The sequence below is a fragment of the Paraglaciecola aestuariivivens genome (genome assembly GCF_052983255.1).
In genome coordinates this window covers 57,672-115,342 of sequence record NZ_JBRKBA010000002.1, presented here as the reverse complement: position 1 = coordinate 115,342, position 57,671 = coordinate 57,672, and the positions used below count along the sequence as shown (strand labels likewise).

General features: G+C 41.1%; 53 protein-coding genes, 1 tRNA gene and 1 pseudogene (2 of these 55 cut by a window edge). 22 read left to right on the top strand and 33 right to left on the bottom strand.

Annotation, left to right across the window (positions count from 1 at the left end; translation table 11 throughout):
- The 12 genes and pseudogenes from mazG to ACVCDT_RS03470 form a co-directional block, all read right to left on the bottom strand.
- Nucleotides 1-330: the start of a nucleoside triphosphate pyrophosphohydrolase gene (mazG, locus tag ACVCDT_RS03525; protein ID WP_447131373.1), read on the bottom strand. It extends 489 nt beyond the left edge of the window; only the first 330 of its 819 coding nucleotides appear in the window; the start codon lies at nt 328-330; its stop codon lies off the left edge, out of view.
- Nucleotides 331-2,417, bottom strand: a pseudogene (gene relA, locus ACVCDT_RS03520) (GTP diphosphokinase).
- A 217-nt stretch (nt 2,418-2,634) separates the two neighbouring features.
- Nucleotides 2,635-3,015: a holo-ACP synthase gene (gene acpS, locus ACVCDT_RS03515; RefSeq protein ID WP_447131372.1), complete on the bottom strand. Its 381-nt coding sequence runs from the start codon at nt 3,013-3,015 to the stop codon at nt 2,635-2,637.
- Between the two features lie 5 nt (nt 3,016-3,020).
- Nucleotides 3,021-3,752 (bottom strand): pyridoxine 5'-phosphate synthase, encoded by a 732-nt coding sequence (gene pdxJ, locus ACVCDT_RS03510; RefSeq protein ID WP_447131371.1) that lies wholly within the window; start codon nt 3,750-3,752, stop codon nt 3,021-3,023.
- Nucleotides 3,749-4,486 (bottom strand): DNA repair protein RecO, encoded by a 738-nt coding sequence (gene recO, locus ACVCDT_RS03505; protein ID WP_447131370.1) that lies wholly within the window; start codon nt 4,484-4,486, stop codon nt 3,749-3,751. Before recO ends, pdxJ begins: the two co-directional genes overlap by 4 nt.
- 29 nt (nt 4,487-4,515) lie before the next feature.
- On the bottom strand, nt 4,516-4,797 hold the full coding sequence (locus ACVCDT_RS03500) for a hypothetical protein (protein ID WP_447131369.1): 282 nt from the start codon (nt 4,795-4,797) through the stop codon (nt 4,516-4,518).
- A gap of 123 nt (nt 4,798-4,920) precedes the next feature.
- Complete coding sequence (gene recJ, locus ACVCDT_RS03495) at nt 4,921-6,639, bottom strand: single-stranded-DNA-specific exonuclease RecJ (protein ID WP_447131368.1); 1,719 nt, start codon at nt 6,637-6,639, stop codon at nt 4,921-4,923.
- Nucleotides 6,640-6,716: 77 nt separating this feature from the next.
- A complete protein-coding gene (dsbC, locus tag ACVCDT_RS03490; RefSeq protein ID WP_447131367.1) occupies nt 6,717-7,448 on the bottom strand; it encodes a bifunctional protein-disulfide isomerase/oxidoreductase DsbC in 732 nt (243 codons plus the stop codon).
- A 115-nt stretch (nt 7,449-7,563) separates the two neighbouring features.
- Nucleotides 7,564-8,469 carry a site-specific tyrosine recombinase XerD gene (gene xerD / locus ACVCDT_RS03485; protein ID WP_447131366.1) on the bottom strand — a complete coding sequence of 302 codons (906 nt, stop codon included), beginning with the start codon at nt 8,467-8,469 and terminating at the stop codon, nt 7,564-7,566.
- A 19-nt stretch (nt 8,470-8,488) separates the two neighbouring features.
- The gene (locus ACVCDT_RS03480) at nt 8,489-8,800 is read right to left on the bottom strand and encodes a putative signal transducing protein (RefSeq protein ID WP_447131365.1); all 312 of its coding nucleotides are present in this window, start codon (nt 8,798-8,800) and stop codon (nt 8,489-8,491) included.
- A 23-nt stretch (nt 8,801-8,823) separates the two neighbouring features.
- Nucleotides 8,824-9,936 carry a PilT/PilU family type 4a pilus ATPase gene (locus ACVCDT_RS03475; protein ID WP_447131364.1) on the bottom strand — a complete coding sequence of 371 codons (1,113 nt, stop codon included), beginning with the start codon at nt 9,934-9,936 and terminating at the stop codon, nt 8,824-8,826.
- Nucleotides 9,937-9,945: 9 nt separating this feature from the next.
- On the bottom strand, nt 9,946-10,989 hold the full coding sequence (locus ACVCDT_RS03470) for a type IV pilus twitching motility protein PilT (protein ID WP_447131363.1): 1,044 nt from the start codon (nt 10,987-10,989) through the stop codon (nt 9,946-9,948).
- Nucleotides 10,990-11,018: 29 nt separating this feature from the next.
- On the opposite strand from ACVCDT_RS03470, the gene ACVCDT_RS03465 reads away from it, so the two are divergent.
- The 6 genes from ACVCDT_RS03465 (at nt 11,019) to ACVCDT_RS03440 (ending at nt 17,713) form a co-directional block, all read left to right on the top strand.
- The gene (locus ACVCDT_RS03465; RefSeq protein ID WP_447131362.1) at nt 11,019-11,714 is read left to right on the top strand and encodes a YggS family pyridoxal phosphate-dependent enzyme; all 696 of its coding nucleotides are present in this window, start codon (nt 11,019-11,021) and stop codon (nt 11,712-11,714) included.
- Nucleotides 11,715-11,721: 7 nt separating this feature from the next.
- A complete protein-coding gene (gene proC, locus ACVCDT_RS03460) occupies nt 11,722-12,543 on the top strand; it encodes a pyrroline-5-carboxylate reductase (RefSeq protein WP_447131361.1) in 822 nt (273 codons plus the stop codon).
- A 21-nt stretch (nt 12,544-12,564) separates the two neighbouring features.
- Nucleotides 12,565-13,107 carry a YggT family protein gene (locus ACVCDT_RS03455; RefSeq protein WP_447131360.1) on the top strand — a complete coding sequence of 181 codons (543 nt, stop codon included), beginning with the start codon at nt 12,565-12,567 and terminating at the stop codon, nt 13,105-13,107.
- Nucleotides 13,094-13,540 carry a DUF4426 domain-containing protein gene (locus ACVCDT_RS03450; protein WP_447131359.1) on the top strand — a complete coding sequence of 149 codons (447 nt, stop codon included), beginning with the start codon at nt 13,094-13,096 and terminating at the stop codon, nt 13,538-13,540. Before ACVCDT_RS03455 ends, ACVCDT_RS03450 begins: the two co-directional genes overlap by 14 nt.
- Nucleotides 13,541-13,690: 150 nt before the next feature.
- The gene (locus tag ACVCDT_RS03445) at nt 13,691-14,986 is read left to right on the top strand and encodes an ABC transporter substrate-binding protein (protein WP_447131358.1); all 1,296 of its coding nucleotides are present in this window, start codon (nt 13,691-13,693) and stop codon (nt 14,984-14,986) included.
- A gap of 15 nt (nt 14,987-15,001) precedes the next feature.
- Complete coding sequence (locus ACVCDT_RS03440) at nt 15,002-17,713, top strand: hybrid sensor histidine kinase/response regulator (RefSeq protein ID WP_447131357.1); 2,712 nt, start codon at nt 15,002-15,004, stop codon at nt 17,711-17,713.
- Between the two features lie 52 nt (nt 17,714-17,765).
- Here the strand turns inward: ACVCDT_RS03440 and ACVCDT_RS03435 are convergent, their stop codons facing one another.
- The gene (locus ACVCDT_RS03435; protein WP_447131356.1) at nt 17,766-18,965 is read right to left on the bottom strand and encodes an FAD-dependent monooxygenase; all 1,200 of its coding nucleotides are present in this window, start codon (nt 18,963-18,965) and stop codon (nt 17,766-17,768) included.
- A gap of 167 nt (nt 18,966-19,132) precedes the next feature.
- Between ACVCDT_RS03435 and ACVCDT_RS03430 the strand changes: the two genes are divergently transcribed.
- Genes ACVCDT_RS03430 through ACVCDT_RS03420 form a run of 3 tightly spaced genes read left to right on the top strand, consistent with a single transcriptional unit; the run spans nt 19,133 to nt 22,213 of the window.
- A complete protein-coding gene (locus tag ACVCDT_RS03430; RefSeq protein ID WP_447131355.1) occupies nt 19,133-20,557 on the top strand; it encodes a cryptochrome/photolyase family protein in 1,425 nt (474 codons plus the stop codon).
- Nucleotides 20,558-20,559: 2 nt separating this feature from the next.
- Complete coding sequence (locus tag ACVCDT_RS03425; protein WP_447131354.1) at nt 20,560-22,098, top strand: cryptochrome/photolyase family protein; 1,539 nt, start codon at nt 20,560-20,562, stop codon at nt 22,096-22,098.
- Nucleotides 22,085-22,213: a DUF2256 domain-containing protein gene (locus tag ACVCDT_RS03420; RefSeq protein ID WP_447131353.1), complete on the top strand. Its 129-nt coding sequence runs from the start codon at nt 22,085-22,087 to the stop codon at nt 22,211-22,213. Before ACVCDT_RS03425 ends, ACVCDT_RS03420 begins: the two co-directional genes overlap by 14 nt.
- 7 nt (nt 22,214-22,220) lie before the next feature.
- On the opposite strand, the gene ACVCDT_RS03415 is transcribed toward ACVCDT_RS03420, so the two are convergent.
- Both ACVCDT_RS03415 and ACVCDT_RS03410 read right to left on the bottom strand, forming a co-directional pair.
- Nucleotides 22,221-22,622: a hypothetical protein gene (locus ACVCDT_RS03415; protein ID WP_447131352.1), complete on the bottom strand. Its 402-nt coding sequence runs from the start codon at nt 22,620-22,622 to the stop codon at nt 22,221-22,223.
- A gap of 52 nt (nt 22,623-22,674) precedes the next feature.
- The gene (locus tag ACVCDT_RS03410; protein WP_447131351.1) at nt 22,675-23,586 is read right to left on the bottom strand and encodes a zinc metalloprotease; all 912 of its coding nucleotides are present in this window, start codon (nt 23,584-23,586) and stop codon (nt 22,675-22,677) included.
- Between the two features lie 336 nt (nt 23,587-23,922).
- On the opposite strand from ACVCDT_RS03410, the gene ACVCDT_RS03405 reads away from it, so the two are divergent.
- From ACVCDT_RS03405 to ACVCDT_RS03395, 3 genes are all read left to right on the top strand, one after another.
- The gene (locus tag ACVCDT_RS03405) at nt 23,923-24,276 is read left to right on the top strand and encodes a DUF1428 domain-containing protein (protein WP_447131350.1); all 354 of its coding nucleotides are present in this window, start codon (nt 23,923-23,925) and stop codon (nt 24,274-24,276) included.
- Nucleotides 24,277-24,431: 155 nt separating this feature from the next.
- The gene (locus tag ACVCDT_RS03400; RefSeq protein WP_447131668.1) at nt 24,432-25,004 is read left to right on the top strand and encodes a hypothetical protein; all 573 of its coding nucleotides are present in this window, start codon (nt 24,432-24,434) and stop codon (nt 25,002-25,004) included.
- A 206-nt stretch (nt 25,005-25,210) separates the two neighbouring features.
- Nucleotides 25,211-26,206 carry a transporter substrate-binding domain-containing protein gene (locus ACVCDT_RS03395; RefSeq protein ID WP_447131349.1) on the top strand — a complete coding sequence of 332 codons (996 nt, stop codon included), beginning with the start codon at nt 25,211-25,213 and terminating at the stop codon, nt 26,204-26,206.
- 222 nt (nt 26,207-26,428) lie between these two features.
- Here ACVCDT_RS03395 and ACVCDT_RS03390 read toward each other — a convergent pair whose 3' ends face one another.
- On the bottom strand, nt 26,429-27,631 hold the full coding sequence (locus tag ACVCDT_RS03390; protein WP_447131348.1) for an aromatic ring-hydroxylating oxygenase subunit alpha: 1,203 nt from the start codon (nt 27,629-27,631) through the stop codon (nt 26,429-26,431).
- Between the two features lie 94 nt (nt 27,632-27,725).
- Here ACVCDT_RS03390 and ACVCDT_RS03385 point away from each other — a divergent pair, with 94 nt between their 5' ends.
- The 5 genes from ACVCDT_RS03385 (at nt 27,726) to ACVCDT_RS03365 (ending at nt 33,793) form a co-directional block, all read left to right on the top strand.
- Nucleotides 27,726-29,294, top strand: a complete 1,569-nt coding sequence (locus ACVCDT_RS03385; RefSeq protein ID WP_447131347.1) for a phytoene desaturase family protein — start codon at nt 27,726-27,728, stop codon at nt 29,292-29,294.
- An 82-nt stretch (nt 29,295-29,376) separates the two neighbouring features.
- Nucleotides 29,377-30,780, top strand: coding sequence for a Na+/H+ antiporter NhaC (gene nhaC, locus ACVCDT_RS03380; RefSeq protein ID WP_447131346.1), 1,404 nt, complete (start codon nt 29,377-29,379; stop codon nt 30,778-30,780).
- An 89-nt stretch (nt 30,781-30,869) separates the two neighbouring features.
- Complete coding sequence (gene msrB, locus ACVCDT_RS03375; protein WP_447131345.1) at nt 30,870-31,316, top strand: peptide-methionine (R)-S-oxide reductase MsrB; 447 nt, start codon at nt 30,870-30,872, stop codon at nt 31,314-31,316.
- A gap of 1 nt (nt 31,317) precedes the next feature.
- The gene (gene msrA / locus ACVCDT_RS03370; RefSeq protein WP_447131344.1) at nt 31,318-31,815 is read left to right on the top strand and encodes a peptide-methionine (S)-S-oxide reductase MsrA; all 498 of its coding nucleotides are present in this window, start codon (nt 31,318-31,320) and stop codon (nt 31,813-31,815) included.
- Nucleotides 31,816-31,936: 121 nt separating this feature from the next.
- Complete coding sequence (locus ACVCDT_RS03365; RefSeq protein WP_447131343.1) at nt 31,937-33,793, top strand: hypothetical protein; 1,857 nt, start codon at nt 31,937-31,939, stop codon at nt 33,791-33,793.
- A gap of 45 nt (nt 33,794-33,838) precedes the next feature.
- Here ACVCDT_RS03365 and ACVCDT_RS03360 read toward each other — a convergent pair whose 3' ends face one another.
- Both ACVCDT_RS03360 and ACVCDT_RS03355 read right to left on the bottom strand, forming a co-directional pair.
- Nucleotides 33,839-34,222, bottom strand: a complete 384-nt coding sequence (locus ACVCDT_RS03360; protein ID WP_447131342.1) for a hypothetical protein — start codon at nt 34,220-34,222, stop codon at nt 33,839-33,841.
- Between the two features lie 124 nt (nt 34,223-34,346).
- Nucleotides 34,347-34,787: a cupin domain-containing protein gene (locus tag ACVCDT_RS03355; RefSeq protein WP_447131341.1), complete on the bottom strand. Its 441-nt coding sequence runs from the start codon at nt 34,785-34,787 to the stop codon at nt 34,347-34,349.
- 97 nt (nt 34,788-34,884) lie between these two features.
- On the opposite strand from ACVCDT_RS03355, the gene ACVCDT_RS03350 reads away from it, so the two are divergent.
- Nucleotides 34,885-35,460 carry a TetR/AcrR family transcriptional regulator gene (locus tag ACVCDT_RS03350; RefSeq protein ID WP_447131340.1) on the top strand — a complete coding sequence of 192 codons (576 nt, stop codon included), beginning with the start codon at nt 34,885-34,887 and terminating at the stop codon, nt 35,458-35,460.
- A 21-nt stretch (nt 35,461-35,481) separates the two neighbouring features.
- On the opposite strand, the gene ACVCDT_RS03345 is transcribed toward ACVCDT_RS03350, so the two are convergent.
- On the bottom strand, nt 35,482-35,790 hold the full coding sequence (locus ACVCDT_RS03345) for a hypothetical protein (RefSeq protein WP_447131339.1): 309 nt from the start codon (nt 35,788-35,790) through the stop codon (nt 35,482-35,484).
- Between the two features lie 159 nt (nt 35,791-35,949).
- Between ACVCDT_RS03345 and ACVCDT_RS03340 the strand changes: the two genes are divergently transcribed.
- Nucleotides 35,950-36,390, top strand: a complete 441-nt coding sequence (locus ACVCDT_RS03340) for an SRPBCC family protein (protein ID WP_447131338.1) — start codon at nt 35,950-35,952, stop codon at nt 36,388-36,390.
- Between the two features lie 21 nt (nt 36,391-36,411).
- On the opposite strand, the gene ACVCDT_RS03335 is transcribed toward ACVCDT_RS03340, so the two are convergent.
- The 6 genes from ACVCDT_RS03335 to ACVCDT_RS03310 all read right to left on the bottom strand — a co-directional run bounded on the left by ACVCDT_RS03335 (nt 36,412) and on the right by ACVCDT_RS03310 (nt 43,032).
- On the bottom strand, nt 36,412-36,843 hold the full coding sequence (locus tag ACVCDT_RS03335) for a hypothetical protein (protein ID WP_447131337.1): 432 nt from the start codon (nt 36,841-36,843) through the stop codon (nt 36,412-36,414).
- Complete coding sequence (locus ACVCDT_RS03330; RefSeq protein ID WP_447131336.1) at nt 36,831-38,114, bottom strand: TonB-dependent receptor; 1,284 nt, start codon at nt 38,112-38,114, stop codon at nt 36,831-36,833. The genes ACVCDT_RS03335 and ACVCDT_RS03330 overlap by 13 nt, the downstream gene beginning before the upstream one ends.
- A gap of 102 nt (nt 38,115-38,216) precedes the next feature.
- Nucleotides 38,217-39,587 (bottom strand): hypothetical protein, encoded by a 1,371-nt coding sequence (locus tag ACVCDT_RS03325; RefSeq protein ID WP_447131335.1) that lies wholly within the window; start codon nt 39,585-39,587, stop codon nt 38,217-38,219.
- Nucleotides 39,588-39,805: 218 nt separating this feature from the next.
- Complete coding sequence (locus ACVCDT_RS03320; protein ID WP_447131334.1) at nt 39,806-41,641, bottom strand: M2 family metallopeptidase; 1,836 nt, start codon at nt 41,639-41,641, stop codon at nt 39,806-39,808.
- Between the two features lie 239 nt (nt 41,642-41,880).
- Entirely contained in the window at nt 41,881-42,663 is a 783-nt protein-coding gene (locus ACVCDT_RS03315) for a 3-hydroxybutyrate dehydrogenase (RefSeq protein ID WP_447131333.1), read from the bottom strand.
- A gap of 105 nt (nt 42,664-42,768) precedes the next feature.
- The gene (locus tag ACVCDT_RS03310) at nt 42,769-43,032 is read right to left on the bottom strand and encodes a hypothetical protein (RefSeq protein WP_447131332.1); all 264 of its coding nucleotides are present in this window, start codon (nt 43,030-43,032) and stop codon (nt 42,769-42,771) included.
- Between the two features lie 526 nt (nt 43,033-43,558).
- Here ACVCDT_RS03310 and ACVCDT_RS03305 point away from each other — a divergent pair.
- A complete protein-coding gene (locus ACVCDT_RS03305) occupies nt 43,559-46,300 on the top strand; it encodes an AAA family ATPase (protein WP_447131331.1) in 2,742 nt (913 codons plus the stop codon).
- Between the two features lie 261 nt (nt 46,301-46,561).
- Here ACVCDT_RS03305 and ACVCDT_RS03300 read toward each other — a convergent pair.
- The 4 genes from ACVCDT_RS03300 to nlpI all read right to left on the bottom strand — a co-directional run bounded on the left by ACVCDT_RS03300 (nt 46,562) and on the right by nlpI (nt 49,963).
- A tRNA-Ser gene (locus ACVCDT_RS03300) sits at nt 46,562-46,651 on the bottom strand.
- Between the two features lie 153 nt (nt 46,652-46,804).
- Nucleotides 46,805-47,863 carry a quinolinate synthase NadA gene (gene nadA / locus ACVCDT_RS03295; protein ID WP_447131330.1) on the bottom strand — a complete coding sequence of 353 codons (1,059 nt, stop codon included), beginning with the start codon at nt 47,861-47,863 and terminating at the stop codon, nt 46,805-46,807.
- Between the two features lie 78 nt (nt 47,864-47,941).
- A complete protein-coding gene (locus tag ACVCDT_RS03290) occupies nt 47,942-49,051 on the bottom strand; it encodes a hypothetical protein (protein ID WP_447131329.1) in 1,110 nt (369 codons plus the stop codon).
- A 3-nt stretch (nt 49,052-49,054) separates the two neighbouring features.
- Nucleotides 49,055-49,963, bottom strand: a complete 909-nt coding sequence (gene nlpI, locus ACVCDT_RS03285) for a lipoprotein NlpI (RefSeq protein WP_447131328.1) — start codon at nt 49,961-49,963, stop codon at nt 49,055-49,057.
- Between the two features lie 244 nt (nt 49,964-50,207).
- On the opposite strand from nlpI, the gene cdd reads away from it, so the two are divergent.
- A complete protein-coding gene (gene cdd / locus ACVCDT_RS03280) occupies nt 50,208-50,615 on the top strand; it encodes a cytidine deaminase (protein ID WP_447131327.1) in 408 nt (135 codons plus the stop codon).
- 95 nt (nt 50,616-50,710) lie between these two features.
- Nucleotides 50,711-53,131, top strand: a complete 2,421-nt coding sequence (locus tag ACVCDT_RS03275) for a serine/threonine protein kinase (protein ID WP_447131326.1) — start codon at nt 50,711-50,713, stop codon at nt 53,129-53,131.
- Nucleotides 53,132-53,193: 62 nt separating this feature from the next.
- Here ACVCDT_RS03275 and ACVCDT_RS03270 read toward each other — a convergent pair whose 3' ends face one another.
- The 4 genes from ACVCDT_RS03270 to ACVCDT_RS03255 all read right to left on the bottom strand — a co-directional run.
- Nucleotides 53,194-54,348 (bottom strand): hypothetical protein, encoded by a 1,155-nt coding sequence (locus ACVCDT_RS03270; RefSeq protein ID WP_447131325.1) that lies wholly within the window; start codon nt 54,346-54,348, stop codon nt 53,194-53,196.
- A 14-nt stretch (nt 54,349-54,362) separates the two neighbouring features.
- Complete coding sequence (locus tag ACVCDT_RS03265) at nt 54,363-54,728, bottom strand: hypothetical protein (RefSeq protein WP_447131324.1); 366 nt, start codon at nt 54,726-54,728, stop codon at nt 54,363-54,365.
- A 287-nt stretch (nt 54,729-55,015) separates the two neighbouring features.
- Nucleotides 55,016-55,522 (bottom strand): hypothetical protein, encoded by a 507-nt coding sequence (locus tag ACVCDT_RS03260; protein ID WP_447131323.1) that lies wholly within the window; start codon nt 55,520-55,522, stop codon nt 55,016-55,018.
- Nucleotides 55,523-55,532: 10 nt separating this feature from the next.
- Nucleotides 55,533-57,671 carry the 3' portion of an SH3 domain-containing protein gene (locus tag ACVCDT_RS03255; RefSeq protein ID WP_447131322.1) on the bottom strand. It continues 123 nt past the right edge of the window, so 2,139 of the gene's 2,262 nt are visible here — the last part of the coding sequence; its start codon lies off the right edge, out of view; it ends in the stop codon at nt 55,533-55,535.

Here is a 57,671-nt window from a genome sequence, read left to right as displayed (position 1 = left end):
AGCCCCGGTAAATACATGGGGGTGACGCCTAACTAATTTATCGCTAATGGATTGGGCGATATCTTCAAAATCAAATTGCTGTTGCTCTTTTGCCAACTGTGCATAAAACACCACTTGGAACAATAGATCCCCCAGCTCATCTTTCACCTCTGGCATGTCCTTAGCTAAAATGGCTTCAGCTAATTCGTAGGTTTCTTCTATGGTATGCGGCACTATGCTGGCAAAATCTTGGGCTAAATCCCAAGGGCAGCCCAACTCGGGATCCCTAAGTTTTTGCATAATATTAAGCAAACGTGCCAATTGAGAAGATGGATCCGCTTGAATTGACACTTAGTGGGCCACCTTAAACACATCTATCACGCCTTTAATTAACTGTAAGCGACTAATGGCTTTGGCTAATAATGTCAGGTTTTTCACTTCTAACTGTAATTCTATTTTGGCCGTTCGTGATTTAATGTCTGTGCTGCTGTTTACCCCTAACAAAGTGACAGACTCGTTGGCCAATACTGTGGTAATGTCGCGAATAATGCCGTCTCTATCTTCAGTTTGGATCAGTATTTTAGTTTGAAACGCGGCTTGTAAATTACTCGCCCAGTTTACTTCAATTTGCCTTTCTGGGTGTTGATCTAATAAATTACTCAGCTGTTCGCAATCTTGCCTGTGCACACTGATCCCTCGCCCTTGAGTGATATAACCAGTGATCTCTTCACCAGGCAGAGGTTGGCAGATTGAGGCTTTTTAGGGGTCAGTTTTAATTCAGGCTCAGGGCAATATTTTTGTTGTAAGTAATTGACCACTTGCATCAAACGAATATCACCGCCACCAATTGCCGCATAAAGATCTTCAAGACATTGCATGTTAAAGCGCTCTATGGCTTCTGCGGCTAATTTTGACTCTAAATTAATTTTACCTAGCTCTCTGTCTAATAACTCTTTGCCGGCAACTTGATTTTTATCTTTATCTTGTTTTTTAAAGTAAGTTTGAATTTTTGCCCGGGCGCGCGATGAATACACATAACCTAGCCCAGGATGCATCCAATCTCGACTAGGGTTAGAGTGTTTGCCCGTGAGAATTTCTACCTGATCGCCAGTTTGTAATTGATAGGTAAAAGGCACAATGCGTCCGCCTATTTTAGCCCCAATGCATCTGTGACCTACGTTACTGTGAACATAATAGGCAAAATCTAATGGCGTAGAGCCCACAGGTAAATCCACTACGTCGCCTTTAGGAGTAAAGACATAAACCCTGTCGTCAAACACCTGACTGCGCAACTCTTCAACTAAATCGCCACTGTCTGAGACTTCTTCTTGCCACAGCAGAATTTTTCTAAGCCAGTTAATGCGCTCTTCGTAACCAGAACGACTACTGGCGCCGCCTTCTTTGTAGCGCCAATGGGCTGCTACACCTAACTCAGCGTCTTGATGCATTTTGGCCGTTCGAATTTGAATTTCTATGGTTTTGCCTTGTTTACCCAAAGCCACAGTATGGATAGATTGATATCCATTAGGCTTAGGGGTGGCAATATAATCATCAAATTCTTTGGGTATATGCTGCCAATTAGCGTGGACTACCCCAAGCGCGGCATAACAATCTTGTAAACGCTCGGCGATAATACGCACGGCTCTAATATCGTATAACTGCTCAAAATTCAGGTGTTTGTTTTGCATTTTTTTCCAAATGCTATAGATATGTTTGGGGCGTCCATATACTTTGGCCTGAATATTTTGGCTGTCTAACACCTCTTGCAACTCTGCAACAAAGTCTTCTATGTATTGCTCTCGGTCGGTGCGTTTTTCATCTAATAGTTGAGCAATTTGTTTGTAAGTGTTGGGATGCAAATATCGAAATGAATGATCTTCCAACTCCCACTTGAGTTGTCCTATGCCTAAGCGGTTTGCTAAAGGGGCATAGATATTGGCACATTCTCGCGCCACCAACACCCGGGTTTCTTCGTCTGCATGTTTTACTTGTTGCAAAGTACAGATCCGCTCTGCGAGCTTTAACACTACGGCTCGCACGTCTTCAACCATGGCTAAAATCATGCGCCGCACATTATCAATTTGCGCTTCTTGATTTTTCTTTTTACTGAGATTGTGGGTTTGTAAGGTTTTTATGGCGTCCATGCGCCTTACCCCAACAATGAGTTTTTGAATATCAGCCCCAAATGCCTCAGTGATTTGCTCTTCAGTTAATTCATGCTGTTCGCAATAGGGATAAATTAACGCCGCTTGTAGGGTTTCGTCGTCCATATGTAATTCGTGCAGGATTTCCACCATTTCTTGTCCAATCAACAAGATCTCTGGCGTATCTGACAGGTCGCGCAATTTTTGCTTGCTTGTTTCAGGCAAGTTCAGCCCAGCCAACCACTCATCAAAAGGTGGGCGCTGCTTTTCATGCACTGTACGAATTGAAACCATTTAATTTTTCCTAAATAAGCTGTCACTAGCCGCTTTATGCTTGGCACCTAAACACTATCCTAAGTGCTGCAATGCTTGGATTGCTACTTCACTTTCACAATACGCGCCAACATTGCCACCTAGACAAACCTTTAACCTTAGAGGGATTAGCTTAACCCTTAGCTTTCTTCACCCCTAATTTAGTGCACGCATGAGCCAATTTGGTGCTAGTTTCGAGTTATTCTGAGGTTAACACTACTGTTGCCATGGCATAATGTTGTTCATCTGAAATCGAGATAAAACTGCCATTAATTTGTAAGCTTTCACACAATTGGGCAAACTTGCCAGAGAACACTAAAGTTGGCTGGCCCGACTCTAAGTTGACCACTTCTACCTGTTGAAAGCTAATCCCTTGTCCTATACCTGTACCTAAGGCTTTAACTGCGGCTTCTTTGGCGGCAAAGCGCTTAGCTAAAAAGCGTTCTGGAAAATTATGCTGAATAAAGCTTTGCCATTCATTTTGAGTTAATACCCGTTCTGCCAATTTTTGTGAACGAGACAACTGCTTGGCAATACGCGCAATTTCCACTATGTCTGTACCTAAGCCTTTAATCGCCATAATAACTAACGTCTGGCTTGTTGCATAATAGCGCGCATATCAGAGACGGCCTGATGTAAGCCATCAAAAGCCGCACGCGCAATTATGGCGTGGCCAATGTTTAATTCATACAGGTGCTCAATGGCGGCAATGGCTTGCACATTGTGATAATGCAGTCCGTGTCCGGCATTAACCTTTAAGCCTTTTGCATGAGCATAGGCAATGCCTTCACGCAATATCTGCAATTGCTCTTGTTGCTCTTGTGCGCTTTTGGCCTCGGCATATTGGCCAGTATGAATTTCAATAAAAGGCGCTTGGGCTTCTACTGCTGCATCAATTTGTTTTTTATCTGCATCGATAAACAAAGACACTAAAATGCCAGCAGCGGCTAATCGTCCACAAGCGCTATTAATACGGGTTTGATTGCCAGCTACATCTAAGCCACCTTCAGTGGTGAGTTCTTCGCGCTTTTCTGGCACTAAGCAACAAAACTCAGGTTTAACTTGCTCAGCTATAAGTAACATTTCTTCAGTCACAGCCATTTCGAGATTCATGCGGGTTTGAATGGTTTCTTTTAAAAGCCGCACATCTCTGTCGGTAATATGGCGTCTGTCTTCACGTAAATGAATGGTAATACCATCTGCACCAGCTCGTTCAGCAATTTCAGCTGCGTGCACTGGATCAGGGTATTGGGTACCTCTGGCATTGCGTAAAGTGGCAATGTGGTCAATATTCACCCCTAATAAAATCTCTTTCATTGTGCGTTCTCATCTTTTGCTAACTTAGTACCTGACCAAGTTTGTTGAAATAACTCTCGGCTTTTTAGTGGTTTATGCCCCAAAAGTGGCGCTAATGCCATTCGGGTTAAGCGTTTAGCACAAGCTAAACTTGCACTAGTCCACTCTTGTTGATGCACCTTTAATAAAGCCTCACCCTGATATTTATTGCTACCTAAAGCGGCTTTATCAATACGTTTAATCCCATTTTCTAACACTAAACAATAATAATGCTCAGGTTGAACTGCTATGCCGGTATCATACTCATGAGAGAAATCGATGCCATATCCTAGGTCTTGCAATAAGGCCAATTCAAACTGGCGCAAGCATGGTTCAATATCTCGCCCTTGTGATAACCATAATAAACAGGCTTGATAACTTTCAAACAGTTCAGGATGCGGCACTTCTTTAGGCAATAAACGATTTAACAATTCGTTTAAATACATAGCAGAAAATAGCTGATGTCCCTGTAAAGCTATACTAGCCCCATTAGATTCTAACTGATTAAGATTACGTAACTCGTGCTTACCTGAAAGGGTTATCCTTAAAGGTTGAAAGGCTTGCAATAGGCTTTTTTTATCGTTTTTAGTGCCGCGCACACCTTTGGCAACGGCACTGACCTTGCCTAATTCTAAGGTGAATAAATCGGTTAAAAAGCTGGTTTCGCGGTAAAAACGCCTATGCAATACAAAACCGCTCAACTGCTCAACAACCAAGCGCTAACCCTTATAAAATTATTGGTTAATTAACTAACTTTAATACGTACCACTTTCATCGCCTCAAACTCCATGCCGGCTATTTCTTCGGTCATAGGGTAGTAGGTCAGATTCACTCTGGCACCAGTTAAGTTTTTATAGACTTTTCGACGTCGAAATTTAAAAGGTACGTCTGTGCCTTCCACCATTAAGGTATTCATAAACCAATCGTCGTCTTTGCGCTGAACATGTGACACAACCGCCATTTCTTCTGAATGCGTGAGGTTGTCATGTTTATCCAGTAGTTTTTCTACATCTGATTTTTTTGCCATAAGCACTAGTTAGTTGTTAGAAAAAAACTAGTTTAGCACTGATCCCATATGACATAAATAAATTGACTGGCTTAGCCCAATAAAATGCAACTTATTGGGCTAGCCCAGAGCTAGGTTTAGCGCTTACACTGCCACTAACCCCTCCACCATTAGTTGCAAACTAGTGCGACCACGAAATTCATTAATGTCTAACTTATAGGCTAATTGTACTTGTCGACATTGAGAGTTTGGCCAAGCTGACAAATCTACGTTAAAGGCAATGGCATCTATCAAGGTTCCGCTGGGGTGTTTTACCATCATTTTAAGGTGTTTTGCTCCCACCAGCCGCTGTTCTAATAATTCAAACTCTCCATCAAATAATGGTTCAGGAAAACCTTGCCCCCAAGGCCCAGCGTCTTTTAAACATTGTGCAAAGCTTAGGCTAAAATCTTCTGCAGCTAATTCGCCATCTGTGATTAATTCACCTGCAAGAGGTTTATCTTTTAAACTTTCTTCAGCCAGTTGATTAAACACCTGTTCGAAGGCGGCTAGCTTATCTACCGGCAAACTCAGGCCCGCGGCCATAGCATGCCCACCAAATTTATTAATAATATCTGGGTAACGATTGTTAAGCTCTTCGAGCAAGTCGCGAATATGCAAGCCTGGAATTGAACGAGCAGAACCTTTTAACACCTCATCATCTTGATGTGCAAAGGCTATAGTGGGCCTAAAGTATTTATCTTTAATGCGCCCGGCTAATATACCTATGACCCCTTGATGGTAATCGGGTTGATATAAAACTAAGCCATATGGCAAGGCCTTTTGGTTAAAGTCTGTTTGTTCTAGGGCCTTGATCGCTTCTTGTTGCATTGAGCCTTCAATTTCGCGCCTTTCTCGGTTAAGGCTGTCTAATTGCACTGCTATTTGTCTGGCTCTGGCAGGATCTTGAGTCATCAAACATTCTATGCCCAAAGACATGTCGTCTAAGCGGCCTGCGGCATTGAGTCTTGGCCCCACCACAAAACCTAAATCAGCTGCCACTAGGCGGCTACTATCGCGCCCTGCCACCTCTAAGATTGCGCGAATACCTGGACGGCATTTATTGCTGCGGATCCTTTGCAAGCCTTGGTGCACTAGAATGCGGTTGTTTTCATCTAGTGGCACCACATCGGCCACTGTACCTAAGGCCACTACATCTAATAAGTCGGCCAAATTGGGCTCTGCCAACCCTTGTTCACTAAACCAATTTTGGGCTTTAAGCTTGGCCCGCAATGCCAACATTAAATAAAAAGCCACCCCAACCCCTGCTAGGTTTTTAGACAAAAACTCACAGCCAGGTTGGTTGGGATTGACTATGGCATCCGCTATTGGCAGAGATTCAGCGGCTAAGTGATGATCTGTAATGATCACAGTGATGCCTAATGCTTTGGCTTTTTCTACACCAGCAAAGCAGGCAATGCCATTATCCACAGTCATGATCACTTGAGCTTGTTGTTGGGCTGCCACTTCTACTATTTCTGGGCTTAACCCATAACCAAAATCAAATCTATTGGGTACTAAATAATCTAGCTGTGTGGCACCCATGGCTTTTAAGGCCATCATACTTAGGGCGGTACTAGTGGCGCCATCCGCATCAAAATCCCCAACTATGACAATTTTTTGATTGTTGCTTATAGCTTGAATAAGTAAATTAACCGCCCCTTCCAGCCCTTGTAAATCCTGATAATGTAATAATGCTTTAGCACTTCGCTCTAATTGCGCGGCATCGCGTATCTCTCTATCAGCATAAATTTGTCTTAATCGAGGATGCAGAGATTGCGGCAGGTGGTCACAGTTTTGACGAGTTCGACGAATGATTTGCACTGTGTATTTTCTCTTAAATAAAGCTTAAACAAAAAAGCCTGTAAAATTACAGGCTTAAGATAACAAGATAAGGCAGCTTATAAAATAGCTTTAAGTGCTTGCTCAAGTTGTTTGGGAGGCTGGTATCCTGGAATAACTGAACCATTTGGCATAATAATATTGGGCGTACCATTTACTCCAATCTTCTGACCAAAAGCGTATTGTTCAGCCACCTTAGTCGAACAGCTTTTATTCGCCACCGAACCACCTGCTTTAGCCTTATCCATAGCCCCTTGTTTGTCATCGGCACACCAAACTGACACCATGTCGTCATATGAGCGACTATACATGCCACCGCGAGGGAAAGCCAAATAACGTACAGTAATCCCTAGCTTGTTATATTCATCCATTTGATTGTGTAACTTTCGACAGTAACCACAGGTGATATCGGTAAAAATACTCACTACGTATTTTTCTTTATCAGCTTTGTATTCAATTACCGTATCTTCAAATTCTTTTAAACCGCTTAAACGAACATCACTTAAGGCTTCTTCTGTTTCGTTACGCATGCCTTCGTCTAGATTATAAATTCTGGCTTGCAACAAATATTTGCCATCTTGGCTAGTGTAAAATAAGCCTTTATCAGTTAACACTTGCAACAACCCTGCTACTGGTGCGTCACCAATTGAACTAATTTGCATGCCTAAGGTTCTTTGCAGTTTGGTTTTTACCGTTTGATAACTTTGTTCACTTGGTTTTTCCACTGCATGAGCGCCAGCTATGCCAAAGGTTGCCAATAAGCCTAGGCTGATTTTTGTCCAATATTTCATATTTTGTCCGAATGATTAATGTATTGATAAGACCTTTGAAAGGGCAAATAATTTCATTGTGCTTTGCCCTAGTTTAACGGAATTCCCCCTCAAACCAAACCTTGTATTAAAGGTTTTAGCCTCTTGGGTGATGTTCTGCTACAAGTTTTTGCAAACGCTCTGTTGCCACATGAGTATAAATTTGAGTAGTAGACAAATCACTGTGTCCGAGTAACATTTGCACCACCCGCAAGTCAGCTCCGTGATTTAATAAATGGGTGGCAAAAGCGTGGCGCAAAGTATGAGGGGATAAATCTGATTGAATATTTGCCAGCTGACTATAAATTTTGATCCTGTGCCAAAAGGTTTGCCTTGTCATAGCTACCCCTCTTTTACTTGGAAAGACTATGTCGCTTTCATTTTTTAATAAAACTGAACGGCCTTTTTTTAAAAATTCAGTTATCCAATCTAAGGCTTCTTCACCTAAGGGTACTAAGCGTTCTTTATTGCCTTTGCCAATAATTCTAACTAAGCCTTGTTGAATACTTAGCTGATCCATCCTTAGACTCACCAACTCAGTCACCCGCAAACCCGTGGCATACAAAACTTCTAACATAGCTTTGTCGCGCAATTGAATGGGATCTTCTAAATTAGGCGCGTTTAACAGATCGTCCACTTGAGATTCACTTAAGGTTTTGGGCAAGGCTTTGGGTAATTTAGGGTTTTTAAGCTGACCTATAGGATCATCTTCTCGCATTTTTTCACGTATTAAATATTGGCAAAAACTGCGTAAACTACTCAACAGCCTAGAGGTACTGCGCCCCGAAAAACCAAGCTCAAGGCGCTGTTCTAAATAGTGTTTTAAGCTAGCTTGAGAAAAATTAATGAGAGTGTGAGGCGCAGCATGTTTGGCTAAATATAAGGCAAATTTACTCAGATCGGTTCGGTAGGCATTTTGGGTATTTTCACTTAAGCCTTTTTCTAACCATAAAGTTTCGATAAAGCTATCCATCACCTCTTCGGCAGCTGGATCAATAGACATAACAACTCATTATAATTTTTTACTCAATACTGTCGTGGCCACACTGCCAACATAACTCAAAGTTTCCGGCATTTTGCTCTTGGCATTGGCTACACAACCAAGTGCTATTACTACCTTGTTGAACACTAAAGGCTTGAACACAAGCCTGTGCTTGGGGCAACCATTCGGGGTCGTTAATCCATACTTCGGGTAACACATCCATAGGAGATAATTCACCCATGGCGCCTATGGCAAATTCGTTTTTAACAAAACATGGGATCCCTTTGTCGTCAAGCAGTTGTTTAACCTGAAACACCATAAAACGACTATTATGGCTATACACTTTAAGCAAAGGGCATCCTTATTTTGTGTGACTTAATCCATATCAATAGACACGTTCGACAATGAGCCAAGCTGATTGCCTTCGTCAGAGTCTAGTTTAATCATTAAACGTAAATCATTAGGCGAATCGGCATGATGAATGGCGTGTTCTAGGGTTATGCGTCCGGCTCGGTATAGATCATACAAAGCCATATCAAAACTTTGCATGCCCATTTCTTTGCCTTTACGCATGGCTTCTTTAAGCCCCCCGATTTCGTTCCTTTGGATTAGGTCGGTCACCAGCGGAGAATTCAACAAGATTTCAATGGCCGCCACTCGGCCCTTGCCATCTGGGGTTGGCACTAATTGTTGCGCCACTATTGCGCGCATATTTAGGCTTAGGTCAAAACGTAACTTTTCATGCTGTTCAGGTGGGGCCAAATGCATAATTCGTTCTATTGCTTGGTTAGCATTATTGGCATGCAAGGTGGCCACACATAAATGCCCAGTATCGGCAAAAGACATGGCATATTCCATGGTTTCCATAGAGCGAATTTCACCAATCAAGATGACATCTGGAGCCTGACGTAATGAGCTTTTTAGGGCATCGTCAAAAGATTGGGTGTCGATGCCAACTTCGCGCTGAGTTACCACACAATTACCGTGCTCATGCACAAATTCAATGGGATCTTCTATGGTTAGAATATGCCCTTTTGAATTTTGGTTTCTGTGCCCCATTAGCGCTGCTAACGAAGTCGACTTACCTGTACCTGTGGCACCAACAAATAACAACAAGCCCCGCTTAGACATAATGACGTCTTTTAACACCTCTGGCAGACCTAAATCTGCCACTTGCGGAATTTGTGTCACTATGCGCCTGACAACCATACCTGCCATATCCCGTTGCCAAAACGCACTGCATCGAAAACGTCCTATATCCTCTCGAGCTATGGCAAAGTTACACTCTTTGGTCTGCTCAAACTCCTGCTTTTGCTTTTCTGTCATGGCGTCGTGCACTAGCGCCAAGGCGTCTTCTTCATCTAAAGGACTGCCACCAATTGGCGTCATTTGGCCATTGACTTTGGCACTAACAGGAAAGCCCACAGTGACAAATAAATCTGAAGCGCCTAAGTCTTGCATTTGTTCTAAATAAGGCGTGAGTTCCATAATGCTTTCCTAGAAACTTGAAGTTTGTTTTTTGTCCATAGACTTAGCCGCCGCATCTTGCGCGGTAATTAAGCCTTGGCCAACTAGTCTTTGTAAACATTGATCCATAGTTTGCATGCCATGGGCTTGACCCGTTTGGATCACCGAATACATTTGTGGCACTTTATCTTCGCGAATTAGGTTACGAATAGCTGGAATGCCCAACATAATTTCATGGGCTGCTACGCGTCCTCCCCCTACTTTTTTCAACAAAGTTTGTGAAATAACCGCACGTAAGGATTCAGACAACATTGAGCGGATCATAGATTTTTCTGCCGCTGGAAACACATCTATTAATCTATCTATGGTTTTTGGCGCTGAATTGGTATGCAGCGTACCAAACACTAAGTGACCTGTTTCAGCTGCAGAAATCGCTAATCTTATGGTTTCTAAATCACGTAACTCACCCACTAAGATAATATCTGGATCTTCCCGCAACGCACTGCGTAGTGCATTGTTAAAGCTATGGGTATCGCGATGCACTTCACGCTGATTCAGCACACAAAGTTTATTTTCGTGCACAAATTCAATGGGGTCTTCAATGGTTAAAATATGCTCGCGCTTAGTACTATTAATATGATCGATCATGGCAGCCAGAGTGGTACTTTTACCCGAACCTGTGGCCCCAGTAACTAGCACTATGCCAGTTGGCTGATTGATAATTTCTTTAAAAATTTGCGGCGCACCTAAATCATCTAAACTTAAGATTTCGCTAGGGATGGTTCTTAATACTGCAGCGGCTCCACGGTTTTGTACAAAGGCATTGACCCTAAAGCGCGACAAATCTTTTACTTCGAAAGAAAAATCGGTTTCTAAATTTTCTTCGTATTCTTTACGCTGTTTATCGTTCATGATTTCAAATATCAAACCATGCACTTCTTTATGCTCTAGGGGCGGCACATTAAGCTTACGCATTTCGCCATCAACGCGAATAATTGGCGGCAATCCGGCAGAAAGGTGTAAATCAGAGGCTTTATTTTTAACACTAAAGGCTAAAAGTTCGGTAATATCCAAGCAATATTCTCCGTATATCATGTTGCAATATGGAAACAATAGCAGAACGACTCAAAAGCGTACAAAAAACCCTGAAGCAATCTACTTTGGATGCCCATCGTCCAACAAATTCAGTTAAATTGCTAGCCGTAAGTAAAACCAAACCGGTATCTGAAATTGTGCTTGCGTATAACTCAGGACAACGATTATTTGGTGAAAATTATGTACAAGAAGGTGTAGAAAAGATCCAAGCCCTTGCCCACCTTAGTGATATTGAATGGCATTTTATTGGTCCTTTACAGTCAAATAAAACCCGTTTAGTTGCCGAACATTTCACTTGGGTACAAAGCATTGATAGATTCAAAATTGCCAAACGTTTGAACGACCAATGTAGCCCACACACAGGATTAAACGTGTGTATTCAGGTAAATATTAACGATGATGAAAATAAATCTGGGGTAAAAAGTGCCGAGCTAATGGAGTTGGCAAGCAGCATAGATGCCTTACCCAACTTGCGATTAAGGGGCCTTATGACTATCCCTAAAGCCAATCAAAGCCCAGCACAATTAAGCGCAAGCTTTATGCATATGTCGGTTTTATTTGATAACCTTAGACAACATTACCCCTCAGTCGATACATTATCCATGGGTATGTCAGGCGACCTTACCACAGCCATTCAGTGTGGCAGCACTATGGTAAGAGTTGGCACTGCTATTTTCGGTCGACGCAATCAATCAACAGAATAGGAAAACTATGCAACATAGAAAAATCGCCTTCATTGGCGCGGGCAACATGACCAGAAGCATCATTAGCGGACTCATAAAAAATGGCTATCCAGCGAATTTTATTACTGCCAGTAATCCCTCAGTGGGCAAACTAGATGCACTTCATGCAGAGTTTTCTATCAATATCACTCAAGACAACAATCAAGCCGTTGAGACTGCAGAAGTAGTCGTTTTAGCGGTTAAACCTCAGTTAATGGAACAAGTTTGTGGCGCATTAAATGCAAATTGTAAGCTAGAAGGTAAAGTTTTTGTGTCTATCGCTGCGGGCATTAATACCAACAGATTAAAACAAATGTTGGGTGGCGAACATGCAGTAATACGAACTATGCCCAATACCCCAAGTGCATTGGCATTAGGTATGACTGGCTTATATGCAGATGTCTCTGTGAGCGGCACGGATAAAGATTTTGCATCAGCGCTAATGAAACAAGTAGGTGAAATTGCCTGGGTCGAACAAGAGTCTATGTTAAATGCTGTGATTGCAGCAGCTGGCAGTAGCCCGGCTTATTTCTTTTTGTTTCTGGAAGCCATGCAAAATGAAAGTATAAAACAAGGGTTTGATGCAGCCACCGCGAGAAAACTGGTTCAGCAAGCCATGTTAGGGGCAGCAGAAATGGTTTGCCAAAATCCTGAGCTTGAATTAAGTGAGCTTCGCACCCAAGTTACCTCCAAAGGCGGCACTACAGCCAAGGCAATTGAGTCTTTTCAGGAGCAGGGGTTAGAAAAAATGGTATCTACCGCCATGCAAGCAGCCATAACGCGAGCCGAACAAATGGCTGAGCAGTTTTAGTCAGATTAGGAAAACAATTTTATGAGTTCAGTGCAGTTTTTAATTGATTTTGTCTTCAACATGTACCTGATGGTGGTGTTATTACGTTTATGGCTGCAATTTGCCAGAGCCGATTTTTACAATCCATTTAGTCAATTTGTGGTTAAGGCAACCCATCCATTAGTGGCACCCTTACGCAGAATTCTACCTTCTTTAGGAAGACTAGATACCGCAACATTAGTATTGGCCATACTAGTGGCAGGGTTAAAAATCATCACCTTAAACCTGCTGTTAGGCGGGGTGAATTTTAACTTTTTGTCGCTCTTGGTTGTGGCGTTTTTTATTGTGCTCAAAGAAGCCCTTACTCTTATGATGTATGTGTTGATTTTACGCGCCATTATGAGCTGGATAAGTCAGGGCAGAAATCCTATGGAGCTAGTGTTAGCTCAATTAACCGAGCCTATGCTTGCGCCTATTCGCAGAAGAATGCCTGATTTAGGTGGACTCGACTTATCTGTGATGGTGGTCATAGTATTATTATTGTTTTTACAAAAACTATTAGGGGATTTGTTTGGCCTTTTTTAACTTAAAAACTGTGTATTACGCCTGGCTAATAGCTGGGTTAAGCATACTATTAACAAACCCAGCGCAAGCTGAACAAAAACAAGTATTAGCTAATTGGGATGTACATTACATTGCCCTTAACAGTACCTTTTTAACCCCTAGTGTTGCCAAACAATACGGCATAGTGCGCAGCAAATTTAACGGTTTAATTAATATTTCTGTATTAGATAGGCAAGATAAATCGGCGCAATCTGTGGTGCTTACCGGCGAAGCCAAAAACCTGCTAGGGGTAGTAAAAAAGTTAAGTTTTAAACAAGTACAAGAAGGCCAATCAATTTATTATTTAGCCACTTTACCTTTTAGTGATCGCGAGCAATATCGTATTCAGGTTGATATTAGTGATGGCGCTGTAACTAAAACCTTAAAATTCCAACATAAATTTTACGCAGACTAAAAAAGCATTAGCCTAATCAAGGAGTTAAACTGCCACCTTGGTTGGGCTAGCAAATAATAATTTCAGTTTCTTAGACTTTAGGCGAATTGCGAAATCGGCAAACTTGGCTTATTGTGGTTATAATTTAATCTATATCAAGTTCAAACAAACATGCCCAAAATTGCCAATTCAACTCTACTAAACAAAACCGTCACACGTAGAGACGCGTTAAAATCTATTAGTAAAGTCATAGTCGGTGCCACTGCCATTTCTCAAGCACCTTATGTTTTTGCCCGTAAAACCACTCAACTGCGGGTGTTAGGCACACATGTTACCTTACAAGAAACCTTGCGCCAGAAGGCCATGGAAGATCTTAATATTGAACTTATTTTTGAGCCAAGAGGCAGTGCAGCGGTACTGCAAAAAGCCACAATGAACCCTCAATCATTTGACCTATATGAACAGTGGTCAAATAGTATTAGGCCGCTTTGGGCCAGTGGTGCCATTCAACCAATAGATAAAAAACGGATTAGCTATTGGGATGAAGTTAATCCTCTGTGCAAAACGGGTAAGGTCAGTGAGCAAGCCAATGTAGGAGCTGGCGACGCCCCTTATAAAATTTTACACATCCAAGCAGATGGCTCATTAGGTGCAGAGCACACAGAGCACATGAGTTTTTTACCTTATGTGCATAATGTCGACTCTTTTGGATACAACACTAACATCATCCCTAAGGGAGAAGCCTACACCACCGAAAGTTGGGGCTGGTTGTTAGATCCTAAGCACAGTGGCAAAGTTGCTATAGTGAATGCCCCTACTATAGGCATATTTGATTTAGCCCTAGCTGCCCAAGCACGTGGTTTGGTCAAATTTGAAAATATCGGTAATTTAACCAAAGCAGATTTAGACGCCCTTTTTGTTATTTTAATTGATCTAAAACGACAGAATCATTTTAGTGGATTTTGGAATTCAGTCCCAGAATCGGTAGATTTTATGCGTACTGGTCGCGTAGCTATCCAAAGCATGTTCTCTCCGGCTGTATCAGCCTTAAATGGACAAGGTATTCCTGTTACTTTTGCTGCACCTAAAGAAGGGTTTAGAGGCTGGCATGGGGTAATGTGCTTGTCTTCTGCCACTCAAGGAAGCAGCAAAGATGCCGCGTATGACTATATGAATTGGTGGCTTTCTGGTTGGCCGGGTGCTTTTATTGCCAGACAGGGCTATTATATTTCTAATCCTCAAAGGTCGCGTTCATTTTTAAGTGAAGCAGAATGGGACTATTGGTATGCAGGCAAACAAGCAAAACATCCAATGAAAGGGCCAGATGGCAAAGTGTCGGTACAAAAAGGCGAGATGCGTCGAGGCGGAAGTTATACCCAAAGGTTTAGCAACGTGGCAGTATGGAATACGGCCATGCCAACATACGATTATAGTTTACAAAAGTGGTATGAATTTATTAGTTCGTAGAAGGAAGCTGATGCAGTGTTTAGGACAATAAAAACCCAAATAATGTTGGTGTTGGCAATACTGGTGATTTTGCTGTTATCCCAAGTATTTTTGTCTAGAAGCATTCAATCTGTTTTTGTTAATAGTTTAGATATTACCCAACAAGCTGTGGTCAAAACTAGCTTAGTACGTGAGCTAGAAAGAGACGTGATCGATCTGCAACGCAATGTTTTAATTTACAAAGATTCGGCTAGCGAAGCCGCCATCACCCGCTTTAATCTGTTAATGGAAGAAAGCCAAAATAGCTTAAAAGAATTAGAACAACTTACCTCTAATGAAGAAAACAGCGAAGTGTATTTAGATTACATTACACGCATGCATTCACACCTAAAAAATTACGAGGAAAGTTTTGCCAGTGTGATTGCCGGTCGCACCAAAAGGCAATCTTTATATAATTCAAGTCTATTGGTAGAGCTAGAAACCTTATTTGACGAAATCATTGCCGACAATAGTGCTCCCGAATCCGTGCAATATACCTTTGAATATGCCAAATACCATATTGCTCGCGCGCAAAACTTATTACTGCAGTATTTACAAATTCCCGACCAGCAAATAATCGGACAATTTCAACAACAGTTATTAGACGTTAAAACCCGTATCAGCGAACAATTAAGTTGGAATCAAGATCTACAGTTGGTTATAGATAAACTCAACAAGGTAGAACAAGACTTTTTGCAATTAACCCAAGTAACGCGCGGTTATTTGTTTTTGGTTAATGTGGTAATGGCAGGCTCAGCCAACGAGTTTTTATTTTTAGCCAGAGAATTAAACCGCTTAGTGACCGAGCAATTTACTAATACCAGCAGCGACATCAAACTCACTGTAGATAAAGCTCGCATGAGTAGCGATATATTTTCGTTAATTGGCATTATTATCGCTGCGGCCACGGCCTTCTTTTTAATTTACCGCATTATGGTACCCATCAATACTATTACTCATGTATTCCAACTTTTAGCCAAAGGCAAAAGTGTGGAAACAATCCCAGGTCTTACTCGCCAAGACGAAATAGGCCAATTAGCCAAAGCGGCTGACGTATTCCATGAAAAAAACAAACAAACTACGGCCTTGTTAGATCAGTCACAGCAACTTAATGCCAAGCAAGAAGCCTTAAACCAGCAATTAATTGCTTCTAATAAAGAAGTCGAACAAGCGACTGCATCAAAAAGTATCTTTTTAGCCAATATGAGCCATGAGATCCGTACGCCAATGAACGGTATCATAGGCATGTTAGAAATAGTGTTACGTACAGATCTAACTGAATCACAAAGAGATCAACTCAATAAAGCGGCCTATTCAGGCAAAATTCTCATGAGCCTAATCAACGATATTTTAGATTTTTCTAAGATAGAAGCGGGTAAATTAGATATTGAGAATATCGAATTTTCAGTGGAGTCTTTATTTAGCAATATACTCGCGAATGTGGCCAATAGGGCACAAGAAAAAAACTTAAATGTACGTTTTGATTGCAACCCTAATTTACCCGCAAAATTATTTGGTGACCCTTTAAGGATCGGGCAAATTTTGCTTAATTTATGTAGTAATGCGGTTAAGTTTACTCGCAATGGCGAAGTCACTATTAATATCGACTTTGTCCCCCAACAAGACGAAAACAATATTTGCCTAAAAATTGAAGTAAAAGATACCGGCATAGGCATGAGTGCCAAGCAAGTTACTCAAATATTTGAATCTTTTACTCAAGCAGATGGCTCCACCAGCCGCACTTTTGGTGGCACAGGCTTGGGCCTATCCATTGTGACCCAATTAGTGGAATTAATGGGTGGCAAGGTATCGGTAGAATCCGAAGTGAATAAAGGTAGTACCTTTAAAGTGGAGCTTATTTTAGGCTATCCTGCTGAATATACTGAAGTATTATCCCCAGTACCGGCCATTCAGTCTGAATTATACTATTTCAGTATAGGTCGAATGGGATTACTAAATACCGATTATATTGAAAAGTTAGATATTAGTTATCATCATTTGCCTTTGTCGCAATTAAATAACAGCATCAAAAATATTAAAGACACAGATGCGGTGATTTTAGACATTGAAGATCTAAACGAATGTAAAACCTATCAATCAGCTATTAATCAACTGATGACCTCTGCTATGAACGTAGCTTTTATTACTAACACACAACCAAGCAGTTTACCTAAACAACTAACCAATAGATGGCCGGCAAAATGCTTAAGCCACCCTTTTACGCCAAGACAAGTTTCAATCTTGGTCAAAGACTTATTTTTAGCCAAATATGTGAAAGAGCCGGACCACCCTACTTCTTTGCATAATATCAAACCAAAAGAATTTATTGGTCATTTGTTATTAGTTGAAGATAACAACATCAACCAAGCTGTTGCTGGCGAAATGTTAAAAACCTTAGGGGTAACATACGATATTGCCGAAGATGGGCATCAGGCGGTCACAAAAATCATCAATTCTCCGCAATACGATTTAATCTTAATGGATATTCAAATGCCAGAAATGGACGGCTACGAAGCAACAAAAATGTTACGTGAGAAAGGCTACGACAAGCTCACCATTTGTGGGTTGTCTGCCAATGCTATGAAACAAGACTATTTAAAAGCCAAAGAAGCTGGTATGGATGATTATATTGTCAAACCTTTAAAGCTAGCTGCTTTAGAAAACTTACTGGCAAAGTATTTACCCGAAAAAGAAACCTTTCATGCTTAAGTTTTGAGTTTTGAGTTTTGAGTTTTGAGTTTTGAGTTTTGAGTTTTAACAATTAGCTTTGGTTTAATTTATCCACCACATTATAACTATAGATAGAATGCAGCTGCCGAGCGGCTAGCTTATTGCTCAAGCCGATTTTGTTTAGGCCTGCCAAAATAGTTAATTTTAATTTATCTAACGGCTGGCTCATATGATATAGATGCGCGTTTTTACTGGCCTTTTGTTGAATGTCGCTAGTGCGTTTAATGCGCACAGCTTGATATTGGCTTAATGCCCTTTGTGTATTGGGCTCGCTGGCTAAACAATGAGCCAACACATAACTATCTTCTATTGCCATGGCCGCGCCTTGGGCTAAAAATGGCAACATGGGGTGACAAGCATCCCCTAACAATGCAACTTTATTATCAATCCATTGGGTAAGTGGGGCGCGATCAAATAATGCCCACAAATAGCTAGTTTGAGTGGCAGCCAGTAATTCAGTTACCTCAGGATGCCAACCGTTGAAGGCCTGACGCAGCGCTTGAATATCGCCAACTTGCTGCCATGACTCTTGTTGCCAATCGGCTCGCTCTTGCACAGCAACAAAGTTAATTTGTTTTCCGCCTCTAATATAATAACTCACAAAGTGTTGCCCTGGCCCTACCCATAAATTGGCATTGGGCTGTACTAAAGCTTTAGGTAGAAGGTTAGCTTGTATAGTGCCACGCCATGCCACTTGCCCAGTAAATGTTGCTGGGCTAGGCCCTAACATACTGGCTTGAATATGAGATTTAATGCCATCAGCGCCAATCAAAACATCAGCCTTTATTGACTGTTGATTTGCCAGTAACACCTGCACTTGGTTTGAGTTTTGGGTATAACCTTTAACTGCGCAACCTAACTGCAAATCTACCCCCACTTTCTGACAAGCTAGATGTAAAACCTCTTGTAAATCAGCGCGATGAATATGTAGGTATGGCTTAGTGTAAGGGTTTTTGGCATGATTTAACGGAACAGAAAAATACCCCTGCCCGCTTTTATAATGCCGCATAACAGCAGCTTGGGGGGCAAAGGCTAGAGCTTGAAGGTCTGCTTCTATGCCTAACGCCTTTAACACACACATGGCATTAGGACTTAATTGTAGACCTGCGCCAACTTCTGCTAGCACGTCACTTTGCTCATATACACTAACGCCAAAGCCTTTTTTAGCCAAAGCTAGGGCAGCACATAAGCCACCAATCCCTGCCCCAGCAATTACCACTTGTTTACTCAAAGCCTGCCCTTAAGCTAGAAACCCACTAGATTAGTTGCATATTATCACTGTTATGTACAAGAAAAAGGGCATAAAAATAAATTAGTATGGATCCAGATTGCTTCGAGTTAAGTAATAATTAAAAAACTAATATAAATGGAGTGTTTCTCATTTCTAGTCCTACACTAATGTGGTTTCGCCAAGACTTACGTTTACGCGATAATCCAGCTTTATCCTTTGCCAGTGAACAAGGGGCAGTTTTACCCCTATACATATTTGATACGGCCAGCCCGGCTGAATTTACCCCGGGTGCCGTAAGCCAGTGGTGGTTACATCAATCGCTCACTTCGTTAAATGCCAGTTTAGATAACAAATTACACTGCCAAAAAGGCGATGCCAGCAAAATACTGCTAGAAATAGTTAAGCTTCATAAGATTAAAAAAATCGTCTGGAATCGCTGCTACGAGCCTTGGCAAATACAGCGAGACAAGCAGCTTAAACAACAACTAAAAGCGCTGGATGTTGAAGTACAAAGTTTTAATAGTCATTTATTGTGGGAGCCTTGGCAGGTATTAAAAAAAGATGACACTCCATACAAAGTCTATACCCCTTATTATCGCCGCGGCTGTTTGTCTAAGCCCGACCCACGCATGCCAATCGCAGCCCCTAAATCGCTAAATATTGTGTATCAAGAGTCACTCGATTCAGGCATTGATGCCTTGCAATTAATGCCGCAAATAAATTGGTACCAAGGTATCCAAAAATATTGGCAGCCCGGTGAAGAAGGCGCTGCCGACAGGCTCAGTGAGTTTTTACCCAACGGCGCCAAAGAATACAAAAACAAACGCGACTTTCCTGAGCTAAGAGCGACCTCAGAACTCTCGCCGCATCTGCATTTTGGAGAGATTTCACCCAATCAAATTTGGTATGCGGCCATTAACGCCTTAAATGGCAATACCGAAAATGTTGGCCTAGATTGTTATTTAAGTGAGTTAGGCTGGCGCGAATTTTCTTATTATTTGTTGTATCACTTTCCGGATATTCCGCAAAAAAACTTCAGCCCTAAGTTTGAGCATTTTAACTGGCGCACAGACGAGCCAGCCTTAAAAGCGTGGCAACGGGGTCAAACAGGTATTCCCATGGTTGATGCTGGGATGCGTCAGCTTTGGCAAACCGGCACCATGCACAACAGAGTGCGCATGATAGTGGGCTCCTTTTTAGTTAAAAATTTGCTTATTGATTGGCGCCAGGGCGAGCGTTGGTTTTGGGATTGTTTAGTGGATGCCGATTTAGCGGCCAACAGTGCCAGTTGGCAATGGGTGGCAGGTACTGGCGCCGATGCCTCTCCCTATTTCCGCATTTTTAATCCAGTTACCCAAGGACAACGTTTCGACGAGCAAGGCGACTATGTTAAACAATTTTGCCCCGAGTTAGACAAATTACCCAGTAAATACATTCATAACCCGTGGGATGCCCCCCAAGACGTACTTAACAAGGCCGGCATTACTTTAGGCGAAACCTATCCCAAGCCCATAGTGGATCTAAAGGCCTCCAGACAACGGGCTTTAGATACATTGGCTGACTCTAAAATAGCCAATCAGCCGGATAGCTAAACATGGCCACATTACGCCTAATTTTAGCAGACCAACTCAGCGAGTCTTTACCCAGCCTGCAAGGCTGTGACAAAGAAAGTGACTGGCTGTTAATGGCTGAAGTAAAAAGCGAAGCCAGTTATGTTAAGCACCACAAAAAGAAAATTGCCTTGTTGTTTTCGGCTATGCGCCATTTTGCTGAATCGCTGCGCCAACAAAACTATCAACTGGCCTACACTCAATACGATGATAAAAACAATCTGGGCAGTCTGTTTGCTGAGGTAGAGCGGCTATGTAAAAACCAAAACATCAACAAAATAGTGCTGACCCACCCAGGTGAATTTCGGGTGTTAAAAGACATGCAAAGCTGGCAAGACAAGCTCGATATACCGGTTGAAATTCTTGACGATACACGCTTTTTGGCAAGCCTAGATGACTTTGCCAATTGGGCCCAAGATCGTAAACAATTACGTATGGAGTATTTTTATCGCGACATGCGCAAACGCTGGCATTGCTTAATGGACGGTGATCAACCAGTAGGCAATAAATGGAATTACGACAGTGCTAACCGTAAAGCTTTACCTAAAGATCTGTCGCCACCCAAGCCTTGTACCTTTAAGCCCGATAACATCACCCAACAAGTATTAGCCTTGGTTGAAAAAGAGTTTGACCAACACTTTGGCAAGCTAGATAACTTTCACTTTGCAGTGACCCGCCAGCAAGCGCTTAGCGTGCTAGACGAGTTTGTTAAGCAACGCTTAACAAACTTTGGTGATTATCAAGATGCCATGAAGCAAGGCGAGCCTTGGATGTACCACTCGCACATCAGCTTTTATTTAAACTGCGGTTTATTAACCCCTAAAGAAGTAATTGAAAAAGTCGAAAACGCCTATCGAAATGGTCATGCACCACTTAATGCAGTAGAAGGCTTTATTCGCCAAGTATTAGGATGGCGCGAATACGTACGCGGTTTGTACTGGCTAAAAATGCCCAACTACGCCAAAGATAATTACTTAGATGCACAGCGCTCGCTACCGCAGTTTTTTTGGGACTATCAAACCAAGATGAATTGCCTAAAGCAGTGTATTAAAGAAACCAGCGATAACGCTTATGCCCATCATATTCAACGTTTAATGATAATAGGTAACTTTGCCTTACTCAGCGGTTTGCATCCCGATGAAGTGAACGAATGGTTTTTGTTAGTATACGCAGATGCCTACGAATGGGTTGAATTGCCTAATGTCAGTGGCATGATTTTATTTGCAGATGGCGGGGTGATGGCCAGCAAGCCTTATGCAGCTAGTGGTAGCTACATTAATAAAATGTCGAATTACTGCCAACACTGCGCATACAAAGTTAAACAAAAAAATGGCCCAAATGCTTGCCCATTTAACTATTTGTATTGGGATTTTCTAGCTCGCAATCTAGAAAAGCTCGGCAGCAATCCTAGGTTGAGTATGCCCTACCGCACCTTAAATAGTATGAACGACGACAAAAGGCAGAGCATAAGCAACGATAGCCAAGGATTTTTTGAGGCCTTAGAAAACAATGAAAAAGTCTGAGTTACCCAGCAAAGTCTGTCCAGTATGTGAACGACCATTTAACTGGCGCAAAAAATGGCAAAACTGCTGGGCAGAGGTAAAGTATTGTTCTAAGCGCTGCAGCCGAACACGATAGGGTTATTTTAATCTTGTGAAGAGCTACGCCAATTAATAACAGGCGGCTTGGAATCATCTAAACATATCCATACTACAGCCCTTGTTTTAGCAATGAGTTGCTTGTCTGAGGTTGTAATACTTTGCCAATCTGAGGGACTGAACTTTTCTCCATTTAGATAAAAATGCGTTAACAACTCAGCTTCTGAGCTAAATTCGAGCGTTAATTGCTCTAAGGTTTGTTCGTTGGTAGCTATGCTAATTTCTAATTTATTTTCAGTAAGCTTAAACTTACTTACAAATCCTACCCAAGAGGTTAAATGGTTTCTTTCGCAACTGACATAATCTGGCACCAATAAGCGCTCAGCCTTAGCCGCTTGGGTGGCTAAAAAAAGCCAAACAACACAGCATGTTAGACAAAATTTGAACATGTTTTATTCCACAAAAAAAGGAGTGCTAAAGCACTCCTTTGGGTTGCTAACCTTATAGGTTTCTAAAGGTAAAGCTTAGCTCATCTGCACGATTAGATTGACCTGGGGTAAACTCATTCATACATGAATCGTCTGTGTAATCCATAAAGTTAAAGATAGGATCAACACCCTCAGAGCCTTTACCTTTAGCACAGCTATCACGCCCTACCGGACAACCGTAAGCCGCACTCTTTTCAGCTGGGGTATCAGCAACAAAGTCACCATCACCTTTACAACCACCTTGGAATGTATGATACAAGCCTAACCAATGCCCCACTTCGTGAGTACCTGTATCCCCCTCATTATAGGGAGCAGCGCTTCCACCTGGAAAAGATGAATTTAATACAATTACCCCGTCATCCATCGGATTAGAGGCGTAGCTACTTGGAAAAGTCGCCCAACCTAACAAGCCGTCACCTACGTTAGCCGCATAAAAATTCAAGTCTGAGGCATCACCTTGCCTAAGCGCAGCTTTCATTTCTGCTTCTTCAGCACTGCCATAACCTACTGTATACCAAGCATTATTAGCAACATAGTTAGTTGAAACTAAATTAAATCTAAACGGAGTATTACTATAGGCATCGTTTAGTACAGCCATTTGAGCGTTAATTTCACCTGCAGTTAATGCCCCATTGTTGTTTGTGTCTGTGATGACGTGCATATAAACATCAATAGTTACCGAACCATTGGCACGTGGCTCATAACTGCTTCCTCCACCGCTTCCTGGCTTACCACGCATATTTTTAAAATGTTGCTCTCTTAATTCTGCCTGTCTAGCCGAAGGATGTTCGGTACCACAACGCAAAAACTTTGCATTTGGGTTGGCATTTTCGTAAGCATGTTCATTAGCGGCATTAGACGCAACAGGCACAGATGCAAGAGCAATAGCTAATGGAAGGTACATTTTTTTCAAGGTTAATTTCATTGTGCTTTCCTATTTTTATATTTTTTATTAGAGCCCACAAAGTAAAACGGTTGGAAGTCAATGGATTGAAAAGACAGGAGAACATCTCTAAAACCTAGACTACGTGGTTTTTAACAGTGGGGTAAGCAATTTGCTTGGCACACATAACTTGTTAAAATTTTGTGAAGATTCAAGATAGCGACAAATCCCAGCAAACTCAAACATATTTTTTACAACACCAGCTCCACTTGTAAAACTAATCAAGTATTTGATTTTTAACAAGACTCACTCTAGAGTCAAAGTTATCAGCGCCTATCACCTATTGATAATTAGCTTAATAACCACAAGGATCCCCTCATGGATTACATCGATGGATTTGTAGCAGCAGTTCCAAATAAAAATAAACAAGCCTACCTAGAGCATGCCAAATTGGCTGCCGAATGCTTTAAAGAATACGGCGCCAAAAAGCTAGTTGAATGTTGGGGCGATGATGTTCCCGAAGGCAGCGTCACATCTTTTCCTAAAGCAGTATTATGTGAAGCAGACGAAACTATTGTATTTTCATGGGTGGTATGGCCATCAAAAGAAGTAAGAAATGCGGGTATGGAAAAACTAATGCAAGATGAGCGTATGCATCCAGACAATAACCCCATGCCATTTGATGGAAAACGTTTAATATATGGCGGATTTCAGATGATCCTCGAAAGCTAAGCTATTTACTTTCAAGCAATACTTAGTTGGCGAGCGGTTTACCAAACAGGGCAAGACCTATTTGTTAACCTTGCCTTTGCCCCTACACTAATAAATAAACAAGGACACAACACATGCAAATTAGGCTCAGCTTGGCGATATTAGCCCTAGGCTTTATGGGTGCGACTCAAGCACAGAAAACCAACACTGTTTTACCCGCCCCGCTAGTTTCAATCGCTAGTCATGATGCTTTTTTCGCCCAACTTAAAGCCTTATGTGGCCAAGCTTTTAATGGCAAAGTCTCGGTAGACAACCAGGGCCCGAGCAATATGTCTGAGCAAGTCCTGACTATGCATGTTAGACGCTGTACAGATGAACAATTACAGATCCCTTTTTTTGTTGGTAGTGATGCATCGCGTACCTGGATCATCACTAAAACAGGTTCAGGCTTGTCCCTTAAACACGATCATAGGCATGCCGATGGCAGTTATAGCGAATCCACTATGTATGGTGGCCATACTGTAGATGCAGGCTGGGCAAATATGCAGTCATTCCCTGCCGACCAATATTCAAAAGAACTATTTATCCAAACTGGTATTCCCCAATCAAATAGCAACATTTGGCAGATCTTTATTTATCCAGAGGTTTTTACTTATCGTCTTATTCGAGAAGGTCGTGAATTTAGAGTGGACTTTGACTTAACCAAAGCGATCAATCCCCCTCCCGCACCTTGGGGCTATACTGATTAAATAATGGTTGCACTAAGACTAAAGTACAATATCCACCCTCCCTAATTAAGAATAGGCTCTGGTGGTTTAAATTTTACTCAAGTTCCAAGCAACATTAATAAAGTTTTACCTAACATTTGTCAGTAGTTTAGCTCCACCTTTTGTACTTAATATTACTCGAGCTTAAAAGCTCGAGCTTTTGGTCTTAATTTTAATCGAGCTTTAATATGAACAGTGCATTCACGTCTCTAAAAATCAACACTTTACCTAATCTGTTTTGGGTAAGTATCTTGTTTTTTATCAGTGCGTTTTCAGGTGCTACCGAGAATAAGACCACAATTAGCGACTTCCATGTGGTTTATCCTAAACCGCAAAGTGCGTTAGATCCTCGGCAGGACTACTTTATTGAATTATTGTATTTAGCCTTAGAAAAAACCATAGACACTCATGGTGATTACCAGTTAGAACGCTACCAAGTAGACTTACCTCCTAGTCGAATTCCGGTATTTGTTTCTCAAAATAAGCTGATAAACATTATAAGCTCACCAGCAACCAAACAACTTAACGATGGCATGTTAGCCATTAAATTTCCGTTACTAATGGGCGTACAAGGCTTAAGAATTGCGCTTATTCATGACAGTCATCCAGATTTGTTTGCAAACTTTAAACAACTACATGAATTACGTAATCTAGTGTTTGGACAAGGATTAGGCTGGGTAGACAACTTTATTTTAAAAGATGCAAAACTCAGTGTTGATACCACTGCTCAATATGAAAATCTATTCGCTATGTTAGCCAATAAAAGGGTTGATGCCTTACTTAGAGGGGCAAATGAAGTGTTACCTGAGTTAGAGCGCTTTAGCCTAGTAAATAAGGGGCTAACCTTTGATAAGCATATGGCTATTTATTATCCTTTACCGGTATTTTTTTACGTAGCTAAGAACAATATACCCTTAGCCGAACGGATTTTAAAAGGCCTTCAAATGGCCCAAAAAGACGGCAGTTTTCTGGCGCTTTTTAATCGAAACTATGCCGATGACTTAGCCAACCTAAACTTAACCAACCGAAAACTTTTTGTATTAAAAAATGCTTATCTACCAAAAGATTCAGAAATCTTATTGAATGACTTTTTGCATCCTTACTTAAAATCCCATGTGTTAGCTGATGTAGTCCTACAAACACAAGAGCAAGTACCGACAACTGAACAACTTAAAGTACAGTAAACTTTAGATTAATCTATGCCATCTAACCCCGTGTTTTTTCATACTCGCCCAAGCTAAACCTCAACACAGATCAAGCTTATTCAAGCAACACTGGCACTTTAATGGATGAAGGATTTACAGGATACTCAGCAAGTAACATTGCCAAGTGCGCAAACCTGGCTTTAGTGCCGCAGAAGCCGTTTCGCGCTGAGAAAAATGAGTGGGTTCACCTTGGCAACTAGGCTAATTCAAAGCCAGTAAATACCAATTTAAAAAGCCTTGTTGGAAACTTTCCATTTGTGACAAAGGGCCGGGTTGATAAAAGTGCGAATCTACCCCTAATTTGTTGTTCATAATGATGCTTTTGTCGGCTTCAGTGGTTTGATCCCATAACCAGGTAAGGGCCTCTAGTTGGTAATCACGCCCCTGTACTGCGCTATCTTTAACAAACCAACTCACCTCACATACACAAGAGTTAACCGAACAAGGTAAAAATTGATAGGCCACCATGTAATCGTCGTAAATTAAAAAATAACTGAGTGGCCCAAGCATCAATTCAGACGCCCCGCCTGTGTACCGCTTTAGCTTACCTAACAATGGCGCCACAGCCTGACCGTCAACACTGCCGGTTAACATCTTGTTATTTAACGGATTATGATCGTATTGAAAACCTTCTTGGCCGCTTGCTGCTTTGGCAAAATAATAGTCATGTTGCTGAAATTTAGGATCATTTGGGTGTTTGTCCCAATACTGTTGTTTGACTCGCGAGAAGTGCCTGGGTGATTTTGCCATAGCATGCAGCTTGGCAAACTCTGGATGGGCAGGCCCGCAGTGATAACATTCTTGATAGTTTTCCACTGCTAATTTCCAATTGGCGGCCATAGGATAAACTTGTTTATGGGCCAATTTCATTGTTTCAAAGCCGTATAAATCTAAAATCCCCCCTAACTTTTTATGTATGGCATCAAGCCCAAGTGGCTTGACGGCCAAACTAATAAAAATTAACCCACCTATAAGGGTTAAATTGACCTCATGTAAATTAAACTCGCCGACCTCAAAATCATCAGGCATATTGCGCGCCGCAATTAACGAACCGTCTAACTTGTAGTGCCAAGCATGGTAAGGGCAAACAAAATGTTTTTTTGAACCAGAGCGGTTGAGGCATATGCGTGAGCCTCTATGCCGACATACATTTAAAAAAGCCTTTATTTGATTTTCAGCCGAGCGGGTGATCAACACAGATTCGTTGTCTAACTCAAAAGTAAAATAATCACCAACCTGAGGGATTTGTGACACATGCCCAGCATACAGCCAATGCTTAAAAAACAACTTTTTAAGTTCGGCCTGATATAAATCACTATCATGATAGAAGTCACGAGCTAAGGCGTAACCTGGCTTATGTTTGGCAACAAGCTGTTGAATTTTAGCACTAGGATCTTGATGCATTGGCGAAAACTTCCTCACTAGCTCAGATGATTGACAGTATTGAACGGGTGTTCAATACTGTCAATCTTCAAGCAGTAAGCAGTTAGGATTGAATATGTTAGATGCCATTATAATAGGCGGCGGTCACAACGGGTTAGTATGTGCTAACTACCTCGCAAGAGCAGGTAAAAAGGTAAAAGTACTAGAGCGTCGTTCGGTTGTAGGGGGGGCAGCGGTTACCGAAGAATTCCACCCTGGCTTTCGAAATTCAGTGGCATCTTATACTGTGAGTTTACTTAATCCTAAGGTCATAGCTGATTTAAATTTACATCATCATGGCCTAAAAATTGTTCATCGCAAAGTTAATAACTTATGGCCTCACGACAATCAGGACTTTTTAGCTTTTGTAGTGGGAGAAGAAAATTTAAAAGCTGAAATAGCGCGTTTTTCGCAAAAAGATGCAGAAGCCTTAGACCGATATTTTCGTGACACTGGCATGGTAGCCGATTTGATCCGCGACTTTTTATTAGAAACGCCACCTAATGTGGGTGGTGGCATTAAAGACATATTTAAAGCCGCTAAATTTGGCAATCGCTTGCGTAAACTGCCCATAGAAGATGAACGCATAGTGCTAGATATTTTTACTAAAAGTGTTTCAGACTTTTTAGATCTGTATTTTGAAAATGACTATGTGAAAGGCGCCTTTGCATTTGATGGCATAGTCGGCAACTACGCCGACACTCAAACTCCAGGTTCGGCCTATGTGTTAATGCATCACGCTTTTGGTGAAGTGAATGGCGAAAAAGGCGTGTGGGGTCATGCAATAGGTGGCATGGGCGCTATCACACAAGCCATGGCCAAATCAGCCCAAGCTCAAGGGGTAGAAATTCAAACCGATGCCGCAGTACAAAAAGTGCTAGTTAAACAAGGGCGCGCATATGGCGTGCAATTAGAAAACGGGGAGATTTTAGAAGCTAAGATTATCGCTTCAAATCTAAATCCTAGTTTGTTGTACAACCAATTGCTAGACACTGAAACCCTACCTGAAGACTTTGCACGGCGCATGAAACATTACAAAAATGGCTCGGGTACTTTTCGCATGAATGTGGCCTTAAGCGAATTGCCTAAGTTTAGCTGTTTGACTCAAGAGCGTGCTACCCCAGACCACCTTACAGGGGGCATTATTATTGGCGGCACCTGTGAGTACCTAGATCAAAGTTATCGAGACGCACGCCAATTTGGTTGGTCTAAAGCCCCAATTGTAGAAATGCTTATCCCTTCAACTCTAGACGATAGCTTGGCCCCCGAAGGTCAGCATGTTGCCAGTTTATTTTGTCAGCAATTCGACCCTAATATTGATTGGGATACCCACCGCGATCAAGCCGCTGAAGCCATTATTGATCAAGTAGAAAAATATGCCCCAGGCTTCAAGCAATCTATTGTCGGTCGTCAGGTATTAAGTCCCCTTGATTTGGAGCGCAAGTTCGGTTTGACTAAAGGTGACATTATGCATGGCAATATGAGTCTAGATCAGATGTTCAGTACCCGCCCTTTGTTAGGCCACGGTAACTATCGCTCGCCCATTAAAGGTTTGTATATGTGTGGTGCAGGTACCCATCCTGGTGGAGGGGTGACAGGTGCGCCAGGGCATAATGCCGCTCGCGAAATTATTCGCGACAATTAATTAAAGCCTAAGCAATAAGGAGCAAGGTATCGAGCCGAACCAAGAGCAGCCCAAACCCATTATCTTAAGCCGTTTTGATGGCGTGCTTATTAGTATTATCTTGCTAACGCTTATGGGCCTAGTGATTGGTATTTTTGGCAGTGATGCGCTGGCTGGCGCCACTCAAGTTGCCATGTTAATGATTGGCTTTTTAAGTGCTTTAGTGGGGCTAAAAAATGGCTTAAGTTGGCAAGACATTGAACAAGCTATTATTCAATCCAGTGCAAAAATTGTTAGCCCCATACTGATCTTTTTATCCATTGGCGCTTTGATAGGTAGCTTTATGTTATCCGGTGCCGTGCCCAGCTTGCTGTACTATGGACTGAATATATTATCCCCCAGTTACTTTTATCCGCTTACCTGTTTAATATGTGCATTAGTTGCCATTTGTATAGGCAGCTCTTGGACCACAGCTGCCACCATAGGCGTGGCGTTAATAGGCGTGGCTTACGGCTTTGAACTATCGCCAGAAATAACCGCGGGGGCGATTATTTCGGGTGCTTACTTTGGCGACAAAATGTCGCCCTTATCTGAAACCACTAACTTAGCCCCTTCTATAGTTGGAATAGACTTATTTTCTCATATACGGCATATGGCATGGGTCTCTGTGCCAAGTTTTATCCTTGCCCTAGCAGGTTTTTTATTTATTGGATTAAGCCACAGCGTTAGCGCTACCAGTCAAACTGGCATTGAGTCCTTTATTCAAACTCTAGATCAACAATTTATTATTGCCCCTATAAACCTTGTACCTGTTGTGTTGCTTTTATGGCTAGCGGTCAAACGTACCCCGGCTTTTCTGGCGATAATGGGCGTGTCTTTATTAGCTTGTATATTTACTTTGGTGTTTCAATTTCAGGCACTGCTAACTTTTGCTGGCAGTGGCCAATTAGTCGACATTATTCGCGCTTTTTGGGTGGTGTTATTTGATGGCTTTCAAATACACACCAATAACGAGAGTGTAAATAACCTATTGTCTCGTGGTGGCATGGCGTCAATGGTCAGCATGGTGTGGCTAGTAATAGCATCTATGATGATGACGGGCGTTCTTCAGAGAGTGGGCTATATAGATATGCTCATGCGTATCATGGTAAAAGGAGTACGCTCCACAGGCTCATTAATCGCTTCTACCATGGCCACCTGTTTAGGGGTAAATATCGTTACAGGCGATCAATATATGGCCCTAGTCCTGCCTGGTCACATGTGGCAAACAGAGTTTGCTAAACGCCAACTGGATAATGTCAATTTATCTCGTACCTTAGAAGATGCGGGTACGCTCACCTCTCCATTAATTCCTTGGAATGCCTGTGGGGTGTTTATGGCGGGCACCTTAGCTGTAGGGACTTTGGCTTATTTTCCATACTGCTTTTTTAATTTACTTAATCCCATTATGGCGTTAGCTTTTGCTTTTTTTAATGTGAAAATTTTAAGCCGCCAAACACCCAATTAGGTAGTGGCGCTAACTACTAATGCCGTTTAATCACTATGCAGTCTATAATCAATGACTTCATATAGTCGCTCATTTTTAAAAGAGAACCTATGCCTGAATATAAAAAATCCCAAGCTGCCATAGACGCGCTAACACCTGAGCAATATAGAGTAACTCAAGAAAACGCGACTGAATATCCAGGTACTGGAGAGTTATTAGATAATTCCCAACCAGGGATCTATGTTGATGTAGTGTCAGGGGAGCCGTTATTTGCCTCTTCAGCTAAATATGATTCTGGCTGTGGGTGGCCTAGTTTTACTAAACCTATTGAGCCACTGAATATCAATGAAATCACCGATACTTCACACGGCATGCAGCGCATTGAAGTACGTTCAGCCCATGGCGATAGTCACTTAGGCCATGTATTTCCTGATGGTCCTAGTGAGCAGGGTGGGCTGCGCTATTGCATCAATTCTGCATCTTTACGTTTTGTTCATTTAAAAGACATGCAAGCCCAAGGTTATGCTGACTACATTGACCAAGTAGAGCAGCAATAACATGGCTATCGAAAAAGCCCTATTAGCAGGCGGATGTTTTTGGGGAATGCAGGCCCTGATACGTAAACAAACTGGCGTTGTTAGCACGCAAGTTGGTTATACGGGCGGTGAGCTAAAAAATGCCACTTATTATCATCATGGTAATCACGCTGAAAGCATTGAAATTTTGTTTGATAACAAGCTAACCAGCTATAGGGATATTTTGGCATTTTTCTTTCAAATTCATGATCCTACTACCCTAAACCAACAAGGTAATGATAAAGGCAGCGCCTATAGATCGGCTATTTTTTACCTATCAGAGTCACAACATCACACCGCATTAGAGACCATAAAAGCCGTAGATAATTCTGCTTTATGGCCGGGAAAGGTAGTGACAGAAGTAACTCCAGCTGGAGATTTTTGGCCGGCAGAACCCGAACACCAAGACTATTTAGAATATAGACCTAACGGCTATACCTGCCATTTTCCTCGCCCAGATTGGGTATTGCCTAGCGCTTAGCAAGCTGGCAATCTATGTGCTTGGTGCTTTGCCACTGCGTTTGAAGTGATAACTTCATCACTAAATTAGGCTTGTATGGCTTGTTTTTTTGCCAGCAAAAACTTGTAGTAAGGGATTGTTTTTGAAAAAAATTCGTAAATTTTTTGCCAGTATTTCACTTAAAAAACTCAGTACCCCACCACGTTACGAATCTTACATGTGGGGCAATAACCGTAGTTTATTTGCCACCTTGTTTTATGGACTGATTTATTACGTACGCTTTATTTCACCTTTACAACTAGTTAAAGCAATTTTTAGAGCGGTACAAGAATCAGATTTAAACGATAAAAAAGAACGCAAAGACTTTCATTCACTACACACTGAAATTTATCTGTTAAGCATCTTGCTTATCAGTGCTGCACAAGTATTTTTAGCAGAAAAAGGTTTAGGCTTTTTACCTAAATGGATAATGATAATCTTGTTAATAGAGTCTATTTTTTGGACCTTCTATTACATGCTGTTTAGGGTGCTTATTGAAAAGCACTTATCGATTTTTAACGAAGCCGAATACTTTTTGTCTTTGCCTATAGTGTTAGTCACCCAGTTTTTATTATTTGCCGCCCTCAACCAAGGGGTAGATTTAAGCAATGTGGTGGCCACAGTATTTAATATTTCAAACAACCTGCCCACCCTTCCCTTGTGGTTAAGTATAACCCTTGGGGTATTAGGCTTTACCTACACCGCAATCATTATTGCCAATGTAATTAATTTATTGCCACCTTTGCCTGTGTGGCAGCGCCCAAACATAACCATTATAGGGGCTGGTGACTTAGTTAAAAACCGTCTGCTTGATGCTTTAGTCAGTGAACAAGGCGATAGTGGACGACGCTTATATAAACCCCACCAACTGGCAGTTGCCAGTGACTATATTGATAGTGATTTTCGCCAACGATTAGATAAATTAGGCATCCAATATTATTCGGTACGAGATAGCCAAATCTCTGCTAACACCCCAGACAACGAACGCAACAAAGTGCTCGAAAGCATAGTTGCCTATGTAAAAAAACGCTCGTCTTATGCCATTATTGCTTCTCCACCCGATACCCATTTAGCGTTAATGTCAGAATTAGCTTCGGCAGAAATCATTTTTGCGGTAGAAAAACCCATAGTTGCCACATCAGCAGAGCTAGAATATGTGACAGATGCCAACAGTAGATTAATGAAACAGGGCTTTTTGCTTAGCTACTATTGGCTAGAAAAAGCTTTACCTATTAATTATTTTTTAAGTTTGAACACAGCACACAGAAAATACTTAGATATTAAAAAACAAGGAAGTGATGAGAATTTATCAGTAGGCGCACTAGATAGATTAAAGCAGCGTTTAGGCAAGCCTACCCATGTACAAATCGAGTTTTACGAAGGCCCAGAAACCCGACCTTGGGCACTGCAGGCCGATACAGGCGGATTCTTCTTAGAAACCTTTATTCACCCCATGAGTTTATTATTAAACTTTGTGCCAGGTGACGGGCAGATCACATACAGTCCAGACAGTAAATGGTTATTAGATGAAGCGGCACAACAAAGCCAAGCTGATACTGAGTTAGGGGCAAGCTTTATTCATTTATTAGGCGAAATTAATCAGTGTCAGTTTGAGATTAAAGCGGGTAAATTTACTCCACTTAAGCGCCGAACTGCCAAGCTCACCTACACTCATGGGATAATACATGTCGATTTAGACAGCAAAAGCTGCACTATCATTCTCGACCAAAGTCAGCCAGTAGAAATAAAGGTAAAACAGGATTATCAAGGAAATTACTTTATTCAAGCGGCGTTATTTGACGAATACATTCGCGATAATGGTGAATGGATTGGCCCACGATTTGATGATTTCCCAGGACAAATTAAAGTGCTGCAACAAATGTTTACCTTGCTAAGTGCTCAAGGCAAACACTTTTATCAGCCTCAAATAGTCAAAACCACAGACCTTGAACTGAGCTAAACCTATAGCTAATTACTAGCAGCCCAAAAATACGGCTGCTAGGATTTATACATTACGTTGAAAATGCACTATTAGGCTATAAAGATCACAGCGTAAGTCATATTGGGTAGTCACCGAATAGGTTAAAGAGTTTTGCCCCGAATTTAATAAACTGCCATCAAACAATACCACTCGCAAATTTTGTAGGCTGTAATTTAGTGGTTGGTTGGCATCACCCTCTCTTGACTCAATTTGCTGCCCGTTTAGGCTAAGGGAAACAGTCCCAGGCAAGCCTCCAGATAGAGTTTCAGTAATCAGAAAGTAAGGCCTTTGTGCCGCTCCAGATTGAATTACATTGTCTGACAAAATAAAGTCAAAAGTCTGACTTTGATTACTGGCAATGTGTGTAGGGGTGTCGTTAATTACTTTATAATCAGCTAGTTGGGCCATTTGTTCACCTCATTTAAGTTTTGGCTGTGGGCACAACATCTACTACATCTTTAGTTTAGGGCAAGGCGCCCTTTAAAAAGATAAGAATCTTCCCTTTTTTAAGTTAAATTTGATTCAATTTACATTACATAAAAGTCACTTGGTGACGTTCACCAATAGCAGGCATTTTGCTTAAATCCTTGGGGATATTGGTGACTGTGTCGTTGATTTCTTGGAAAAACTGGTGAGAATGGCTAGGAGACTCAAAAGCAATTAGTAACCCTTCCTCTTCCGATAGTCCAGTAAAGCTATGGGTGCAGTTTGCCGGCACTAACACATAATCGCCTGGATTTAGGTTATAACGTTTTTCTTCAAGCTGCAGTTCAACTTGACCTTTCACTACATAAAAGGCTTCATCCCAAGGATGTTTATGCGGTGGCGCCCCTAACCCCTTAGGCACTGTATTTAATAAACTAGAATAGCGTCCTTGAGTGTCTGTACCTTTACACAAAAATTTAATTTGCATGCCTAACACCTGTAGCCATTCATCTTGGTTAGCAAGTTTTACTATGGGTTTAGTTGCCACTTTATATCTCCTTGGTTTTTACTGAATTAAAATAAAAGTAGACGAATTTCATGAATTGCGCCACACTGTCATGACGTATGATAAAAAAATAAATAATATGTCGAGCTTGCAACAGAAAAAAGCAGATTTCACCCAACAATTATTGCTTAGCGCTGCCACTGAGTTGGCCAGCCAAGCCAAGATAAGTGAGATTAGTTTTAAAAAAGTCGCAGACCATGCGGGAATATCTGAACGCACAATGTTTAGGTATTTTACTAGCCGCGAGGCCTTTTTAGATGCCCTGGCAGATCATCTGCACAAACAATTGCAGCTGCCACCACTGCCTAATAGCGTTAACCACTTAGAAGAATACGTAGGACAACTGTTTAACAGTTTAGAAGGGCAACCTAAGGTACTAAAAATATTATTCGATCCCTTGCTGCTTTCGCGGATTATTAATACCTCTGCTAAACATAGGTATTTAGAATTAATAACCTTGCTAGAACAGCATTACCCAAAATGTGATAAAGCCTTAATAAAGTTATCAGCGGCAAATATTCGTTATGTAATGAGTGCTTCAAGTTGGCGCTATTACCGAGAGAATTTTAGCTTTGACCTTAATACCAGTATTCAATGTGCGCAATTAATAGTGCGTCAAAGCCTTGATTATTTAAACCAGCAAGCCAACCTTTGAGCTAGGACTTATAAGGCAGAATTATTTACGCCTTTCAATAGCCGGAATGTCAAAAAACTCACTGGCAGAAAACCCTTTGACTGCGGCTAAGGTGCGTTTGCGCTGCTCTCTATCCTGCACACTTTGACCAAATACCACAAAGTGCTGCTGCTCAATTAGAGCTGTTGCTTGCTCTCTGGTGATCACTCCTAATAATTCAGCCGCACGCAATAAACCTTGAACTTGATGTTTAGCCTTTAAGTCTGGGGCTCCTTGTTTAGTGGCTTGAAACACCTGCTGTAATTGTACTTGGCAATATTCGATAAACGCTTGATGTGAAAGTACTGACATAGATCACTCCTTGTTTAAATCCATACCTGAAACTAAGCAAAGTCTTTAATTTATCACACAAAACAATAGACTTAAGAAGTTGTTAAAAAATACGGTTAGCGTTTCATGCTGCAGTTACTTTGGTTACACTGACTTAAATTTAAGCCCTAAAGATAAGCCATGCTTTTTATTAAAATTGAGCAGTATTTTGATAAACCTATAGAGCAGGTATTTGCAGATTTGAGTGATCACAAAACCTTAGGGCAAATTTTAGGCTTTAACATTACTCGTATTAAAGACAGCAAAGAAGACAATAAAAATGCCCTGGGCAGTGAGCGACGCGTGGCGATCTTCCCTACCCCTGCCTTTGTAGAAACCATCACAGCGTTTAAAGCCAATCAATACATTGCCTATCAAGTGACCCAAGGTAGCCCAATAAAAAATCATAAAGGGGAATTGTTTTTTAGTCGCAAGGGCGCGCAAACTCATTTACTCTATACCATTGAGTTTGAGCCAAAACTCAAAATCCCAATGTGGGGAGCGGTATTAAAAGTGCTAATTCAAAGGCCAATTATTAAAGGCTTACAGCGGTATGCATTAAAGCGTACAGATTCAATCTAAGCCTATTTACAGAATCACGACTTATTCCACCCGGTAAATAATCGTCAAATTTTCTGGAACTTCAATATTATCTGGTAGGTATGCCACAGTGTTTTTATGGCTTTTTAAATAAGCCAACAAACTGTCAACAGTTTCAAATTCAAGTGGAGGTTGTTTTTTGCCACCAAATCGCATTTGCGCCCAATAAGATTGGATCCTCGATTCGGTTAAGCCAACAACTTTAGTATTAAAGATCAGCCTTGCATTATTAGCCGGTGATAAGGTCAAAGGCACTAACTTAAACTGGGTATTGTTTTTCATAAACACATCACGCAACTGACGTTTTTCAATCTTCACATTGGCAAGTTCGGTATTAGCCACCACTATTATGCCCTTGGCATTGGCGTTAGAAAAAGCCAGCATTATCAGTAGTATAGTGATTATTTTGCTTAGCACTCTCATCAAAATACCCACTCTACGCCTATTTGATACAAGCTGGCTTTGCGATCAAAATTAGGGTCACTAATATTTTCAAAAAAAGAGTTTTCATTGGGTTTGCCATTTAACAAAGTCAACTCTGCTTTTGCGGCTAAATTATATTTAATATCCCAACGTAACCCTAAAGAGATAGAGTCTAAAGAATAGAGCGGTAGGTTAGAGGTAATCCCGTCGTAAGCAAATGACAGTTGGGTTAGAGGCACTGAGACATTCTTAGGAATGACATTTTCAGGAATGTCATAATTAGTTTTAGAGCTTGAGTAAGTAATATGAGCTTGAAATGGATAAAAGTTATAGCCAAAAGTTAAATAATAAGCATCGACTTCTGGTACCACTAACAGGTCTGAACGGATTTTAACCCACTCGGCGCCAGCAAAATAATCTAAGGTATCGTAATTGATATTGGCTTGATAACCAGTGGCATCACCATTAATTCGCAAGGAATTTGCTATATCAACAAAGCCTGCCAATTCTAAGGTATTGGCAAAGCTTTCGAACTCCCCCAGCTCGGTAAAAAAGTCAGATGACTGAATAGCAGAGGCGCGTGCACTAAGGTTGCCATTATAAAGGGTAAAGATTAGCCCTTTAATTTCGTTAACTTCTAAAGCTACCTGTTCGCCTGCCCGCGAAAATTCACCTTTATACCTACCGTAATAGGCCTCTAAGTCAAAATTAAATGGATTGATATGAAAGGAATAAGTGGCACTAAGGCCTTCGTAATTTGAAAATAAAAAGCCGCTATATACTTGTTGAGGGGGTGAAATCCAAGGATAAGAAAAGCCGACATCAATAACATCTGAGTATCTAAAAAAGGGCGTTCTTAATTTACCCACTTTAAATCGCCAGTCTGAATTTGGCTGATAGGCTAAATACAACCACTCTATGCCTGAGTCTCGCTCATCACTAGAATGCAATAATAATTGCCCAGATAAACTAATAGTATCGGTAAAACTCGCATCGGCCTGCAAAGCCAACAAAGACTGCTCTGAAAAACTTAACTGATTGCCATAACTTAAATAGGTGGCATCTTGTTCATCTAGGTACCCCCCTACTAAACGTGCAAAACCACTGAATTTCACTTTTTCGACAAAAGCCTCGTCAGCAAAAGCAGCAGTTTGGCTAGCCCCCAGAAAGATTAAACATAACAAACTATATTTGAGTACAGATTTAGTTGCGATGATATGGCCCCCAATACAAAGATATGCAGAAATATAGTACAAAGAATCTAAAACACTAGTTAACAGCACTTTGCTAAAAAGTTAGCTCATTTTCCAGTACTGGCAAAAGTTTGGCTGATATTAGCTATCAAAAAATTTTTAGGGTATTCAATAGTTAAGCAAAACTTGCGGTTATTCTTCACCCATTTCTATGGCTTCGATATTAATTATTTTTGAGCGATTTAAGGTGATCTTAAAACGCTGTAATTGTTGTTGCTCTTGTTGATTGGTATGCATTAACACTAGGTTGATTTGATAACGTCTTTCTACTGCTTCTTTAGTAATTTTATTACTGTCTAAAGAGTACAAACGGCCTTTACCCTTTTTTAAATATCTGACAAAAGGCGTTAGGTTAAAATACACCCTTTGTTGAATAGTATCGTAACCGGGTAAAAAGGCTTTAGCATTCACCTTAGTGTCGCTTCTAAAGTGCAAAAGTTGGGCGGCTTGTTTATTTTGCTGACGGCGAGTTTGCAATAATTCGTCTACCTGTTTAGGAAGATCAGCATTTTTAATGTATTCCAACCACAAGGTTTGGGTGGCCACTTTTAACTTATCAACACTGTGGCTATAAATAATTTTCCATTTGGGTAAGCCCTTTTGAATAAAGCGCCAAATTAAACGGGTGAGATCATCTTTAAATATTTCTCTTAACCCATATACCACACCCAACATTGCCACTAATGCTATGGTAACTTCAGAAATATTAGTACGCGCATCTAAAATAAATGCCATCACAAAGGCCATAATAATGGCGGTAACTGTGCCTTTCACTACACGGTTTAAATTGGCATTTAGGCTTTTTACTTCAGTTTGAAACACTACCCCATATTCAATTAATCTTTGTAACAAACGCATTTTATTGGTGATGCGATTGGGATCGTCTAAGGTAACTTTAGAGTTATATTTATTTTCTAAACGGTACTGATTTTCACTACGGCAAAAGGTCATTAAAAACTGGTGTTCGCTACTGTAGTCGCTACTTTTTGGGGCACGCGATAACAGTTTTAAAAAGCCTTGTTCTACTTGCCAGCTTAAATAATTGTCGGCGTTTTCAAAGTAGGCTTTTAGCTTTTTATCTGGCGGAGTGTAACGTCTAAGTTTTTTAAGCAAACCCGAGATTTGTTCGGCAAGTTCTATGGCTTTGGGGTAAAACTCTTGGCTGTCTTTTAATTTAATGGTTTGTTTAATATCTGTGTCTAAGGCGATTCTAATTTGATAAGAAAACAAATTTAAATTTAAACGGTAATCACTTTGTTCACCATTACGCTGACTGATAAAGCGGCTTCGTACTAGAGGTAAATGCAGATTGTCGGAATAATAGGCGCTATGACAATGAATACTGCTATTAAAGTATTGATCTTCTTCTAAGGTTTTAGCGCTTATGCCCATTTCGTCGGGCAGCGAAAAATACAGATCAAATCTTTGGTGATCGCTGGGATTTAATAAATAGCTCACCTTGATCGAAAGGTTTTCGTCTTGTGTAAGTTTAATTTTTTGCACTTATATAAAACTATCCTTAGAGGTTATCTAATGCCTAACTATCACCCCTAGTATGCCCTACTTTATGGGTATTATCTAAATAGTTGTTGCCTATGCTATAACCTAAGGTCTGTTATTTTATGCTTAGCCTTAGTATCAAAAAAGCCCCGAATTTTCAAACGGGGCTTATCGCTTTATGGGCAATAATTGCCCTTAAGGTTTTGTTTAAAGCTAAGTCGTTACCAACCACAGCTGCGGTTAGCATTTTGCTCATCTAACCAAGTTTTTAGTGGGGCAAAATAATCGATAATAGCTGAGGCATCCATTTCTCTAGAGCCAGTCATGGTTTCTAATGCGTCTTGCCATGGCTTGCTTGAGCCCATTTCTAACATAGCATTAAGCTTAGCGCCCACTTCTTTGTTACCGTAAATAGAACAACGATGTAATGGGCCATCTATGCCGGCCATTTTGCAAAGCTCGCGGTGGAATTGGAACTGCAAAATATGCGCTAAGAAATATCGAGAGTATGGAGTATTGCCTGGTACATGGTATTTGGCCCCAGGATCGAAATCAGACTCAGTACGCGCCACAGGAGCAGCAATACCTTGGTATTTTTCACGCAACTCCCACCAACCGGCATTGTATTTATCCGCTGGAATATCACCGTTAAATACGCCCCAACGCCATTTATCTACTAACAAACCAAAGGGTAAAAATGCCACTTTATCTAACGCCATTTTCATTAGGTAAGGTAAATCACCCGCGGCATCTGGCACTTCATCTATTAAACCAATCTCTTTTAGGTAACTGTCGTTTATAGATAGAGCAACAGTATCGCCAATGGCTTCATGGAAACCATCGTTGGCGCTTGAGCGATACAGCATAGGCTGCTTAAGGTTATAAGCACGTTGATAAAAGTTGTGCCCTAACTCGTGATGGATAACCACAAAATCTTCGGCATTTTTCTTAATACACATTTTAATACGGTAGTCGCTTACACTTAAATCCCAAGCGCTAGCATGACACTGTACGTCGCGATCTTGAGGCTTAACAAACAACGAACGTGTCCAAAATGTATCGGGCAAAGGCTCAAAACCTAAAGATGTGAAAAAGTCTTCGGCGGTACGCACCATTTCAATTTCGCTGTACTGTTTAACAGCTAAACGCTCAGTAACATCTGTAGCGGGTACAGTTGAAGGTGGCGCCACGTCTTGATACACATTGCCCCAACTTTGCGCCCACATATTACCCAACAAATGAGCTGGGATAGGCTTGTTGGTATCCACTATTTCGTCGCCATATTTTTGGTTTAACTTGGCGCGTACATGACATTGCAAGGAATCGTATAATGGCTTAACTTGGCCCCATACTCTGTCCATTTCTAAAGCAAAATCGTTAGCGGGCATATCGTATTTTGAACGCCATAAAGCACCAGTGTCGGCGTAACCTAATTCTTTCGAACCTTGGTTAGCAATTTCGACCATACGTTGGTAATCGTTGCGCATTTGCGGTGATACTTGTCGCCAATTTAGCCATGCAGTCAGTTTTTCTTCTGCTGTGGCTTTAGGATCTGCCAAAGTATCGCTTAACTCACCCAAAACAAAACAATCTTCACCATTTTCAGTACAACCTTTTGCATAAGTTGCATCAAGATTAGAAGTAATAGTGGCCAGCTCTTTGGTTAGTGCATCATCATCTGGCGCTGGTAAAGTTAAACCGGCTTTTAAAAACTCTAATTTACGACGAGTATCATAGTCTACTTCAATGCCATTAAAACGCTTAGCTTGATTGGCTAAAGAAACGCCTCTTTTGGTGCCTTCTTCACTGACCTTTGCCACTAAAGCATTGGTATCGTGAGTCACAAAGTTTGCTTGCACCCAGTAGGTTTTAGCATCTATATCATAATGTTTTTCTAACAGCGCTTCGGCTTCTGCAACAAATGCTTTGGCCTCTTCCGCAGTAGGTTGGCTATTAGTAGGTTGAGAGGTTTTTTCCGAGCTTGGCTGACAAGCCATTAACGCGCCAGTCACACACAAGCTTGAAATAAGTTTGGGCAAGCTAATGCTAGTGTTCATAAAGTAACGCCCCTGTATTGGTTAAAGATTCAATTATTATTATGTGTTTTTTAAGCGCACACCTTATAAGTAAAGCCTTACAAGGCGGCGATTTGGGGGGCTAATAATGCAATAAAGAAACAGCTTTGAATAGGTTATTTCGGTCAAAAAGCTAAATAACAGGCCCAAACTAACCAGCAAGTTAGGCCTGCATCCAATGAAACCAGTTGTGAAATAACAAAAACCTTAGATAACAGGGCTTATTGGGCAGTCCAAGCGCCGTCCATAGGTAATGCAGAACCACTAATAGAACGCGCCGAATCTGTACACAAAAACAGCACCAATTCGCCAATTTGGCGTGGATTAGCCATATCAGGTAAAGGTTGCTTGGCAGTAACTAACTTAACTCTGGCATCCTCAATACTAATATTTTGGCTCTGGGCTATCCCTTGAATTTGTGCATTAATTAATGGGGTATCCACCCATCCTGGGCAAATCGCGTTGACGGTAATGCCCTTATCGGCATTTTCTAACGCCGCAACCTTAGTTAACCCAACAATGCCATGCTTGGCCGCACAGTAAGCAGACTTATTTAATGAGCCAACTAAACCATGCACAGAAGCAATGTTAATAATTCTGCCCCAGCCCTTAGCTCGCATCATAGGCAAAGCTTTTTGCATGGCAAAAAATGCAGAGGATAAATTAATAGCAATGATGGCATGCCATTTTTCTTCGGGAAAATGCTCAATATTTTCAGTATGCTGAATGCCAGCGTTATTGACTAAAATATCAATACTCCCCATCTTAGCCACGGCATTTTCTACCAAAGCTTTAGTCTCACTTGAATCGGCCAAGTTAGCCCCGTCGAACATAACACTAATGCCATACTTAGCCTCAAATTCCTCAACGAGTGCCTGCCCTTCGGCATCGCTTACCAAACCATGCAAGACTATATTTGCGCACTGCTCGGCCAACACATGGGCAGTTGCTAAGCCAATACCACTAGACGAGCCAGTGATTAATGCAGTTTTGCCATTAAGCATATCTTTTCCTCGTTTTTGAATAACCATGCCCACTAGGCATACACACTAAGCCAGCCACAATACCCAAATAAACAAAAAAAATATTTAGTACCTTAGTACTAATGCCTAATGCCGTTTGTTGGCAAAACTCGATGCCTCAAACACTCCTGTGCGCTTATAGTTTTTTATCCTTCTATCTAGGTCGGTTATATCAGCAACTTGCTCTTCAAAGGGAGAGCTTAGCTTTATCTGTTTTGCCAGCTGTATATGCTGCTGCATCAGAGATATCATTTTTTGATAATCTGCATCCTCTCCTAAGCTAACCATGCGCTTAGCTTCAGCTTCAATTTCTGTTGCTAGGGTTAGAAATCTCATTTTATCTTCAAGCATGGATCTTACCTTTTTTTAATGTTGATAAAGGTTTAAGAATAAATAGGAAATTTAGTATAAAAAATAATGGTTTTAAACCAAGGCTAGCTTTTGGTGCTGCTTAATTTAGGGCTTAGGGTTGAAGTGGGTATTGTTGGCTAGTAGGTGTTTGGGATTGACAGGGCTCTCCTCCCAGTTTAGGCCGAGCAATTACACAAGAATGCTAAATTTAGGGAGCAGTATTGAAGTGAAGTTATTCCCTTAAAGTTGAACTCATTTTTAAGCAGCTACCATGGCCTTTAATAAAGGTGAAAACATGTCACTCGCCAACGGCGAATTAGTTGTGTCCTCAAACTCAGAACGCTACTTAAGCGATATCGCGATTAAAATCTCCGATAGCACCGCTGAATTGCCGGCTATTTGTACCGAATAGCGCTGCAACAAAGAGTGCATTGGACGGCATATTTTGCTGAACCTTTCACTTTAAGATACCTAATTATCGTTGTAAGCTATTGATAAAAAGCATAAATAAGTTTAGGAATAAAAAGTGTCAAGTTGGGAAAGTATTTTTTTAGGTAGGGAAGCGGAGTTACAACAACTAAATAAAATTTGGGAAAAAGCCAAAACAGGCGAACCACAGCTAGCGGTTTTACTGGGTGAAACAGGATTAGGTAAAACCCGTATTGTTCAACAATTCTATCGCCACTTAGCATCAACACAATCCCCTCAAGACAACGCCTATTGGCCGCCATCGTTAAATGTAGGCCGTAACCTTTCACTTCAACCTGAAATATTAAATCCCAAGGCTGAAATACCATGGCTTTGGTGGTCTATGCGGTTTCCTGAACCCGAATCCCGCAATACCATTCCTCATCAAAGTCCATTTGAAGCATATGACCGACATTTGGCGGCTAATGCAGAGCCAATTTTACGCAAACGCAATGTTAAGCAATCAAATGTCGATGCGTCCTTGGCCTTTACCAGCATTATTGCAGACATCGCTTCGGTAGGGTTGGTAGGCAATACTTTGGCTTTGTTTGAACTCTATAAAACTCAGCGAAGTGCTAAAAAAAATGCCACCTTAGACATGACTGAACTGTTGGCCAAACGAGTTGAAGAATTAGTTGATAAGACCCTTAGTGCTCTGAGGCTATTCTTGGATTCCTCGCAAAAAGACGCGCCAAGTATTCCTGTGGTATTAGTACTAGATGACGCTCAGTGGATTGACCCAATCAGCCTGCATGCGCTTTTTTTAATTGTTAACGAAGCTGAAGAAAAGAATTGGCCACTTATTGTCTTGTGTACTCATTGGGCAAAAGAGTGGCATGAATTTGATAGCCATTGCACCGATTATGATTTCGAAAATTTAAAGCAATTGACTGGATACTTTGGAAAAAAATGTGAACAGTCAGCCCACATTTTATCGTTGTCAAAGTTGCAAAACTCTCAACTTGAACACATCGTTAAAAAAGCACTTCCTTATATTGAAACTGAAGAACAGCTAATGTTGGTATCAGAGTCAGACGGCAATCCAAGAGCGATGGAAGAAATGCTTAGGCTACTGTTGGACAAACCGCAGCGCCATTTTATTGATGGTGATCCTCAACAAGGCTTAAGCTCACAAGGTAAGAACAAACTTGCCAAGTTAAAAAATACCAGCTTATACACAAAAATTAACGAACGATTCGATGATTTAGACGATGACATCCAACAGATATTAATGACTGGTGCATTATTCGGTGCCGCCTTTCAACGCCCCTTGGTACTAGACTTAATAGAAGCCAGCGAAGCAATGCAAACCTTGAGTGACGAACACTCGGCCCCACTGTTCTCAGATGCAGAATCGATTCATGTTCTCATTCAAACATTTAGTGAAACAGGTCACGAGTTTCAACAAAAAGTCTACCAAACCGTAGCACTTAATTACTTAAAAGAAGAATGGCCAGATAAATTCAGCTCACTTAACCAACTTTTTAATTTGGTTGTTGATCAATGGTTAGCGCCAGACAAACTGAATATGCTATCTACTCATGACCAAATGCAAATTTGTGAATATGCTATTAGCTATATGGCTGATGCTACAAACTTTGACGACATAAACATTTCTGCACGGGCGTATGCTTTTGAGGCGTTAATAGACCGACTTTTTGAGCAAAATAAAGAAAATCAGTTAGCTCTAAAATGGTTTAGTGTGCTGGACAACAAAACCAATATTCCTAAAGCTTTTTTTGAACATCTAGTGTGTGCGCCTCAATACCTAAATTTGTGCGCAAATCTTGAAAGTACACGTTCGCAAGAGTTAACAAACTTTGCACATGAAATAGCACACTCCTTATATACAGCAAAAGATGAAAGGTATTTTAGTGAATCTAGCTTTATGTGGAGCATGGCCACTGGTGAACTTTATCAAACATTTATCAATCACCCCGAACTAGCTAAAAAACATTATACTGCCGCATTAGACATTGCTAAAACTCGTAACAAGAACAGTCAAACAGCTAAGCATCTCAGACATATAGGCTTGGCTATTGATAAGCAAGCAGAGTTGGCATTAGAAGTAGAAGGTGATGTCGAGAAAGCTCATTTCCTTTACAAAGAGTCATTGGAAATAAATTTTTATATCGTTGAGAAGTTTGGTGACACGCCGGAAATATTATCTAACATTAGTACTATTCAAGAACGGCTAGCCGATATGTTGGTAGAAAAAGATCCGCAAACCGCTGGCAAGCTGTATATGGAGTCAATGGAAAAGCTTGAGCATATAAATGATGTTTTTGGCGAATCACCTGAGCAATTACGAGGTATCTGGGTAAAACAAAACAAAATGGCTGATGTGTTGTTACAAAAATATGGAGAAGCTCAACTCGCACTTGAGCTATATCAATCCTCATTAAGTTTAAGTCGCACTCTAGTTCAAAAGTATGGTGATACACCTCAACGACAGCGTGATATAAGTGTTTGTCTAAATAGTATGGCCATAGTGTCTTGGCGACTAAGCGGCGATGTTAATGAGTTTGAAAAGTGGCATCAGGAATCCCTCAACATTCGACGGAACATAATTCAAAAGTTTGGCGAAACCCCAGAACGACTGAGTGACTTAGCTTTAATATTACATAATTACGGTGAAGTGCTATTACAGGTTGAAGAAGTCAAAACGAGTGCTTTTGAATGGTTTAAACAATCTCTTTCTGAAATCAATAAATTAGAATCTATATATGGTTTAAGTGCTGAGAATGAAAAACTCAAAAAGCAAATTCAGGATAAAATTGAGCTTTGTTACCAAGAGTAATTTAATCCTAATACACAATTATTCTTATCACGACTCAAACCAACAAATACAAAAAAGCCCGCTAAGTTTAGGGTTCAACATTAAAGTGGATATTAGTGATTACTGTGCGGGATTCACTCAGGCACATCCATGTGCCTGACCCTGCGGGCGCCAGAGGCGGTGCAAAATGTTCCAGACATTTTGTCGAACCGAAAGTTCGAACCAAGTCATTTCTCTCCGCCATATACAAAAAAACCCGCGTTAAGCGGGTTCTTTTGTATATGGCGGAGAGAGAGGGATTCGAACCCTCGTTAGGTTTAACCCTAAACACACTTTCCAGGCGTGCGCCTTCAGCCACTCAGCCACCTCTCCGAAAACTTTTAAATTTTGTTGAAAGTCAGTGTCTAATCTGACTTTCTAGCGCGGCGTATGGTATGGAATTCAACTTGTTGGATCAAGAAAAAACGTTATTAATACCAGTATTGCCGATTAATTGCGCATAACGCGCGAGTTTTTGGTATTTATCTAAGCGTTGCCTTTTACTTTAAGCTTTAATTCTGCAGCAAAATCTAACATACGATTGAGTGGTATCAGCGCTTTTTCACGCAGTGCATCATCAACAAAAATTTCGTGGCCACTGGTTTCAGATAAAGACGCGTGAATGGCTTTTAATCCATTCATTGCCATCCAAGGGCAGTGGGCGCAGCTTTTGCAGGTAGCGCCATTGCCGCCTGTTGGGGCTTCTAACAGTACTTTATTGGGCGCTTGTTGCTGCATTTTGTAAAAAATACCGCGGTCTGTGGCAACAATAAATTTATTGTGCGGCAGTTTTTGTGCTGCATTAATAAGTTGGGTAGTTGAGCCTACCGCATCAGCCATGTCTATTACGCTAGCAGGGGATTCTGGATGCACCAAAATTCCGGCATCTGGGTGCAAATGCTGCATATCTTTTAATGCTTTTGCCGAAAACTCGTCGTGCACTATACATTCACCTTGCCACAACAGCATGTCGGCACCGGTTTGTTTATTTATGTATGCGCCTAAATGACGATCTGGGCCCCAAATAATCTTTTCGCCCATGGCATCTAAATGCTCAACAATTTCTAAGGCAATACTTGAGGTGACTACCCAATCGGCTCTGGCTTTAACAGCAGCAGAAGTATTGGCATAGACTACTACTTTGTGATCTGGATGGGCATCACAAAAAGCAGAAAATGATTCTATTGGGCATCCTAAATCTAACGAACAAGTGGCTTCTAAGGTGGGCATTAACACGTTTTTTTCTGGGCTAAGGATCTTAGCGGTTTCGCCCATAAAACGTACACCAGCCACTATTAGGGTATCGGCATCACAATCTCGACCAAATCGGGCCATTTCTAAGGAGTCAGACACACAGCCACCGGTTTCTTCGGCTAAGGCCTGTATTTCGGGATCGGTATAATAATGCGCTACTAACACGGCATTTTGTTGTTTTAGTAGGGCTTTAATTTCTTGAATATAATGTTGTTGTTGCGCATTCGACAACACCGCGGGTTTAGCCGGGAAAGGATATTCAATGGTTTCTACTGGAAATAACTGAGACATAATGTTGAATGTAATACTAAGGGGATAAAATGATGTTCGAGTATTATACCCTTGGCGCCCCTAGCTTGTCACATAAGATTATAAATTGTTATTAGAGTGAGACTGGCGGTTTAAATAGGCCTGATATTTAGCCCGCCAAAATTGACTGGCTTGTTGATCATTAACCTTTTCAAAGGCTTGGGCAAAGTTAACATGTGCCGAAGGTTGATTAGGTTTATCTAGCAACTGTTGTTGCCAGGCTTGAAGGTATTGCTTAGGAATATAAGCCGTGTCGTGATATTCCATAAAGGTAAGTTGACTCGACGCCTTAAAGGCTTGATTAGGGTGATTGTCGCAGGTTCGTGCGGGGTGCAATTTTTGTTGTGGCGGCAAACCTAAAGATTGCCAATAGTCCTTATCAATACTGTTTTGTTGGGTATTTTTAAACACCATATTAGGCGCCTCAACGCCTTTACATACTCTTTTAGCTAAGCCTTGGCTTAAAGGGTATTCATCAATAAACCCAGAAAAATGTGCAAGCTCATGTATAAACACATCATAACTGTCGTGCTGATCTAAAAACATTATGCCATTGTGTACATTAGCTTTGCCCTGCTTGCTAAAAATCACTAGATGAGTAAAAGCCAAGTGTTGAATGTTTTTAGCTAGCACAGACAAATCACAACTGATCCGCCCACCCTGTTCAGTTTTAGCCGCACAACTTAAGTCCTCGGGTTCAAACCAAGTCTGCTGAACCACACAAATTGGTAAAGCCCTTAGGCGTGAGTCTTGGGCAAATTTAGCTCTGAAATACTCAGTTTGAGGTAAAGACTGCATATGTGCAGTCACAAACAAGAGTTGTTGTTTACAGTCTTTTGGCTGAGAAATAAGTGACTTAAATTGCTTAAGCTGATTGTTTTGCACAAAAGCATTGGCATAAAACTGATATAAGCTCACGCTTTTTTGTAGCGGCTCGGGCCAGCTAAATTCCCCTAAATGATTGAATAGCGTTTGGGCTTTTTTATAGTCTTTGTTTTGCCATAAACCAAGGGCTTGAACAAGTTGTTGTTCGGCTTGTTGTGGTGATAGCACTAGGGCAGACAACTTAGGGCTAAGGGTGTTTAAGTTAAACGCCTGAATCCACACCAGCAAAATAATTGGGCCCAGCACAAACAATAAGGCAAGCACCCCATGGCGCACTAAGTTCATAGATTATTGTGGGTAATGGTCGTCGATACTGCTTTGATTCGCTTCATCACGAAGTAAATTAAGCTCTAGGCGAGCATATCTGTGTTCTACATATTCAAACACATTGGTGCTCAATGCGAGTTTAAAGTAATTTGAGGCAACCCCACGATTCCCTTTGGCAGCATGGTATTTACCTAAATAAAAATACGCTTCACATAGGCGGTCGGTAAGTTGTTGCTGGCTGACCACCCCTTTAATCAAAGCGTTGAGTAAGTCACTTTCGCTTGCTTTGTCTAAATACAAATCGACTAACTGCGTGGCCCAATTGGTTTCATCTAGGTTTTTACGCAGTTCGGCCAATTTAACTTTAGCTTGCTGAGGGTCGATTTTGCTGGCGGCTAAATAGCTCCAAATGGCTCGGTAGGGATCAGAGGCATTGATGTTGTAAAACTTAGCAAAGTCTTGCTCGGCTAAATCTGGACGGCCACCGTAATACAGTGCAATACCACGATTTAAAAAGGCAAATTCCATCTCAGGATTAATATCTAAAGACGCATCAAAGGCTTCATAGGCCTGAATAAAGTCCATTTGTTGAGTGTAATGAACACCCATAGAGTTATAAGCTTCTGCTAAATCAGGTTTCAGCCGAATCGCCTGATTAAAATCGTACAAAGCCAAGCCCGACAAACCCACACTGTCGTACAAGGTGCCGCGTTGATGCAAGAGTTGAGCTCTTTGATCGTCTTCTAAGTCTGCAGAAGATAAAATATGACTATAACGCGCAATGGCTAACTGCGAACGCTGATTCATTGGCGCAGGTTCGGCCAATAACAAGTTGCCCATTTGCCCGTTGTTTTGTACTGAATTGGATTGACTAGCACAACCGGTAATTAGCGCGCTGAAAAGAAAAATAATGGCCAGACGTGTTTGCATATGAATTGAGATGTTTAACCTGAAATAGTGTGGATTTTCGACAAAAAATGCAGCACTTGGTTGCATTAACTATGTTAATTCCACGCAAAAAATAAGAAAGCCTATGCCTCTAAGCCTCGCTTATTTACTGGTAAAAGTAAAGAAAGCTTGGCTTATCTGAGCAGTTAAAAGTGAAATAAACTTGAATCTCACTAGCAAAATAACGCAAACTACGCGGCCGATATAAATTAATGATTTAAAATATATGGCAATTGAATTAACCGCCGAAGGAAAAATCTTACTTGCAATGGCAAGTAAAGCGCAAAAAAATGCCCATGCACCCTATTCCAAGTTTCATGTAGGTGCGGCAATTCTGGATGAACAAGGACAACTTCACGCCAGTTGTAACGTCGAAAACGCCTCTTACCCATTAGGCCAATGTGCCGAAGCTGGGGCAATTTCAGCTATGGTGGCACATGGCAGCAAACAGATTAAACAAATTTTAATTATCAGCCCTAATGACGATTTTTGCCCACCTTGCGGAGGCTGTCGTCAAAAAATTGCTGAGTTTGCAAACGCCGATACCCAGGTACATTTAACTACTCAGTCGGGGCAAATAAAAACCGTCAATATGGATACCTTATTGCCCTTAGCTTTTACCTTAGAAAATTAAAAATTAGCATGCAAAATCAAACAATTAAGATTTAAACTTCTTTCATCTTTAAGATTCTGATACTTTGTTTTTAATCCCCATAAAAACAAAAAATCATGCATAAACAAGACTTTGCTTCGCCTCTTGCGTTGTTTCAGCAGCTATTTTCAATAGATGAAAATAATATGCTTAACTGCCTTTCGGATTATGCCGCAGAGGGAAGCGAACTCTACTTAGCCACTAAAGCCTTGATCGATGCACACTACCAAAATCAAGATGGCACACTCATAAACGGGCTCATTCACCACACAGCCAATGCCTTAGTAGACGACGAAGCAATACATAAGTTGTTAACTCAACAAGTAGGAGTTTATAAGCTCACCCAAAAGCTTGGTCAAGGCGGCATGGGAGCGGTATATTTAGGTGAGCGAAACGATGGAAAAATTCAGCAACAAGTAGCGATTAAGTTTGTTTACCCTTCAATTGTGGCCTTGGCAGGCGAAGACTTTTTACATAAAGAAGCCCAACATTTAGCAAACCTAAACCATACCAATATTGCCAAAATGTATACGGTAGGCATGCATAACCACACTATGCCCTATATGGTAATGGAATATGTAAACGGCATACCCATAGACAAATACTGTGAGCAAAAAAAAATGTCGTTAGCGGCGCGTATGCGGCTTTTCCAAAAAGTTTGTTCGGCTGTGCATGCCGCCCATCAAAATATGATCATTCATGCTGATTTAAAACCGTCGAATATTTTGGTTGATACTTTAGGTGAAGTGAAGTTAATGGACTTTGGCATTGCTAGGCGATTGGAAAATTTAACCCAATCTTCAGGCCAGCCAGCGCCAACCAAACCTAGCATTCAGGCCGCAAGCTACCAATACGCTAGTCCCGAGCATTTATCGGGTAAACAGCTCACAGTGGAAAGCGATATTTATTCTGCGGCAAAAATACTCGACACCCTAACCCAAGATCTTTTAACCCTTAACACTACCCAGGGCAGTTGGTATCAACAAACCATTCAAAGCTGTTTAGCTACCCAGCCAAACAAACGTATTGCTAGTTTTGACGTACTTGCAAAAGGTTTAAATAAAATTGAACACTTACAAGCGCCAGAATGGGTTAGCCCAACAGCGTGGCAAAAGCTAAATAGTTTTGTATTGCGCAACACCAAGTTAACTGTGGCCAGCAGTTTGTTTGTGTTGGTCATAGTGGTATTTATGCTAAAGCTTATGGCGCAAAATCAGGCCTTAATTGAACAAAATGCCTCGAACCAAAAAGTCATTGCATTTTTAAGCCAATTATTTGGTAAAGAAGCCCCAAGCAACAACACCGAATCAGTGTTTGGGTTATTGAGTCAGGACCAACATCAAGCTTTAGCAACAGACAGTATCGAACAATTAAGCAGTCAGTATAACCAGGTGTTTTCACCCTATATTTTTAGCAACCATAGCGCCAAAGTTGGCGAGTTGATCACCTTGCCCCTTACTTTAAAAAACAGCCTAGCGATCAATTACACTATAGTGCTTAAGGGGCCGGGCAAAATCACTGAAAATAATGAATACCAACACAGCTTTAACCAAGTAGGCATACATAACGTAAAAATAGTGGCCAAACTTGCACAGCAAAATGAAGTGTTAAATTTAACTTTTATTGTGCGAGATGATAAACACATGCCCTTTCGGTTTGCCGACATTAGTCCGCAAGACAACGACTATGCCGATCTCCATTATCTTGCCTTAAAAGGCATAGTGATTGGCCGACCAGGTGAAAACCCAGCTGAACGTATTTTCTCTCCCAATCAGCCAATCAAACAAGCAGAAGCGTTAAAGTTAATTATGATGGCGGCACATAATAGACAAATCATTCAGCTTAAAAAAACCAGCCACAACTACCCTAACTTAGTTATTATCAACGCCAAACAAGGGGTAGAAGACTTTAGCTGGGCAGCAACCTTTTTGGAGGCAGCCTATAACTTAGGCATAGTGACCAACAAGGCTAACTTTGATCCCAGTTTACCTGCAAGCAAAGTCTGGTTAGCCCAAGTGTTAACCCATACATTACAACTACTTGACCCAAGCTCACTGTTAGACAATCAGGCGATTGATTTTAGTGATGCCCATGCTTTTAGCTACCCTAGCGATTTGCATAACGCCAAAACTGCGGCTTTTTATAATTTGCTCGGCGATAACCAACAAGCATTTGAACCACAAAAAATCTTAAGCCGCCGCGAGGTGGCCCGAATTGCAGCTAAAATAATGCGCCTACCTGTGATTAAAAATAGCGCTGGCCAATTTAAGCAAAAGGCGTTAGCGCAATTACCGGCTGGCACAGCTCAGGCTTTTCCAGACTTGCAAACCCCAAGCTATCAGCGCATAGGCGATACTATAGTGGCACTAGATAAAAATGCCCCTAGCCTCACTTCAATAGAGCTAAAGCAAGATGCTAACAATGCCTTTGTATTGATCCTGACAAATACCGAAAACCAAGTAAAACACGCTATTTCTTTGCCCAATAATATTTTGTAGTTAGCAAAATATTACTGGGCTTAAAGTTAGACTATGGGCCAGTTATTGCCTTTAATTAGTGGTTAATCGCCACTAAAATGCCACTTCCAGCCTAATTGTACAGTTTGTTCGGAACTTAAACTAAAAGGCAAACTGCCTGACGAATAACTGGCAAACAAACCTAATGGCCCTGTGACTGTGAAAGTTCTAAGGTGAGTTTTATCTAAGCCAGCAGTTTTAACCAGTTCAGCTGCGCCTAACTCTTGGTAAGTACGATAACTAAAGGTAAAAGCCAATTGTTTAAACCCAAGTGGCACCCAAAAACCCGCTTCTAAGGATGCGCGAGTAAATGAAGACTTATCTCCAACCAGCGCTCTTGGTGTGTCGCTATTGGGTTGAATACTATCTAGCGCCACCCGCACCGACGGCACTATGCCTAAATCACCCAGCAACGACTGCTTACTCATATCTTCGTATTCAAAGTAACTAAAGGCCGAGAGTTTTTTATTTTTAGCTTTAAAGGCTTGATCAGACTCTATGCCAATTTCTAGACCGTATTCAATAAACCAAGGATTGGTAAAAGCGCCCATAAGCATATTATTAGCTTTAGCAATAGATGCAGGGTTATCTATATTGTCTTCGTCTATTAAACGTCTAAATTCGTTTCTTTGCGCCACGCTTAATGCAGGGACATTAGTCAAACGCTTGCCGGTTAAGGTGAATTTACTATCAATAAAGTTGTGTGGGTTTTCTGCAGCGTTTTTGGTAATAGTGCCTGTTGAGTTAAAACTAATAGCGTAATGAATGTGAGCGTTTTCACCGGCATTTAGCCTGCTTTTTTTAACTTGGTAATTAAAGCCATAGGTTAAACCTAGTACTGCATCACTGTTGTTGGTTTCAAGTTGAGTAAACTCTAGCTCTAACGGGAAATTACCCAACAACTTTTTAGCACTAGGGGAGTTGATAAAGATTGCATTTAAGTTATCGGGGTTAGATAAATAGCTTTTAGTTAGTTTGGTTACCTCATCTTTAATCTCGCTAGTGTTTTTACCATTTAAGGCCATAAAAGAGGTAAGGCTGATAATCTGATCACAAAGTGTTGCTGGAAAGGCATGATCAACACAGTGTTTCTGCCTAAACTGCGCGGTAATACCATCGGTAAAACTTTGTGGTACTTGTTGTGCAAAAGCAGCTTGAGAGAAAGCCCACAGCAGTAAAATACAACTTAATTTTGGCATCCTTGCGCACTTATTCATTGATCAATCTCCGATAAAAATTGATAAAGCTTATCCACCAAATCCCCCAAACTGTTACCTAAGGTTTGAGATGGGTCTAATAGCGCTTCAATTAACGCGGCTGTGGCGCTGTTATAATCAAAGCCGGCTTCAAAAGTAGCGCCGGTAAAACTGCGGGCCACACCGTCAAAGTCATGAGCAAACTTAGTGGCTTTGCTACGTTTTGCTTCGGGCGACTCACCTGGTACATGTTTAATTAAAAAATCAGCATTCCAATTTTCACCTTCTGAAAACTTAGGGTAACTGCCATCCGCTTGTTGATGTTTAAACCTCACAAAAGTCCAAAGGGTGCGGTGTGCTTCATTATTTTTTGACCAGCTCATAAGCTTATTCCTTTAATAATTTACGAATAGTTTGGGTGACCATCAATGTAGAAAACGTGCAGAAATGCAGAATTAACCAACAGAGGTGTGCGCTGGTTTATTCAGTCTGATCCATACCTGAATAGATTAACAACAGTGTAGTCGTCTAAGGGTAAAAAACCAACCAAACACAAAACATAAGCAATAAAAAACCGCCCATAGTGCAGTCTATCGACGGTTTTGCTTTTGACTAACTAAAACATTAGCTTGAGCTCAAGGCATGGCTAAATTTTTAAGGCACTTTTACTCTAGCCACAATATTTTTTAGCAAAGTCTTGCGCAGATAAGTGCCGGTATTTTTCGCCCGTTTTAGTCGTCACATTGTACCAAAAACCATCACTGCGCTTGTGCACTGTGATACCGCCACGGCTTTTACAATTAACTCGGTAGTTGGTAAAACCTTTGGTTTTGGTTCCAGCGTTGTATACCTCTTTTACCCCTCGCGAACTAACAGAGCTTGAACTACTCGTTGAACGGCTAGAGGAACGACTTGAGCTACTACTCGACGAAGTATTGGAGTCTGAGTAACTACTTGAAGAAGACGAATTACTGTACCTTTGACTGTCGCGATACTGTTTATTTGCCATGCTGTTTACACTATCTACACTGGTACTTACCAAGCCTGAAGTTGACCCTATATACACAGTTTTGTTGGTGCCTTTAGTTAATTCATTCAAATTGATATTTTTTGCAAAACTTGGGGCACAACCAAGTCCACATACCAAAATAAGCACTTTTGTTTGCAATGACATCATGCTTAGCTCCTTAAAATACGTTGAGTCGATAACTAGGGGTAATAGCGCTGACGTTGGCAGAAAACTCAATTTCTCGCTCTAAATAGTAGGCAGTGTAGCCTCCCATCATGCCAGTGTCTTTGTAAGCTATGGTATAGGTTCCAAAGTCGTAACCTTGGGTTTGCTTGTTAGAAGTAGCAGAGATCTCAAAACCAAGCTCCACCGACTCTTTTTCGACTGGATTAGTATTACTATTGCCCACCCAATTACTGCGCACCTCTTTGGCATAATAAGCTTTTAAACTCAGTTGCGATTTAACTTGATAGCTGCCGTATTTAATTTCAAAGGGTGGGTCTTCTTTAAGTTTTAAGGTTAATTGACCTTTAATTTTAGCTTTAGACGAGCCTTTGGCCTGGGCAAACCAGGTAGCATGATCTTGCGAGCCTAAATATTGATGCTGATCTCTGAGACTAAAATCAAATAATCGCGACTTATCTTTAAGGGCTAAAATGGCAAAATATTCAATAATTTGTTTTTCAGACTTTGTACTGGCTAGCTTTTGGGCTTGGTTAAAATCATTTACCCGCCCCGAAATAGCGTAAGCTTTGGCATAGCCTTTAAAGCTGTTTTGTTTACGTAATTCATCTAGCTTCAGCACATTTACCACACAATTATCACGCGAAGTAAAATAAGTCCTAGCAATGCGGGTACAGTTGCTATGAGCATAACTGATATTGGTTTTATGTTGCGAGTTGGGCAATTCAATTAAAAAACGACTGAGCTCTTGGTAGTGACCTTTGCTAGCAATTTTTTGATACCAAAGCGGTTCGAGCAAAGCGCTGGCTTGTGCAATTAATTGGGTATTCGCTTCACTCTTAAGAAATTCGCGATAGGCGCTAATACTGTGTTGTTGCTTTGCTAACTCAAACCATTTTTGATGCGCTTGTTGGCTATAAGCATCAACAGGGTAGCCGTTTAAAAAGGTTTGATAAGCCACTACACTATTTTGTTGCTTAGCTAACGCTAACCAACTGCTACGTACTTGATTAAAATATTGGCTCTGAGGGTAAGCATCTAAAAACGCGCGGTAGGCTTTATGACTATTTTGCTGCTTAGCTTGATTAAACCAAAGCGGCTCACGCAGCGCGAGTGCTTGCTTGGCATAGTCGCCTGTTGGGTAGATTTTTAAAAATCTATTATAAGCGGCAATGCTGTTATCTCGTTTAGCAGCATTAAACTTTTCGCGCTCTATGGCCTGCTCTTTTAAGGTTTTAAGTTTGGCAATTTTAGTGCTACTTACGCCTTTTAACGCAGCTTTATTATTTAGCACTTTTGATATTTCAGTGCTGCTAACATTTTGCTTAGCCAACAAAGATTGACTTGAATTGGCAAACCCTAATTGATTACTCAGAATAGCCAATTGGGCAGAGTAGTTGTCTTTAATATCTTTGGCGTATTTGGCCGATACCCAGCCTTTATCAACTTGATACCAGCCATTTTTTTCTGCTCTGGGAGTAAAGGTCTGTCCTTTGGTTAATTTGCCCATTATCTTAGCGCGAGGCTTGTTACTTTTACGCACATTAAGCTTTGCGGTAGTCACCACTTTTTCGTTACTGGTTAGGCGCGCCAAAATACCCTGCATTTGTTCGAGCTGTTTAAGATTTTTTATTCCAGCAATCGCCTTTTGTATTTCTTGCTGATTCACCAAATTAAAAAAGTAAGGCTGCTGTGATTTTAAATACTGAGAGTTATGCTGGGCTAAGGCTTGTTTAAGTTCGGTGCGTCTTTTGGCTAGCTCTGACTCTAAATATAAGCCAATTTTATACACAGCTTTGCTGTCGATTTCTTGCTTAGTGAAAAAGTCGCCGCCATTTCCAGAGGCGATAGATAATAACCCTATGGGGTACAATATAGTGCCAACTAACACCCCTCCCATATCAATATTGGTTTCGCTATAAACCGCTCGAGAACAATATTTGTATTCTTTGCTGGCCACAATTTCAAGACAACCTTTAAGGCTGTCTCCACTGTCAAAATCCAGTTTGTGATTGGCTTGATCTATTTCGATACTTTCATACTTTCCAAGAGAATGTTTAAGATCGGTAATAGTGAGTCTATCTTTATTTAATTTAAACAACACAAACAAACTCGAAGACGGCGCTTTAAGCTT

What these genes read in the sequence shown, in the direction of transcription:
- acpS (WP_447131372.1), bottom strand. Translation starts at nt 3,015, where the DNA reads ATGGCGATTAAAGGCTTAGGTACAGACATAGTGGAAATTGCGCGTATT.
- pdxJ (WP_447131371.1), bottom strand. Translation starts at nt 3,752, where the DNA reads ATGAAAGAGATTTTATTAGGGGTGAATATTGACCACATTGCCACTTTA.
- ACVCDT_RS03500 (WP_447131369.1), bottom strand. Translation starts at nt 4,797, where the DNA reads ATGGCAAAAAAATCAGATGTAGAAAAACTACTGGATAAACATGACAAC.
- dsbC (WP_447131367.1), bottom strand. Translation starts at nt 7,448, where the DNA reads ATGAAATATTGGACAAAAATCAGCCTAGGCTTATTGGCAACCTTTGGC.
- xerD (WP_447131366.1), bottom strand. Translation starts at nt 8,469, where the DNA reads ATGTCTATTGATCCAGCTGCCGAAGAGGTGATGGATAGCTTTATCGAA.
- ACVCDT_RS03475 (WP_447131364.1), bottom strand. Translation starts at nt 9,936, where the DNA reads ATGGAACTCACGCCTTATTTAGAACAAATGCAAGACTTAGGCGCTTCA.
- ACVCDT_RS03465 (WP_447131362.1), top strand. Translation starts at nt 11,019, where the DNA reads ATGGAAACAATAGCAGAACGACTCAAAAGCGTACAAAAAACCCTGAAG.
- proC (WP_447131361.1), top strand. Translation starts at nt 11,722, where the DNA reads ATGCAACATAGAAAAATCGCCTTCATTGGCGCGGGCAACATGACCAGA.
- ACVCDT_RS03455 (WP_447131360.1), top strand. Translation starts at nt 12,565, where the DNA reads ATGAGTTCAGTGCAGTTTTTAATTGATTTTGTCTTCAACATGTACCTG.
- ACVCDT_RS03445 (WP_447131358.1), top strand. Translation starts at nt 13,691, where the DNA reads ATGCCCAAAATTGCCAATTCAACTCTACTAAACAAAACCGTCACACGT.
- ACVCDT_RS03430 (WP_447131355.1), top strand. Translation starts at nt 19,133, where the DNA reads ATGTGGTTTCGCCAAGACTTACGTTTACGCGATAATCCAGCTTTATCC.
- ACVCDT_RS03425 (WP_447131354.1), top strand. Translation starts at nt 20,560, where the DNA reads ATGGCCACATTACGCCTAATTTTAGCAGACCAACTCAGCGAGTCTTTA.
- ACVCDT_RS03420 (WP_447131353.1), top strand. Translation starts at nt 22,085, where the DNA reads ATGAAAAAGTCTGAGTTACCCAGCAAAGTCTGTCCAGTATGTGAACGA.
- ACVCDT_RS03415 (WP_447131352.1), bottom strand. Translation starts at nt 22,622, where the DNA reads ATGTTCAAATTTTGTCTAACATGCTGTGTTGTTTGGCTTTTTTTAGCC.
- ACVCDT_RS03410 (WP_447131351.1), bottom strand. Translation starts at nt 23,586, where the DNA reads ATGAAATTAACCTTGAAAAAAATGTACCTTCCATTAGCTATTGCTCTT.
- ACVCDT_RS03405 (WP_447131350.1), top strand. Translation starts at nt 23,923, where the DNA reads ATGGATTACATCGATGGATTTGTAGCAGCAGTTCCAAATAAAAATAAA.
- ACVCDT_RS03400 (WP_447131668.1), top strand. Translation starts at nt 24,432, where the DNA reads ATGGGTGCGACTCAAGCACAGAAAACCAACACTGTTTTACCCGCCCCG.
- ACVCDT_RS03395 (WP_447131349.1), top strand. Translation starts at nt 25,211, where the DNA reads ATGAACAGTGCATTCACGTCTCTAAAAATCAACACTTTACCTAATCTG.
- ACVCDT_RS03390 (WP_447131348.1), bottom strand. Translation starts at nt 27,631, where the DNA reads ATGCATCAAGATCCTAGTGCTAAAATTCAACAGCTTGTTGCCAAACAT.
- ACVCDT_RS03385 (WP_447131347.1), top strand. Translation starts at nt 27,726, where the DNA reads ATGTTAGATGCCATTATAATAGGCGGCGGTCACAACGGGTTAGTATGT.
- msrB (WP_447131345.1), top strand. Translation starts at nt 30,870, where the DNA reads ATGCCTGAATATAAAAAATCCCAAGCTGCCATAGACGCGCTAACACCT.
- msrA (WP_447131344.1), top strand. Translation starts at nt 31,318, where the DNA reads ATGGCTATCGAAAAAGCCCTATTAGCAGGCGGATGTTTTTGGGGAATG.
- ACVCDT_RS03360 (WP_447131342.1), bottom strand. Translation starts at nt 34,222, where the DNA reads ATGGCCCAACTAGCTGATTATAAAGTAATTAACGACACCCCTACACAC.
- ACVCDT_RS03350 (WP_447131340.1), top strand. Translation starts at nt 34,885, where the DNA reads ATGTCGAGCTTGCAACAGAAAAAAGCAGATTTCACCCAACAATTATTG.
- ACVCDT_RS03345 (WP_447131339.1), bottom strand. Translation starts at nt 35,790, where the DNA reads ATGTCAGTACTTTCACATCAAGCGTTTATCGAATATTGCCAAGTACAA.
- ACVCDT_RS03340 (WP_447131338.1), top strand. Translation starts at nt 35,950, where the DNA reads ATGCTTTTTATTAAAATTGAGCAGTATTTTGATAAACCTATAGAGCAG.
- ACVCDT_RS03320 (WP_447131334.1), bottom strand. Translation starts at nt 41,641, where the DNA reads ATGAACACTAGCATTAGCTTGCCCAAACTTATTTCAAGCTTGTGTGTG.
- ACVCDT_RS03315 (WP_447131333.1), bottom strand. Translation starts at nt 42,663, where the DNA reads ATGCTTAATGGCAAAACTGCATTAATCACTGGCTCGTCTAGTGGTATT.
- ACVCDT_RS03310 (WP_447131332.1), bottom strand. Translation starts at nt 43,032, where the DNA reads ATGCTTGAAGATAAAATGAGATTTCTAACCCTAGCAACAGAAATTGAA.
- nadA (WP_447131330.1), bottom strand. Translation starts at nt 47,863, where the DNA reads ATGTCTCAGTTATTTCCAGTAGAAACCATTGAATATCCTTTCCCGGCT.
- ACVCDT_RS03290 (WP_447131329.1), bottom strand. Translation starts at nt 49,051, where the DNA reads ATGAACTTAGTGCGCCATGGGGTGCTTGCCTTATTGTTTGTGCTGGGC.
- nlpI (WP_447131328.1), bottom strand. Translation starts at nt 49,963, where the DNA reads ATGCAAACACGTCTGGCCATTATTTTTCTTTTCAGCGCGCTAATTACC.
- cdd (WP_447131327.1), top strand. Translation starts at nt 50,208, where the DNA reads ATGGCAATTGAATTAACCGCCGAAGGAAAAATCTTACTTGCAATGGCA.
- ACVCDT_RS03275 (WP_447131326.1), top strand. Translation starts at nt 50,711, where the DNA reads ATGCATAAACAAGACTTTGCTTCGCCTCTTGCGTTGTTTCAGCAGCTA.
- ACVCDT_RS03270 (WP_447131325.1), bottom strand. Translation starts at nt 54,348, where the DNA reads ATGCCAAAATTAAGTTGTATTTTACTGCTGTGGGCTTTCTCTCAAGCT.
- ACVCDT_RS03265 (WP_447131324.1), bottom strand. Translation starts at nt 54,728, where the DNA reads ATGAGCTGGTCAAAAAATAATGAAGCACACCGCACCCTTTGGACTTTT.
- ACVCDT_RS03260 (WP_447131323.1), bottom strand. Translation starts at nt 55,522, where the DNA reads ATGATGTCATTGCAAACAAAAGTGCTTATTTTGGTATGTGGACTTGGT.